The sequence below is a fragment of the Kluyvera huaxiensis genome (assembly GCF_040149365.1).
GTDB classification, from domain to species: domain Bacteria; phylum Pseudomonadota; class Gammaproteobacteria; order Enterobacterales; family Enterobacteriaceae; genus Kluyvera; species Kluyvera intermedia_A.
Window position 1 is genome coordinate 115,343 of sequence record NZ_JBEFLV010000006.1, and the last position, 57,671, is coordinate 173,013.

The following is a 57,671-nucleotide window of genomic DNA, read 5'->3' on the forward strand; positions in this document are numbered from 1 at the left end:
ACGCGCAGCTTGATTTTTTCTTATAGTAACTCAGGTAATGACTAGAAAACAAAAAAAATAGCATGACTATATAACACTTTAATGTGACGTTATTAAATGACCGAATAACAATAAATCAAACCCATTTAGATAAACACAACCATTTTATTGAAGCAACTAATTCACAACTATTCGCAGTGGGTTTTAATATTATCTCACTTTATTTAAAATGTTTTCTTTAAATAACCAATTACTTCCTTAGGTGATCCCTTGAATATATGCAATCTTTAGTCTTGTATTTTTTTGACCGCATGAAAGAATTGAGTTCTTTCATTAAGAAGTGGCGATTTTCAATATACCTTTCATACCAGTAATATAAGAACCAACATTATATATGCATCATTGCCCCATCATAGACAAGTAGTGATTTTTTTTGGAACCCCAGAAATAACCAGATAAGAACAAGAACCACTTCCGTCAGCGACGAAAAAACCAATTAAATTTCTCTATCATCATTAAAAAATAACATTTACGATCATCATTTGATAAATCGTAAATGTTTTGCAGGAACTCCGCCTACCAATTCATTCTTATCAACGCTTTTTATTACAACAGAGTTAGCCGCAATTCGTGAGCCAGTACCTATAGTTATAGAACCTAAAACAACTGCCCCTGTTCCAATTGTTACATCATCCTCAATTGTTGGTCGCTTGTCAGCACTATACTTCATATCTAGCTCTTTTGCGCCAATAGTCACATTCTGATAAATAGTACAATTGCAACCTATCTCTTTAGCACCGATCACGATTCCTGTTGTGTGAGGAATAAAAAAACCACCGCCAATTTCACATTCAGCTGCAATTTCGATGTTAAATAATATAACATTAAAAAGTGAAAAAATCTTAGAGAGTCTGCGATATCGTTTTCTGTTTAAATAGAATGAAATTCGGTAGAATAGATTAGGTATGAGTCTAGGCGATAAAATCATAGAATAATTTCGAAAATTGAAATCTGAGTTATCACCTACAAGCCTCTTATACCTTTGAATATCTAACTTAATTTTATTCATCATCTTTTCTCACATATTCATTTAAAAACTTCAAATAAAGCCAGAATATTGGAAACAGGAATGTTAATTTTAAACATGGCAACAAACATAGTATTGAAAGTCTAATTGATATTTTCGAAACCTTGTAAAAGACCGACATCCAAACTAAGGACACAAAAGCCCCAAACCAAAAACCGAATACGATTAAACTGCTACCAAAAACCGTCACATCAAAAATTGACTGGAGATATTCTGGGGCTCCTTTATAGTAGCCCACCATTCCATACCCTATATTAAAAACTGATAAATCATTTAAGAATGATTTTATTAAATCTATTTTAAAAGTTGTGCTCCCATCATTCCCAGAGGAGATGTATGCCCCTCTCCAAAATAGATTCCCTAGTATCGATGGCATAAGGAATAAAAATGGTAAAAAATCATTCTTCAACCATTTCAGTGTAAATTTTATAGTAATTATAAAATAAGCGAGAACACTAAGTACCGAAACAGTTGACCCCGACAACACCATACAAAAAAGAGCAACATAGGTTAGTAATGAATTACTTCTGGCTATAACATATTTCATTACAAGCAGACAGATCATATGTGCTGCAAAAATACTTGGCTCAGCAAACACTCCTGTAGCTCGATAATCAAACCCATTATAACTACTTCGGTGTGGTGGTCCTAACAGTAACTTCCCATAATCTATATCTATATGAAATACTTTAAAAGATATATATTGAATAAGAAAGGTAACAATGTGAAAATAAATACCGACGTTTATCAACCTTTCCCATTTTATATTTTCAATTTTAGCATTGCAATACTCATATAAAGAAGGAACCGTTGCTGCCAATAAACAACAGACACTAGTAAACAAATATATTTTGTTTACACTTCCCATATACAAATGAATCATCAACGAGAGCGCTGAGATTGCAATAAAGAAGACGCTATTTCTTTCTAATTTAAAACCTTGCTGTACAAACACACAACAGAATATAGCAAACTGAAAAATAAAAAACGGGTAACTAAATATAAAAAGAGTACCAAGCACAAATAATAAACTAGTCATCATCGCCCCGACAATTGTATCCTTTAATATAATACGCAGCCAGTACTGCTTTATAAAATAAACTAGGTATATAGTATCTCCGCTTGTTATCCAACTTATTAAGAATAACTCTCATGAAATCATTAAGTTTTAAATTAACGATAATCGATAAGACAATTTTTAATAGTAATGTTACTGGAGTATTTTCTTTTTCAACTGCCGGAAATAACAGGTTCGGTAATGCTTTTGGATGTTTTTTTACGAGCAACGGCACTGAATATCTACTATAAGAGACTATTCTGGTACATGCTCGATCCAATGTTGGATTATCATCATCTATTAGCAGCGCGTTGCTACAAAAATAGAACTTGATTTTTTCATTTCGCAATCGGATACCAAACTCTTCATCTTCACAACCATAATGTCTAAAAGATTCATCAAAACCGTTTAAAAAGTTGAATAGATCTTTCTTTATAATAAAGGCATCACTTGCAAAATATCTATAGTCAATTTCAACATCACCTTCAACTCTATTGCCTAAGTATCTAGAGTCAAAATATGACACATAATTGCTTTCGCTTCGTCGCTCTAAATGGCAGCGAACATTAGCTCTCGCGACAAAATCATCATTACTATTTACGATCATAGCCAGTAGATTATTAAGACAGTTTTCTTGAATAAGATTATCTATATCAACAAAAAAAAGCCATTCATACGTAGCTTGCTCTGCGGCCCGATTCCTCGAATAAGCACGTCCGCAATTGACATCATTCCTTATAAATTTAAGGTTCCAATTTCTTTCTTTAAAAGAAGGATAATAACTCATTACAGTACTTCTTAAATCAACTGAAGAACCATCGTCTATTATAACAAGCTCGATACACTTCAATAGTGGGTCATCTGGATAAGACAAAGACAAGATGGAAGATATAAATTTTCTGACCTTATCTGATGTACCTAATACAGGGCTTATAATACTAATCATTTTTATTATCCATCATGTGCTTTTTAGTCACAGTAAGATACCAGTATATTGATATAGATACTGATAACAATAAAGAAGTACTTAATGATATGTACATATTGATAATAGCTAAATTTTTAAATGTATTATTTAAGGTTAAAAATACGCTTATGCAGAATATAAAAATCACAGCCCATTTTATAGAATAATAATAATAACTTTTCGAGATTAAATTTGCTGCATTAATCATGTTATCTATCGCATATAATGGCAGTAGGAATATTAACATATTATAGTATTTTGCAGACATTTCATATTCATGCCCAAACACAAAATTAAATATCGACTGAGAAAAAGGCATTATCGATATAGACAGTAAAATAAAAAACCCAGCCATTGCTGTACATAGTCGAATGAGATTTTTGTTATACTCACTCCATTTATTATGTTTATAGAGTAACAATGGTGCAATAACCTGGATTAATATTAAAGTTACAGATGCGGTATTCTCATTAAGTTGTGATGCAGCACTATAGATACCGTAAATATCTGCATTTAAATACTCCTTTAGCAAAATTCTATCAAGTTTTATAAAGATAGCATATGCCACCACGCCTCCCCATATAAAGAAACTACGTTTCAGAAGTTGTTTAATATCTGCGTAGTTAAACGATTTTACACTAGGGATTTTACCAATTGAACAACAATATATACATAAACCAACTAGCACACCTTCTAGAACCCAAGGAACAGCTAGCAATTTTTCATTCACACCATATGCCGTTACGATCAGATAAAGTGTTGCAATTCGAACTCCACAACCAATTATCTGAATAGCTCCTGAATAATATAATTTCCCCTCAGATTGCCATTTAGCAAAACCGATCATCAAAGGCTCACGAACTAAAATTGAAATTGACGTAATTAATAAGTAATACTTAACCACCTCACTATCAACTGTAAAAGCAGCTACTAGAGTTATTAATGTGGCAAAAAATGAAACAAAAATTCTAGTAAAAAATATAACATTGCAATAAGAGAGTTTTTCTCGTAATGAATAACCTGTAAGTTTAGGTACTACAGATTCAGACCCACACATCCAGCTTAATGTCATTAATACATTAGAAAATGTAAATGCATACTGCCAAACACCGAACTGCTCAATGGTCAAATGTCGAGAGATCAAATGATTCGCATAAATAGCAGAAATGATTTGAGTTCCTCTCTCCATAAAAAGCACCAGCAACCCAATAATAATTGATTTATTCATCCTATTCTTCCGAAGGGATAATTTGGTGTAGCCATTGACTCAGCTTATACTTCTCTCTATTTAAATAACCAACAGCCTGTGACTCTATAAATCCGTCAGGAATCTTAACATTTTTTCTAGATATAATGCATATCATTTTAGGATCATAAAAATCATATTTTTTAACAGATTCATTGGTCGTGATTATTTTTTTATTTAGCCCTATACATTCTAGAGTCCTCATCGTCAACCCTGTTTGCTTAGGGTGATGAATATCAATGATGATCTCCGACGCGCTCATTTTCTGGATCACTTCATTTTTAGATAATGCTTTAAAATTCACCTTCACTTTTATTTTTGCTGTTATGTTTCTGATTAAAAAAATAAATTTACTTGGGTAATAGAAAAAAAGATATGACTTGAAGTTCTTCGACACTCTATTATTGGACAAAATTTCGTCAACAACATTAATTCGGTCAGAATGTGCAGTACCTATAAAACAAAATAGATAGTCATTTTTTTTATTTATTATTTTGTCTATATTGTCAGAATAAAATAGTGGCAGAAAACTCATGCCCATCGACGTAGAATCGTCATGATCAAATGTATATTTAAAATCAAACTCACTCAATATAGATTTTACTGTGGGTTTATTTTTCACTGAATCCCATAAATAAATGACAAAGTCACATTGACTGTTATTATTTAAAACCACAGATTTGATTTTTTTTAAAATTTCAAGATCTATAGCTTCTGGATTCAAAACAAATACAACATCTATTTTTTTATCTTTTATCTTTTCAATATGTTCATCATAATATTCATTATTATATTTCTTGATTAGCCATTTAAGTCCTAGCCTTAAAAGTACTTTATAAAAAGAACTATTGCTTGGTCGCTCATCCCAGAATATAACATTATTATTAAGACTTAATTCCTTTGTGATTTCTTTTTCATACCCAAAAAAAGAAGGTGAAATGAATAAAACAGTCCTTTTTACTCCTTCAGACACTTTACACTCCTCCGCTACTTTTGAATTTTGAGATCATATCACGTAGATCGTCTAGCATGTCTCTATAATTGTGAGGGATTATTTTGTTAGTCTTAGTCATATCTATAACTGGAAATTCTTCTTTGGTGCTATTTTCATGCCACTGAACTGTACATCCAGTTTCTTTTATTAAAATATCGGCAATAGACTGAGCATTAATATTATAGCCACTTGCTATATTATAAACACCTTCTACATTATTTTTGCAGAAGGCTAGTTTATACATTAATTCAACAACATCTGAAACAGAAACATAATCTTTTGAATACGTAGGATCCACAAACATATCTACATGTTTATTATTTATCGCATTTTTTATTATTTTTGGCAAAAATAAAGGACTATTAATTGCAAGCCCATAGACATTTGATGGTCTCACTACAACAATATTTTTATCACTGATCCTACATATTTCCTCAGCCGCCAATTTAGTAATATTAAATAGCTTCCTATTATCATCATTTCCAATTATGAGATCAGAACTCTCTGTTGATAACTTAGAGTTCATATATAGCCTAGTTGATGAAACATATACTAGTTTATCAAAGTTTCCATTTTTTATAAGGCTTACTATATTTGTAAGATTTGCATCAACAACATTCAAAAAATTATTACTACAATCACCGTATCCTGCACAATAAAAAACAACCCCAAGTTTAACTTCACTAGCGTAGTTAAAATCTCTAGGCGGGCAGAAGCACTTTATATTTTTGGCACTGAGAAATGAATGTAAATTTGATCCAATAAATCCCGAAGCACCTATGATTGTGCAATTATCCATTGACTAACCTCACATAAAAATGAATTTATAAGAAAATATATCTAATTATTTTGGTAATTTTTTATAATCAGCGAATGTAGGTAGTAGATTATCTTTTGGGGATAGAATTGGGGAGTCTATTGGCCAATCAATCGCAATTTCGTTATCATTCCAAATAATACCGCTTTCGTCTTTTGGATCATAGAAATCCGTACATTTATAATGAAAATCGGCATATTCACTCAAAACACAGAAACCGTGAGCAAAACCAGGAGGGATGTACAATTGGTTATTTTTATCTCCAGTTAACACAACTCCAACATATTGACCAAATGTGGCTGAATCTACCCTAAGGTCAACGGCAACATCATATACGCATCCACTTGTAACACTAACTAATTTCCCTTGAGGTTTATTTATTTGAAAATGCAGTCCTCTGAGAATATTTTTGCTTGAGCGGGATCTATTGTCTTGTACAAATTCAGATGTAATACCTATTTCACTATATTTATCCCTGTGCCACTCTTCAAGAAAAAAACCTCTATCATCCCTGTAAATGGTTGGTTCAATAATTAAACAACCGGATAATTTTGTTTCAATGACATTCATGTGTTACCTCGATATAATTTACTGTGCAGCCTGATTTACTTTTTCAAATTCGTATTTACATTTCATATACGCTTGCGTATTTTGACAGTGGAAATCTTTATTGATGTCATAACGCTAATTAGTAGGGTTTGAATACTTAAATATGAGGTTCTAATTAAAATAAAAAAGCACGCTACCGCCCCTGGCTTAACAGCTACCAGTGCACTGAACATTACTTCATAGAACAGAATAATCTTACACTTTTATTTTTAAAAAATAAAAATGTTGGTAACAATAAATTCTGTTCTCACTTGTTCGATAAATATTAAGATCCATTGTATAGAAAGATACAATCTCTCTATTAATAATTCTTAAACAAAAAAGCAGTTTCAACTACGAGCTTCTAAAATTCCGAAGTTCATAATATCCACTGCCATTTTTCAATACTTAATGCAACGCATTAATAACCACCTTAAACACCCTACTCCGTCAGCAGTTTCTCAATACTTTTCCTGAACTTCGCCCCTTCCTTCAGGTTCCGAAGCCCATACTGCACAAACGCTTGCATATACCCCATCTTCTTACCGCAGTCGTAGCTTTCACCGGTCATTAGCATTGCATCAACAGACTGTTTTTTCGCCAGTTCAGCAATCGCATCGGTCAGCTGGATACGGCCCCATGCACCCGGCACGGTTTTTGCGAGCTCAGCCCAGATATCAGCAGAAAGAACATAGCGGCCAACGGCCATCAGATCAGAGTCGAGCTCCTGCGGCTGATCGGGTTTTTCGATAAAGTCGACGATACGGCTCACTTTACCTTCAACATCCAGCGGATCTTTTGTCTTGATCACAGAATATTCTGAAAGATCACCCGGCATACGTTTTGCCAGCACCTGGCTACGGCCCGTCTCGTTGAAACGTGCAACCATGGCCGCCAGATTATAACGCAGAGGATCGGCGCTAGCGCTGTCCAGCACGATATCCGGCAGGACAACCACAAACGGGTTATCGCCAACAATCGGATGCGCGCAGAGAATGGAGTGACCCAAGCCTAGAGGCTGAGCCTGACGCACGTTCATGATAGTCACGCCAGGAGGACAGATAGCCTGAACTTCCGCCAACAGCTGGCGTTTTACACGCAGCTCAAGCAGTGCTTCAAGTTCATAGGACGTGTCGAAGTGGTTTTCCACCGAGTTTTTCGATGCATGTGTGACCAGAACGATTTCTTTGATCCCTGCAGCAACCACTTCGTCAACGATGTACTGAACCATTGGCTTGTCGACGATCGGCAGCATCTCTTTAGGAATGGCCTTCGTGGCGGGTAACATATTCATACCCAGGCCCGCTACCGGAATGACTGCTTTCAAATTAACCATTATCTTGTCCACCTATATTCGGTTGATGAATTATAGCGATTAAACATGTTTAATCCACTCTGTTTTCTCATAGTACTGCTTCAAGTAGGTGAAAACCCTGAGTGTAGTCTGAGAATAGAGTGGCTTATCGTCTTCAACGATGTGGTAGCGCGAAATTCAGCCGCTCAACATTAACCACCCGCTGGTCAACATGGTCTATATCCACCGATGGCTGACCCTTCTCATTCACCGCCGTGACGTTGGCCATCGACAGCAGCGTGTCATCGCGCGCCATAAACTTCCCGCGGACGTCCTTACGTAAGTCAAAGTTGATCTGCAGAGCCGCTCCGCGAGCCGACTCCTGCATCACATTGATATTGCGCAGGAAAAAGTGCTGTGGCTTGTTATGAATCTCAAGCGCGGCGCGCTTCATGGTGAGGTTGGTGATGGAAACAAACGACGGGTTGTTGCCGGATGAGATCTGAATACCCCGCACGTTATATGCCAGCTGACTATTATCCAGCTGGATATTATTCAAGCGGAAGTTTTGCGGTATAGACAGATAGTTACCTTTGATAACACCATAGCCAATTAACATACCGGCACTATTAACCATATCAATACCATCGATAACGAAATTATCACATCCGTATATCGCGACCGTGGCATTATCTATTCCCGCCTTCTTACTGAAATCCGGCGTGATATTGCTGGCTTTCACATTACGGATAATAAAGTGTTTGCCGTTTTCGACGTGAACCAGCTGTCGGCAGTTGCTGCCGGTGATGTTGGCGACGACGAAATTTTTGACCGCCTGCTCTTCCGGATAGCCATTATCGTAGGTGCTGCCCGCAAGGCCAATGCCGATACCCCAGTTCACTTTACCGTTGGTACAGTCGATATGGTCAATAACGTGGTCGGAGATAAGAATGTTGCGGTCGTTAATCGCCACGTTCCACTCAATCGCATCACCTTGTAGATAGCTAAAGTGGCAGTGGGTGATGTTGACATCGACCCACTGATTATGGAATCCCTGACGCAGAATGCCGTAGTTGGCTTTGGTGATAGTCAGGCGAGTAACGGTCAAATTGCGCATCTGATTTTTATCCTTGCCGCCGATAAATATCTGTGCCACCGGCCCATATCCGCTCATGTTCAACCCGGCGATAGTGCAATCGCCGCCGCGCACGTCGAGGGTAATGTTGTGCAGGCTCGCCGCACCGCTACCGATAATCTGGCAGCCTTTTTGTAAGATAAACCGGCCACGACCGTTGCCTTTCAGGCCACCGGCAATATGCAGCGTTTTCCCGGCCGGGATGGTGATAGCCGTATTGATGTTATCGCAGATAACTTCTGCCGGGACGATGACGGTGTCCGCGCGGCTAAAGGCGTCATTGAATGCCCGGATCCAGTCGTCGCTGCGCAGGAAATCACGAATATCGGCAACAGCGCTCTTTCCCGCTGCGCGCGCGCTGGCGACGGGAAGAACCGGCAAGGCAGCGGCCAGCGTTGCGCCAGCCGTCAGAAAGTAGCGTCGGGTTAAGGTATGCATCAAGCCTCCTTAGCAAAGCGTGTGCAGCAGGCCAGCAAGCTGGCGGTTAATCACCTGCTGATTAAAATCGGTTTCCACCTTGGCGCGCGCGCGCGCCAGTACCGGTTGCAGACTCTGTTCATCCATCCGTCCTAATGCCCGCAACTTATCGGCCAGCGCCCTGGCATCGTTCTCATCCACCAGCCAGCCTGAATGACCGGAGTCGATCAGTTCCGGAATACCGCTGTGTACGGTGGACAGCACAGGGATCCCCACCGCCATCGCTTCCATCAGCGCCACCGGGATCCCCTCCATATCGCCATCTGCGCCGGTAATTGACGGCAGCAGGAAAACGTCCGCGTCATCAAGCATCGCCTTCACCTCGTGGCTCGGCTTAAAACCAGACATCTCGACCCGGTCTTCCAGTTGATATTGCTCAATCAGCGTGCGCAAGCGGCGCTCCCATGGCCCAATGCCAAGAATGCGGTAACGAAAATTGACGCCCTGCTCTTTCAATTGGCGACAGGCTTCAATCGCCACATGTAGCCCTTTTTTCTCGGTCAAACGCGCCACGGAGATAATTTGCAAACATGCGTGCGGCGCTTTTAGTGGGCGCAGAGCGAAACGCTCCATATTGACGCCCATCCGCGAGACGGTGATCTTATCCATCGGGCAGCCCATCGCCTGCAGGCGGTCGGCCCACAGCTGGCTGATTGGCAGCATCATGTCACCCCGGCGGAAGAGCTGCTGATATTCACCGGTGTAATGGTTCAGCACTTCGCGGCTGGAAATATCGATCCCGTGGAACACCGTGGCAATTTTGCCGCGAATGACGCCCAGCTCTCGCAGCTTCGCTGCAGTGACGCCCGCCGGGCCAAAGTGGGCGATGAACACATCTGCGGTAATGGGCGCGGGCGTGCGGCTGCAAATTGATGAGAGGATCAGATTGCGAGCCTCGTGGCCGTAGCGCTGCATATTGAGCGCCCGCCAAACCGCAGGGCGATGCAGGCCACACAGGGTGCTGAACCCGCGATAGCGCAGCTTCGCCAGCGCGGTCGGCGGTTCATCCTGCAACCAGCGAACTTTTTCCGCCAGCCGATACTGGGTATAGGCCGCGTGGGTGTTGGTCAAATCGCCCTTCTGCAGGGCGACAATCTCCACCTCGTGGCCCATTTCAATAAACGCCACAATCTGGTTTAGGACGAAGGTTTCCGACGCTAACGGGAATTTCAGCAGGAAGAAACTGACTTTCATCGGCCCTCCCGGATGCGGTTTAGCACCGACTCAATCATGGTAAAGCCTTTCTGCCGCTCGCCTTCCACCGCCGTCGCTACGCGTTCAGCGAGCGCGGGCAGCTGATTTAACATATCGGCCACCACGCCCTGCATGGAGCCATCCAGCAGATGACGAATGTCGATAGCCATCTCCGGCATGCCCAGCTGCTGCATAATCCCAGCTGATTTGTGCTCGTAGTTAATGGCGATAGCCGGGGTGCCAAAGTTCATGGAGATAATGGCCGAATGCAAGCGGGTGCCGATGGTCAGCGAACACGAAGAGAGAATTTTGCCAATCTCCACGTCGTTCAGTTCATCCATGGCGATATGGAAGTGTTCGCGGTTTTCAACATACTGCGACATGCGCAGCGCCACCATGCGATCGTCGCGATTATAGCGGTCGATGCTGGTACAGGTCGACAGCGCCAGCACCTGGTAGCCGTCCGCAATCATGCGATTCACCACCTCGGCAAAGGCTTTTTCATAGGCCTGCTGGGTAGTGCCCAGGCGTTTATCAAACGGCTCCAGCTCGCGCAGGGTGATAGCGACAGTTTTACGCTGCGCCGTCAGGTTCAACCAGTGCTGCACCGCGTAGCTCGGTTCAAAACTGTCGTTGCGATGTTCCACCAGCCAGGCGGTGTCAACGCCCTGCTCTACTTTGCGGGTATCAATCTGCGCCTTCGCCATCAGCTCACGGCTGACGGTTTCGCGCAGAATTAACGCATTGGTACGGCCAAAGGCGTAGTTCGCCAGCTGGTTAAAGTCTGGGTTCTGGAACGGCCCCACGCTGTGGCCGATCATGTAGATAGGCTTATTGGCCATAAAGGCGCACAGCGGATATTCGAAGTGCGTCAAACCGTAGAGATCGACATAGTTCGACCCGCCGACCTGAATTATCGCATCATATTTGCCGAGAAAACGCACAAACTCATGAAATTCAGGCGCAATTTCAAAGTTGCGCAGCTTGCCTTCGCCAGTCACTTTCGCCAGTAAAATCTTATGCTGGAAGCGACGGCGCAGCACCTTCTTCACGCGCCCACTGACACCCGGCGCCGCCTGCTGCTTCTGGCTGAGCTGATACAACGGATCGGCGATAATCTCGCGCCCCTGCAACCAGGAGGAACTGATCGGAAAACGGCTCATCACATCCATCTCAACATCTGGCTGCTGACGGAGTATCGCATCGAGTAGCCCACGCATAATGGCGCTATCGCCGCGGTTGCCGCAGGTATGGTTGCCCAAAATTAATAATTTCATCATGGCCTCATCAAAGGGGGTTCAAGTCAATCAATTAGCAACGCGTAATAACGTCTTTAATTTTTCGCTCCGACAGAGCGTTGTTTTAAGTTCAATAAGCAAACTGTTGCGGGAGAGCAGAACAACCAGTGCAAAACTCACCACACCCGCCAGTACCTGTAGTGCCAACAGCAGCGATAGCGCCAGGCTGCCTTCCAGCAGGCGGCCAACGACATAGCTGGTGATAAGCGTCGGCAGCGACAACCGCAGCGGCAGCCACAGGCTTAACAGGTAGTCGCGGTAGCTGGGTCCCAGCACCGGTTTAATCATCACGAAGTAGCTAAGAACGGTGTTGATAATTTGCACCAGCAGGAAGCCGAAGGTGACGCCAATCGCGCCGCCAAGCTGCCCGCCGATAATCACCGCCGGAATAAACAGGAAGGTTTTAAAAACGTTGAATTTAAAGCTGATATCGACTCGCGCTTTCGCCATCAGCAGCGAACCAATCGGGTTGCCAACCGAACGCAGCAGCCCTACGACGCACAGCAATTGCAGGATAGGCACGATATGCAGCCATTTTTCGCCAAATACCAACGGCACGAAGTTATTGCTGACCACCATTAACCCTAGCAGCGCCGGGAAATTGATAATCCCCACCACCGACAGCAGCTTGTAGAAATTGACCCGCAGCTTTTGGTTATCGTCCTGAATTTTGGCAAAGGCCGGAAACAGCACGCGGGTGATTATCGGGTTGAGCTTCATCGGGGGCACCACCGCCACGTTGTAGGCCAGGTTGTAGCCACCGGCTACGCTGGCACCGAGAATACGCGCCAGGGTCAACGTCGACAGGTTGGTATTGACGTAGTTGATGATGCTATCGGCGGTTAGCCATGCGCCAAAGCGCAGGTTTGGCATCACGGAACTAAGCGAAAAATGCAGCCCTGGACGGTAGATTTTGCGGCCAAAATAGCCGAACAGCAGCGTACGCACCGCGCTGTTAACCAGATAACCGAGAATAGCCGTCATCGCCAGCGGCCAATAGCAGGCGCTAATGACCGTGAAGGTAAACCCGGACAGCACCGCCGCGGTTTCAATCGAACCAATCTTGTTAAACTCCAGCTCTTTTTGCATTAATGCGCGGAACTGCTGGCCGTGGGGAATAACCACAAATGCCAGCGACAGCGTTTTAATCAGCGGCGCCAGATCCGGGTTGTGCAGCGCGCGGGCAATGGTATCGCTCAGCAGATAGACCGCCGCGCACACCACCAGCCCCAATCCCACGTTCAGCCAGTAGAGCGTGGTCAGCTCCAGTTGGCTGATTTCCTTCCGCTGGATAATCGAGTTGGCGATGCCGAAATCCGACAGCGTGTCCGCCAGCGCAATAATCACCAACGACACGGTCAACAGACCAAACTGGTGGCCATCAAATAACCGCGCCAGTACGGTCATCTGCGCCAACCCCAGACCAATAATCACCACCGTTGCCATCGCCGACCATTTCGCGCCGCTGATGGTTTTTTCTCTCAGGCCCATGTCACTTCCTCAGTAGGCTGCTTTGTTGACAAAGCCTTTGAATACCGTCAGGAACACAATGCGGATATCGAGCCACAGGCTCCATTCGCGGATGTATTCGAGGTCGAATTCCACCCGTTTTTCCATTTTTTCCAGGGTATCGGTTTCACCGCGCCAGCCGTTGATCTGCGCCCAGCCGGTAATCCCCGGTTTCACTTTGTGGCGCAGCATGTAGCCCTCAATCAGCTGACGGTACTGCTCGTTGTGCGCCACCGCATGCGGACGTGGGCCAACAATGGACATCCCACCGGTGAGCACATTGATAAACTGCGGCAGCTCATCCAGCGAGGTGCGGCGCAGGAAGTTACCGACGCGGGTCACGCGCGGATCGTTTTGCGTCGCCTGAGTGACCACCGAGTCGTTTTCCATCACCTTCATCGAGCGGAATTTCCATACTTTGATTGGCTTACCGTCCATGCCGTAGCGGGTCTGACGGAAAATAATCGGCCCCGGCGAAGTCAGCTTCACCGCGAGCGCAATGCAGCACAGCGCCGGTGAAATCAGCAGCAGAATGCACAGCGCCAGCACAATGTCTTCAAGGCGCTTGATGATGCGGTTAACCCCGGACAGCGGCGTGTCGTACAGCGGCACCAGCGGAATACCGTTGACCACTTCCACCCGCGAGTGAAGGATATTGAAGGTGAACACATCGGGGATCAGCAGTACCGAACAGGTGGTATCGGCCAGGTCGCGTACCAGATTTTTGATATCGCTCTCTTCCTGCATCGTCATCGAGATATAGACGTTGTGGATTTTGCCGCTGCGGGCGTCATCGCGTAGCTGCTCGAGGTTGCCCATCCAGTCGGCATTGACGCCGCCGGGTTTGGCCTCGTAATAGCTACCCACCACTTCATAGCCAAGCCACGGCTGGTTGCGGAAACTCTCCAGCAGCTCCTGCCCTTCCGGCATATCCCCAGCCACCGCCACGTAGCGGGTGTTGTATCCCCGGTGACGTAGCACGCCTGCGCCATAGCGAATGAACACCCGGCTCGCCAGCATGCCGATGGTGCTCAACAGATACCACGCCAGCCACATGCCAAAGTTGGTATTAAAATCATCGTTGAATGCCAGCAGCCCGGCAGCAAAGACCAGGCTCAACGTCCAGTTCTGCAACAGCAGCAGTAGCTCCGTGGTGATATGCACACCGCGCCATGAGCGATAAAAATCAGTGATCCCGCCAATCATCTGGAACACCGCCAGCGTGACCAGCGCCATCAGCAAATGCAGGTACAAAAATGGCAAAGCGACGGCCTGACATACCAGCCATAGTCCACCTAACATGATGGTGATGTCTGAAAAACGCTGCACCATTGAGATTAACGATGCATTCGTTTTGGCTCGTTCGCGCTTTTTTAGAGTCGTCATCGTTGGTCCTATTTCGTCAATTATCCCCTCACCCCGACCCTCTCCCCACGGGGGCGAGGGAGAAAACCGTTTACCGCGGCGGCTCGCACGGCCCCCTACCCAAAGGGGTGAGGGAGAAAACCGTTTACCGCAGTGGCTCGAACGGCCCCCTACCCAAATGGGCGAGGGAGAAAACCGTTTACCGCAGCGGCTCGAACGGCCCCCTACCCAAAAGGGCGAGGGAGAAAACCGTTTACCGCAGCGGCTCAAACGGTCCCCTACCCAAAGGGGCGAGGGAGAAAACCGTTTACCGCAGTGGCTCAAACGGCCCCCTACCCAAAGGGGCTCGAACGGTCCCCTCTCCCCTGTGGGGAGAGGGTTAGGGTGAGGGGAATAGCAATTACTGATTCAGCAACGCCAGAATGTCCTGCGTTCGCGCCTGCATCAGCGGTGAATTCCCGCGCGACTCCACGTTCAGTCGCACCACCGGTTCAGTGTTGGAAGAACGCAGGTTGAAGCGCCAGTCGGCAAACGCCAGGCTGATACCGTCGGTGCGATCGATCTCCAGCGCGCTGCCAGCGAAATGAGCCTCTACGCGGGCAATCGCCGCGCCCGGCTCCGCCAGCTTGCTGTTGATCTCACCGCTGGCCGGGAAGGCCGCCATTCGATCACGCACCAGTTCGCCCAGCGTTTTGCCCTTCAGGCTCAACAGTTCGCTGACCAGCAGCCACGGGATCATGCCGCTGTCGCAGTAGGCAAAGTCGCGGAAGTAGTGGTGAGCGCTCATTTCGCCGCCGTATACCGCGTCGTCCTGACGCATACGTTCCTTAATAAAGGCATGGCCGGTTTTTGACATCACCGGCGTGCCGCCCGCCGCCGTCACCACATCGACGGTGTTCCAGGACAGGCGCGGGTCGTGAATGATGCGCGCTCCGGGGTTCTTCTCAAGGAACGCTTCCGCCAGCAGACCCACAATGTAGTAGCCCTCGATAAACTGGCCTTTTTCATCGAACAGGAAGCAGCGGTCAAAATCACCGTCGAAAGCGATGCCCATATCAGCACCGTATTTAATAACCGCATTGCGGGTGTCGTCGCGGCACTCGGGCAGCAGCGGGTTAGGAATACCGTGGGGGAAAGTACCGTCCGGGGTGTTGTGCACTTTAATCAGGTTCACCGGCACGCTCAGCGCCTTAAAGCGGGCTTCCAGCGCATCAATCACCGGGCCTGCCGCGCCGTTACCGGAGTTAACCACCAGCTTCAGCGGCGTCAGGTTTTTGACGTCGATATAACCCAGCAGATGGTCGATATAGGCGTCCTGCAGGTTCATTTTCTGGTAGCTGCCGCGCTGGTTTTCATCCACCGGCGGGAAGTCATTGGCCTCGGCCAGACGCTGCACATCGCGCAGGCCGGTGTCGCCGCTAATCGGGCGCGCACCTTCACGCACCAGCTTCATGCCGTTGTAGTCCATCGGGTTGTGGCTGGCAGTCACTTCAATGCCGCCGTCAACGCCAAGATGGAAAGTGGCAAAGTAAATCTCTTCAGTGCCGGAAAGGCCGATATCCAGCACGTCAACGCCCGCATCGCGCAGGCCTCTCGCTAAGGCCATCTTCAGCGCTTCGCTGGTCAGACGTACATCGCCGCCCAGCACGATGGTTTTCGGCTTCAGGTATTCACCGTAGGCGCGGCCAATGCGCCAGGCGATATCTTCGTTGAGCTCTTCGCCCAGCTTGCCGCGAATGTCGTAGGCTTTAAAACAGGTTAATTTTTTCATGTTCTTACCTTTCTTCAGGCAACAGTTGGCCCTGACCGGTGAGGGTCATGTATTTTTAGTGTCGTGATTTGCCGGATGGCGCCTTGCTTATCCGGGCTACGTTCGGTGGGGCGCTACACGCGTCCGTAGCGATCGGCGAAACGCACCACGTCGTCCTCTTCCAGATAGGTGCCGGAGCGCACTTCAATCAGGTCGAGCGGGATTTTCCCCGGGTTTTCCAGGCAGTGGGTGACGCCGAGCGGAATGTAGATAGATTCGTTTTCGCCCAGCAGTTTGATCTCATCATTGAGGGTAACTTTGGCGGTCCCGGCCACCACGATCCAGTGTTCTGCCCGGTGATGATGCATCTGCAGCGACAGCCCTTCGCCCGGCTTCACGGTGATGCGTTTCACCTGATAACGGTCGCCGGAGTCAATCGAGTCGTATTTCCCCCACGGGCGATAAACCTCGCGGTGGATATGGTGTTCGTGACGGCCGTCGGCCTTAATTCTCTCGACCACCTTTTTCACGTCCTGCACCGCGTTGCGATCGGCGATAAGCACCGCGTCTTTGGTTTGCACCACCACCAAATCCTTTACCCCGACGGTCGTCACCAGCCCCGATTCGGCGTAAATGTAGCTGTTTTCCGTTTTGTGGCTGATAACGTCACCGTGGTGGACGTTGCCTTCCGCCGTTTGGGTGCTGATTTCCCACAGCGATGACCAGGAGCCGACGTCGCTCCAGCCTGCGTCCATCGGTACCACCACCGCATCGGTGGTACGTTCCATCACCGCATAGTCGATGGACTCATCCGGGCAGCTCAGAAACGCAGCTTCGTCGACGCGGATAAAATCCAAATCCGGGTCGGTGATATCCATCGCTTTCTCACAGGCGCTGAGGATATCCGGGCGATATTTACCCAGCTCCTCCAGGTAGCGCCCGGCGCGGAACAGGAACATTCCGCTGTTCCAGTAATACTCGCCGCAGGCCACGTAGGCCTGAGCGGTGCTGAGATTCGGTTTTTCAACAAACTGCGCCACTTCAAAGGCCAGCGTATCCTCAACGCCCGGACTCACCTCGCCGCGACGAATGTAGCCATAGCCGGTTTCCGGCAGCGCTGGAACGATGCCGAATGTCACCAGCTTGCCGCTTTCGGCATACGGCGTGGCTTCGCGTACCGCAGCGCGGAATGCGTCTTCATTTTGAATCACATGATCCGCTGCCAGCACCAGCATCAGCGGGTCGTTTTCCGGCTCACGACGCTTTGCCGCCAGCGCCGCCAGCGCAATCGCCGGGGCGGTGTTGCGCCCCGCCGGTTCCAGAATGATATTTTCCGTCAGCTTGTTCAGCTGACGCAGCTGCTCGGCGACGATAAAACGGTGTTCCTCGTTGCAGATAACCACCGGGCTTGCGCACTTCACGCCTTGCAGGCGATTAACCGTCGCCTGCAGCATGGTCATATCCCCTTTCAGGCACAGGAACTGCTTAGGATAAAGCACTCGGGACAACGGCCACAGGCGGCTGCCCGAGCCACCGGCCATCACGACCGGGAAAAGCGTAGATTGACTCATCGTTTAACCCCGAATATCAGCAATAAATTGGTTAAGAACGTGCTCTTTATCGAGCGCGCGTTCTGCCCAGGTTCGGGCGACAGTATTCTGTTTTGGCATCATCAGCGCCTGTTCAATCCCTTCGACCAACGCCGGGACCGACTCCGGCGTGACGCACACGGCGATGCCCGGATTGTCCTCGCACAGCTGGCCCAGCTCGGTTGGCGCTTCGGCGGTAATCACCGCATTACCGCCGACTGCCAGAATATTGGTCAGCTTCGACGGCAGCACGGCATCGGCCGCGCCGCGCTTTTGTATCACCAGATGGCAATCTGCAATCGCCAGCAGCGCGGGTAAATCTTCATACGATTGCAGCGGCAGAAACTTGACGTTCTCCAGCCCGCGTTCAGCGGCCAGTTTTTCCAGCCGCGCCTTGCCGCCGCCCTGGCCGACAATCACAAACAGCCACGGCTGTGCGCGGAGCTGGTCAGCGGCGTCAATCACGCTCTCCAGCCCCTGTTTTTCCCCGATATTGCCGGAGTAGAGAATAATTTTGCGCGCGTCGTCTAACCCCAAACGCTGGCGCAGAGCGATAACCAACGTTTCCGGGACGTCGCGGAAACGGGCCACTTCCGACCAGTTAGGGAAGAAAATCACTTTTTCTGCCGGGACGCCTTTTTCACAGGCTTTGTTCATCATCGAACGCGAGATCGTCGACACGTTATCGACGTTATGCAGGCCGCTGCGTTCAAACGCGCTGGCGAGCTTCGCCACCTTGCCGGTCTTGCCTTTGCCCGCCATCCCCAGACCGAGCATGGCGTCCACTTCATAATCCTGAATATGCAGCAGCGTACGCGCACCGGAGAGCTTCGCCAGCAGGCGCATACCCGGCGTGCAAAACAGCGTGGGCACCACGCCGATAATGCGATCCGGCTTCCAGCGACGCTGGGCCATTAGCGGGAAGAAGCTGCTCAACGCAAAGCTGCCTAAATGCATTAACCGCTTGAGGGTCGACGGCTGCTTCGGTACGTACAGCGGGCAGCGCCACACGGTGGCATCACCCTCTTCCCGACGGTAGCGCCAGCTTGAGTAATTCACGCCAACCTGCCATTGCGGGTAGTACGGTGGCGCGGTAATCACCCGCACCTCATGGCCCTGACGCGCCATCCACTCCACCATTTCGCCGGTGTATTTGCCGATACCGGTCAGTTCAGGCGAATAATTGATGCCATACACCAGAATTTTCATAGACCCAGCACCTCGGCCATTTTGTCGACGCGGAAATAGGCGCGGCTGTTGTCATGAACGTTGTCCGCCTCCAGCAGCGCCTGCGGCGTCAGCCAACGATATTCGTTATGCTGAGCCACCGGTAGCGCAAGCGCGTCGGCATCCACCTGCAGACGGAATCCCAGCACAATGTAGTGGGTGGAAAAATCTTCGCCCGAGAAGTTGTCGTCATAGAAATGCTGCCATACGCCGTGGAAGCGGCCCGCCGTCATCGACAGGCGCAGCCCCAGTTCGGCTTCCGTCAGACGGGCAAACGCCTCGGCCAGCGGTTCATCTTTCTGTACCCGACCGCCCGGCACGAACCAGAAACCCTGCGCTGGACGGTTATTGCGTTTGCCCAGCAGAATCTCGCCCTGCGCGTTCTCAACGATCAAATCGATAGAGATAAGCGGCGTAGACTGTACGACGGTGGCAAAAGCGTGCTGGCTCAGAAACATGAGTTACCCCCGAAAGCGCTGCTGGTTTTCTAAAAACCACTGGTAGGTGCTGGCAAGGCCGGCTTCCAGTGAGATTTCGTGATACCAGCCCAGTTGATGCAGACGCGAAACGTCGAGCAACTTGCGCGGCGTGCCGTCCGGTTTGGTGGCGTCAAACACCACCCGCCCCTTAAAGCCCACCACTTTCGCCAGCGTTTGCGCCAGCTCGCGGATGGTGCAGTCCACGCCGGTACCGACGTTGATGTGCGACAGCATCGGCTGGGTGTTTTCCAGCCATACGCTGCGATCCAGCTCCATCACGTGGATGCTCGCCGCCGCCATATCATCAACGTGCAGGAACTCACGCATCGGCGTGCCGCTCCCCCATACCACCACGTCGGCGGCGTTTTGCTGTGACGCCTCGTGGAAGCGGCGCAGCAGCGCCGGAATCACGTGTGAATTGCTCGGGTGGAAGTTGTCGTTCGGCCCGTACAGGTTGGTGGGCATCACCGAGCGATAGTCGCGGTTATGCTGACGGTTGTAGGACTCACACAGTTTGATACCGGCGATTTTAGCAATCGCGTACGGCTCGTTGGTGGCCTCCAGCGTCCCCTGCAGCAGCTCGCTTTCGTGCATTGGCTGGTTCGCCATCTTCGGATAGATGCACGATGAGCCGAGGAACAGCAGCTTATTCACGTTATGGCTATGCGCCGCATGAATAATGTTGCTTTCGATCATCATGTTCTCGTAGATGAAATCCGCCGGGAAAGTGTTGTTGGCGACAATGCCGCCCACCTTCGCCGCCGCCAGATACACCTGATCAATGTTTTCGCGAGCAAAAAAGTCATTCACCTCGCGGCTGTCCAGCAGATTAAGCTCATCGCGGCGGCGTAAAACCAGATCCACATTGCCGCGCTGCTCAAGCTGTCGAACGATGGCTGAGCCCACCATTCCCCGGTGACCCGCCACAAAAATACGTTGTCGGGTCATACTCAGGACTCCAGGGCGATCGCCACTTCGTAGCCGTGGGATTTCAGCAGAGAATGTTTCTTCGCGGCTTCCAGATCGTTAGCCACCATTTCAGAAACCATTTCTTTCAGGGTGATTTCCGGTTTCCAGCCCAGCTTCTCGTGCGCTTTGGTTGGGTCACCGAGCAGGGTTTCCACTTCCGCCGGACGGAAGTAGCGCGGATCGACGGCCACCATTATGTCGCCCGGCTTCACGCCTGGTGCATCGTGACCGGTGACGGAAACCACAATCCCCTTCTCTTCCACGCCGGTGCCTTCAAAGCGCAGTTTGATTCCAAGCTGTGCGGCGGACATTTCGACGAACTGGCGCACGGAGTACTGCACGCCGGTGGCAATCACGAAATCTTCCGGGTTCTCCTGTTGCAGCATCATCCACTGCATTTTCACGTAGTCTTTGGCGTGACCCCAGTCGCGCAGGGAGTCCATGTTGCCGAGGTACAGGCACTTCTCAAGACCCTGGGCGATGTTGGCAATCGCACGGGTGATTTTACGGGTGACGAAAGTTTCACCACGACGCGGGGACTCATGGTTGAACAGAATGCCGTTACAGGCGTACATGCCGTAGGATTCGCGATAGTTGACGGTTATCCAGTAGGCATACAGCTTGGCAACCGCATACGGCGAGCGCGGGTAGAACGGGGTGGTTTCTTTTTGCGGAATTTCCTGCACCAGTCCGTACAGTTCGGAGGTTGACGCCTGATAGAAACGGGTTTTCTTCTCCAGCCCTAAGAAGCGAATCGCTTCCAGCAGTCGCAGCGTACCCATGGCATCAACATCAGCGGTATATTCCGGGGATTCGAACGACACGGCAACGTGGCTCATCGCGCCCAGGTTGTAGACTTCATCCGGCTGCACTTCCTTGAGAATACGCGTCAGGTTTGAGCTGTCGGTCAAATCGCCATAGTGCAGGTGAAATTTCGGGTTGCTGCTGTGCGGATCCTGGTAGATGTGATCGACACGTTCGGTGTTAAAGGAAGAAGCACGACGTTTGATCCCGTGAACTTCATATCCTTTTTCCAGCAGCAGTTCCGCCAGATAAGAACCATCCTGCCCGGTTACGCCGGTAATAAGTGCGACTTTCGCCATGATATTTTCCTCAATAAAGTCCCGTTTAGGGAGTAACTTTCTCTACGCGTTCGCGCGTGACCACTGCGGGATTGCCGCGACAAATCATATTTGCCGGTAGCGATTTAAAAACGCTGCTACGGGCACCGACTATCGTGCCGTCGCCTATCGTTATACCGGGGGCAACGAAAACATCGGTTGCCAGCCAGCATTTTTCACCGACTACTATTGGAGCGGCATGAATATCAAAATGCGCGCTCTGATAATCATGACTACCGGTGCATAAATAACATTTCTGCGAGACGACTGAATTAGCGCCGAGGGTAATATTCCCCAAGGTATACAGCACCGCGTCATCACCCACCCAGGCATAATCACCAATGGTTAATTTCCATGGATAAGTAATTTTCACCGATGGGCGAATAACTACGTTTTTTCCTATTTTTGCGCCAAACAGGCGTAATAAAAATGCGCGCCAGCGGTAGAGTATCTGCGGTGACCAGGCGAATAATGTAGCCTGGACCGCCCACCAGATTTGGACTTTAATCCCCCCTGCGCCGCGAAAACCGTTAGGGACTTTGAATCCTGATAATTCCTGCATCTTATTTCCTTACGCTTTGTTATACAGCGCCTTGGTTTTACCGGTAGTACGCAGGCGTAATAAATAAGACAATTCCGTCAACAATGTTGGCAGGCGTAATATTTCGCGTTGAACTTTTTTCGCATCCTGACACAGTTGCAAATTATTGGTGGTGGATACGCCGCCCATCGAAAATTCAGACACTAGACCTTTAATACGTTTAAAACCGTAGCCCGATTTATACATTCTGGCGGTCAGCGCATAATCCGATGACACGCGATACTGCACGTCATAGGGATAATTTTTCAGTCCACGCAGCGGAAAGAAAATCGCCTGATGGCTGGCCGGAAGACTGTGGTAAATATACCACCCGCGCTTGGCGCTGCGGCGCACCTGATGACCATCGCCAAAGTCCAGCATCGCATCGCCGAGGAACATGGCATCGTCATTCTGGCCGCGCAGCTGGCGGACAAACTGCGCCACCTCAGGATGAAAGCAGTCGCCGGAATTAAGGAACAGCACAAACTTGCCGTTGGCCATGCGAATGCCTTTATTCATCGCGTCATACAGGCCTTTATCCGGCTCGCTGACATAACGTAACTGGTACTGTCCATTACGTTTTTCGAGAAATTCTGCCGTGCCGTCATCCGAACCGCCGTCGACCACAATCCACTCAAAGGTCAGGCTCGGATCCCCCGCCAGATGCGCCAGCGAACGCCAGGTTTTCATCACGCCTTCATAGTTGCGAAAGGCGACGGTAACCACACTTAACAACATGTTTCACCTCATCTGCTATCAGCAATATTCAGCGCTTTACGCAGAATAAAAGGACAAACAATTAAAAACGCATATTCCGGGCTAAATATCGAACCGGTAAAAAATAATGATATCGGCGTGAAAAGATACAGCTGCACGGCGAAATTGCGATTATTCCCAAATGCGTTAATAAACAATTTAAAAACGTAATACAGGTAGCCCGCAGTTAATATCACTGCAAACCACGAAAAATAAATCATTAACAGGTACAGACCATTGTCTATGGTTTTACCAACATCCGCACCGTTAAATATTCCGAATGATGCAACATATTCGTAAAGAGATCCGAAGCGAATAACTCCATCAATGCTTGTCAATGAGTAACCGACCATCACCAATGGACCAATAATACGGTAATACGATGATGAACCTTCCGTACCCAAATCGCCCAGGCGAGTTGCAATATACGGAAATGCAAATACCAGACCGACTAAAAACACGCCTAAGGAAATAATCGCCAACGGCAATTTTTTCTTGATCGCATCTTTGTTCAGATACTGGAACGCCCACTCCAGCAGATAGAACAGGATAAATGTCATTACCCCAGAGAACGATCCTGAAAGAATTATCCCTGCCAGAATCATAGCATCAGACTTCGGCGTTTTGATACCAAACTGTTTGATGCAAAGCCAAATTGAGATTAATGCCAGAGCGAAGAATGCCGGTTCAAAATAAAGCGCGGTAGTACGCTTCCCACCAAATTTGATGAAATTCAGCACATAGCTATTACTGTATATAAGATATTTCGAAATTATCTCAATCAGGCTACTGCCACCAAACAGAATAATCTGCGCCATCTCGAGGGCGGCCAGCAGCACAATAATGGTAATCACCACATAGAAGAAACGCAGGATCTTACGATGGTTATGCGGCGAAATGGTTTTAAAGCGAATGCTCCAGACCATGCCAATAATAATCACGATGTAGACAAACAGCATCGTTGAGGTGACGTATTTGCTCGGGTCCAGCGATTGACCAAACACGTAGTTAAACAGGGTCAGCCCCACGCCCAACCCAAGGGCAATCATCAGTTTTTTGAGGTTGATGCGTTCAACAAACAGCAGCAGCAGTGCAGGCAGAAAGGTGACGATGGTAATCGGGAAACTTTCACCCAACTGCGCCAGTTTAACGTTAACCAGCAGGTAGATTAGCGGCAGCAGCAGGTAGCTACAGACTCTGATAGAACGAGACATATTCCTCCAGCATCTGTTGTCCACTGTAGGCCTGGCGGCTGCGCGCGCTAAAACGTTCAAGCGTGGTGCCGAATACCGCCTGGGCAATGTCCGCTTTTGGCAGCTGCACCAGCGCCAGCGCTTGTGCTTCATCCACGGTCAGGCCACCGGATTTTTCCAGCACCTCTTTGGCAGCCTCACTGTGAGTGGCAATCACCGGCACCCCGATGGAAAGCGCTTCGCAGAGGATCAGCGGATAGTTATCCACCCGCGAGCTAAACAGCAGCGCATCCAGCGGGTTCAGCTCGCTCATCAGCTGACGTTTATCGGTCAGAAAGCCGTGGTTCACCACGTTGTCACCGCTAAACGGCGAGAATTTACCGAAGGTGTGGACTTCCACTTTGTCGCCGAGGGCGATGATATCGCGCACCAGCTGCTGATTGGTTTTACCGTCATAGCGCAGGTCGTGCGCCACCACGGCAATTTTTGGCCGCGTAGCGCTGGCTTTGATCGGCGTTAATTCGGCCAGAATGGCTTCCGTCGCCACATCAATACCGTTGTTGATTATCTGACAGCGCCCTGCCCCATAAAGGCTATTAAACGCCTCGGCTACGTGCTGGCTGGGCGAGATAAAACGGCAGCCGAGCGCCAGCATCTGGCGGAACAGCTGGCGTTTTTCATCCACCAAACTGCGCGCGCGGTCGACTTTCACCGGCGGATAGTTATCGAGCGTCGGGCACTTCTGGCAGCCGCTCTTCCAGCCTTCGCAGCCGTCTAAAAACGCGCAGCGCCCGGTCACGCTCCAGTGATCGTGCAGCGTCCAGATAAAGGTGACGTCACTTTTATGCCCTTTCACGCGCTCGCAAAAATCCACCACGTCGGCCAGGTTCAGCCAGTAGCTGTGCATCACATGAAAATGCAGCACCACCGGGCCATCCAGCCGCGTGACCTGGCGATAGAGGTTGTTGAGGTTGCCAAACAGATCGCGATTGAACAGGCGGAACAGCGCCAGATTGGCAACCGAGGTCAGCCGGGCGGTTTGCTTCACCACCTGCGGATAGCGATCGTGGCTAACGCTTTTTTTACCGCCTTTACCGTAGCCATAGACAAACGTAGAGCTTAGCCCCTGACGCAGCGCGCGCTGATGTAAGTCAAGCGCGACGCCCGCCGCCCCGCCTTCGGCCAGACGAACATTGAATTGCAAAATATTCATTTAATTACCTTCACTCGCGCTTTTTCACCCACCACCAGCGCATTATCGGGAACGTCGTCGAGCACCACGCTGCCCGCGCCTACCGTCACGTGGTTACCGATGCGGATACCGCCGATAATCACCACGTTGGCGCCAAGTTCAACGCCGTTGCCGAGGGTCGGACAATCCAGGCTGTTGGGGCCTCGATTACCCAGGGTGACGCCGTGGCGGATGGTGAAATCGTCCCCCGCCACCACGTTTTTATTGATAACCACCGCATAGCCGTGATGAATGGTGAAGCGTCGGCCAATGGTCGCCGCGGCCTGAATTTCATAACCGAAAAAGCATTCGGTGATGATGCGGTACAGCACCAGTACCGGGGCCGCCCACAGATTGTTGATGACGTTTTTTTTGCGCCACACCGAGCAGAAGTGAGCCATGCGATAGGCCGTCACCATGCAGCAGGGACGCAGGCTCCAGCTGTTTGCGCGTAAGTCTTCCAGCAGCATTATTTACTCCGTAATCCATCGACCCAGCGTTTGCCGTTGCGCACCGACAGCAGCGTCAGAAACGTCTTCCACGTCATACGCTTATTGCGAATCTGGTACAGCGTGAACAGTTGATACTTCTTACTGGCACGATCAAACTTGGCTTTGTGCTTACGGTAGAAGCTGAAGTAGCCGGAAAATTTTTTCGGCGATGAGGTGATCTGCATTTCGCCGTGGTTGATATGCAGAATTTGCGTTGCCGCTTCAATTTTCCACGGTTCACCGTAGGCCACCACCATGCGCAGGAAGATGTCGTAGTCCTGCGCCGCCTTCAGCTCGGTATCGAACAGACTCTCTTTAAAGCGCCACGCCCAGCTAAAGACCTGGTTGCCGATAATGTTGCGCTTATAAAACAGCGGACGGGAAAACGGTGATTTCGGATACAGCGGCAGGCTGGCGGGCTGCGAATAAACCTCGCCCTCGCAGACATAGTCGTTGGCGTATAAAAATGCATGGCCCATTAGTTGCTGCTTATGTTCAAGGAAAGTCGAGAGACGGTTTGGCGTCCACTCATCGTCATCATCGATGCCGGTAATAAACTGGCCTCTGGCCTGCAAGATGGCCTGATTGCGTACCGCGCAGGCGCCAGAGTTAAAATCGTTGCGGGTGTACTGCACGCGCACGTCATTGAGTTCGTCCACAAACTGCTGGAGCTGTTCATAGTTGCTGGAGCAATCATCCACGATGATCATCTCCCAATGGGGGTAGTCCTGGCGCAGAATGGATTTGATCGCGCGGATCGCCAGCTGCTGGCGATTCCAGGTTGGCATATAGATGGAGATCAATGGGTAGTCTGTGGTCATTGGGTATCCCCGAATAAGCGGTTCTGCTGTGGTTCCCCTCGCCCTAACCCTCTCCCCGAGGGGAGAGGGAACCGGTCGGCGCTCTCCTGATGAAAAGAGTCCGCAATTTTCTCCCGCACGCTCTGGGGTAAGGAGACTGCTCGGTTTTCCCCCTCTCCCCTCAGGGGGGAGGGTCGGGGTGAGAAGCAAAGGTTATTTCGAGTCCGACTGGTACTCGTACTCGTAGTAGCCGTAATCCTGATAGCCGGTCGCGCGGCGGAAAATGGAGTTGAGGATCACCCCTTTCACCGTGATGCCGTTTTGTTCAAAGCGATTCAGACTGGTTTCAACTTCCTTCAGGGTATTGACCGCGTAGCGCGTCACCATCAGGGTAGTTCCGGCGTGGCGGCCAACGATGGCGGCATCAGTCACAGCCAGAATCGGCGGGGTATCAATCAATACCAGGTCATAGTTTGCCGAGCCCCACTTCAGCAGTTCGCTAAAGCGTTCGCTCATCAGCAGCTCTGACGGATTCGGCGGCACCTGGCCGCGCGGGATAAGGTCCAGATTGGCAATGGTTGTGCGCTTCGCGCTGCTTTCAAGTGTCGCTTTGCCCACCAGAACGTCGGACAGGCCGTTGTCGTTGGTGGTGCCCAACAGTTCGTGGGAATAGCCTTTACGCATATCACAGTCGATCATCAGTACGCGTTTATGGGTCTGGCTAATCACCGCCGCGAGGTTGGCGCAGACGAAGGTTTTACCGATAGACGGGCTGACCCCGGTCATCATCAGCACGTTGTTCTGCGCCTGCATCATGGCAAAGTGCAGGCTGGTGCGCAGGCTGCGAATCGCTTCAATCGCCAGATCGGTTGGATTGCCCACCGCCAGCAGTTGGCTCTGCTTGTAGCGCTTCACGCCGTTAACGTTTTTCACGCTGTCATGGGATTTTTGCCATTCCGAAAGTGGAATGCTGGCGTACACGTTGATCCCGTGTTCTTCTAGCACCTGCGGGCTTTCGATACCGCGGTTAAACAGCGATCGCAGCAGCACGCCAACAATAGAGAGCATCAGGCCCAGAATAATACTGCCCAGAATAATCAGCGCTTTCTTCGGCTTCACTACGCCCGGTTGGGTAATCGCCGGGTCAACGATGCGCACATCGCCCACGGTGCTGGCTTTGGTGATTTTCAGCTCCTGCTGTTTATTCAGCAGCTGCATATAAACCTGCTGGCCGGACTCGACATCGCGAGTCAGACGCACAATTTCCTGCTGGGTCTTCGGCATCGCCGTGACGCGCTGACTGAGCTTCGCTTTCTCATCTTCCAGCGCCCGACGTTTTTCCAGCAGCGTGCGATACGCCGGGTGAATACGGGTGTAGAGCTTGGAAATTTCCGCTTCACGGAAGGTCAGTTCATTAAGCTGGGCGTCAATGTTGACCATGGAGTCGAGCACCGATTTCGCTTCCAGCGGCAGATCCACGGAGTCCTTTTGCTGACGGTAAGCGTTTAGCTTATTTTCGGCGACATCAAGCTGGCTACGCACCTGCGGCAACTGCACTTCGAGGAATTCAAGGCTCTTTGCCGCCTCTTCCGACTTACGCGCCACGTTCTGCGCCACGTAATTGCGGGCGATGCTATTAAGGATGTCGCGGATCTGGTCTTTATCTTCGCCGACCATATTCAGCGTCAGTACGCCGGAGTCTTTACCATCTTCCGTCACGCTGAGGCTGTTTTGCAGGGTGTTGATCATGCCCAGCGTCGAGTATTTGGTCAGCGTAAAGCTGGCACCATCGTGGGCGGCAATACCGGCAACCACCAGCGATACGCCATCTTTGTTCACCGCCTCACCCACTTTGCCTTCGACGCTGAAACCATCATCGTTGCTCAGTCGGTAGGTCGTCGGGCTTACAACCTCCAGCGTAAAAGTGCTGTCAGCCATCGCCACCGGACGATTAAAGCTGGTGACTTTCACCGTCTCGTTCTGACGTCCCATCAGTCGTTCCCAGCCGGCACCCAGAATGGGGAACGTGTTCTTACTGACCGCGATATCAAGATCCAGATCGTCGACGGTTTTCCCCAGCACCAGGCGAGAAGTAATCATCTGGATTTCCGCTTCGGACGCCGGCGGCTTGCTGGTCAGCGCATTGCTGATGTCCTGCACCAGCGCGCTGCCCTGATTTTGCTCAATACGCACCAACGCATCGGCGCTGTATATCGGCGTAGCGAACAGGGTATAAACAATCGCCGCGGCGGCAAAAGCGGCGGTAATGCCGAGAACCCACCATTTCGCTTCAATGACCGTGCCAACAAGGCGACCGATATCAATCTCATCGCCGCCCGAGACCGCCGGGCTTATCTGTTTTACTTTATCTGTCATGGTTATCCCTGCTGTGCTTTCAACGCCTGCGCCCATTGGGCGGCAGACCTGTCGAGTAACTGGTACACCGCTTCAAATGCCTCACGGCTTTTGCGATACGGATCGGGAATATCGCGTTGGTTATCCCAATGACCGAACAACATGACTTTGCCGCGCATCTCCGGCACCATTTCATGCAGGGTGGCGATATGTCGTTTCTCCATCGCCAGAATCAGATCGTACTCCCGGCACATGCGCCCGGAGAGCTGGCGCGCACAGTGGCCGTCGAGAGAAATATCGTGCGTCGCGGCCACACTCGCGGCGCGTTCATCCGCCGCCTTTCCCACCAGCGCACCCAGCCCCGCCGACTCAACGGTCATCTGCGGCAGATGGCTTCTCAGCAGCCGTTCAGCCGTGGGGGAACGACAGATGTTCCCCACGCAAACCACAAGAATTTTGTTAAACATGTCAGTTACCAGGTGTGAATGTCTTTCGCCGAGTCGGTCATGTAGCGAACGCCACTGATGGTCGGCAACAGTTGGTTGATCAGACGGTTCCAGCGGGCAACCGGCGCGGTCGTGACGTACACCACGTCATACGGCTGGAGGATAAAGTTGGTCGCCATCACCAGCGAGGTCGCGTCGGACATATCCAGCTGATAAATGTTGGCCATCTTGCCGTTGTTGCCCTCTTTGGTTGGGCGAATCACGAAGATGCCGCTGGCATCGGAGGTGCTCAGGTCGATACCTTCTGCCTGGCCCAGCGCTTCGGTCAGCGTCATGCCGCTGAAGTCCATTTTGAGGGTGCTCTGTTTTTTCACTTCGCCCATCACGAAGACTTTCAGGTCATCGTTACGCGGCACGAACAGAATGTCGCCAGGATACAGCAGGCGGTTCTGGCTCAGGTCGCCGTTTTGCATCAGCGCCTGTACGGAAATTCGCTGTTCGCGGCCATCGTGGGTCAGCACCACGTTACGCCAGTCGGCAAGCTCGCCAAGACCACCGGCGGCGTTGAGCGCGTCCAGTACGGTCAGCGGGACGTTGGTAATCGCCTGCTGACCCGACTTCGCCACCTGGCCCGAGACATAGACTTTCTGCGAACGGAAAGCGGCGACGTTAACATCCACCTGCGGGTCGGTGATGTAGGCGGCAAGACGTTGGGTGATAGTCTGGCGAATTTCCGCGAGCGTGCGGCCTTTAACCTGCACTTTTCCGATATACGGATAGAAAATGGTGCCATCAGGCTGCACCCAGTTGCCGGTATCGCTGGAGCTACGATACTGCCCCGCCGGGGTGGTCAACTCCGGGTGATCCCAGACGGTGACGTTCAGCACATCGCCTGAACCCACGCGATACTGGTAATTGCTTAACTCCTGATCCAGCGACATGTTAGGTTGCGCGACGTTAGGACGTGGGCGTAATTGTTCAATCAGTCGCGGGGTCAGCGGATAAACATTCACCATTCGGCCAATGTCATAATCAGCATCCTGCTGCTTAATCACATCTTTTCCGTAAGTAGACATATTGCTGCCTGGAAGGATGGTGCAACCACTCATCAAGCTTAACGACACCAATAATGGCATCAATTTTAGTTTGGATTTCATCATTGATTATTTATCACTTTGGCAGAAAAATTATCCTGTGCGAATTAAATTAATCCGTACCATTTGATTACCCGAGCATTCACCATGCATTTAATTATCAGTGAATATAACTGGCATATATCCTAAAATAGATTGGATTCATCCGCAGGCTATTGACAGAATAATCGAGACTTTGCGTTATGCCTTCAGGCACGCTACCGCCCTTGGCTTTCAGCTACCAATTCACCTTAAAATCATGTTGTTATGTAGTATGGAATCAAGCCATAAAAGAATATGGAATATTCCTGGATATATATGAATGAATTAGCTTTGCTATCTGACTGCTTTATGAAAGCCAGCAATAACCATTTCATTCAGCACCGAGGGAATTGTTGCAGCTAAGTGAATAGCAGGCAAGGTAAGGCTGACTGAAAGAATATTTTTAAGAATAATATTAAGACTAATTAGAACAATGGTTTTAGGAATTTCTTTATATTGACAAGTTAATTAATTGCTTATTTTTATTTTGATATTAAATATATATCACAGTCCCAATATGGTTATTATTCAACAAATCCCCATAATTTTTATCCGGATAAATCACCCGCAGACATTGCATTTTCCCGCGCATTTATCCATGATCAATTTGTCTTGTAACATAAGGTTTTAACCAACGTATGGAATGGATTGCCGATCCGTCTATTTGGGCGGGACTCGTGACGCTAGTCGTCATCGAGCTGGTTCTCGGAATTGATAATCTGGTGTTTATCGCCATCCTGGCCGAAAAGCTGCCGCCAGCCCAACGCGACCGAGCGCGCGTCACCGGGTTGATACTGGCGATGTTAATGCGCCTGCTGCTGCTGGCCTCTATCTCGTGGCTGGTCACGCTGACGAAGCCGCTGTTTAGCATCCGCAATTTTACCTTCAGCGCCCGCGACCTGATAATGCTGGTCGGTGGCTTCTTCTTGCTGTTTAAGGCCACGGTAGAGCTCAACGAGCGGCTGGAGGGCAAAGACAGCGATAATCCAACGCAACGGCGCGGAGCCCGCTTCTGGCCGGTGGTGATGCAAATTGTGGTGCTGGATGCGGTCTTCTCATTAGACTCGGTGATTACCGCCGTCGGGATGGTAGATCATCTGGCAGTGATGATGGCAGCGGTCATTATCGCTATTAGCCTGATGCTGCTCGCCAGCAAAGCGCTCACCCGCTTTGTGAACAGCCACCCAACCATCGTTATTTTGTGCCTTAGCTTCCTGCTGATGATTGGTTTTAGCCTGGTGGCCGAAGGCTTTGGCGTCATCATTCCGAAAGGTTATCTGTACGCCGCCATTGGTTTCTCGGTGATGATCGAGTCCCTTAATCAGCTGGCCATCTTCAATCGCCGCCGTTTCCTGACCGCCAACCAGTCGCTGCGAAGCCGCACTACCGACGCGGTGATGCGTCTGCTAAGCGGTAATAAAGAAGATGCCGAGTTGGATGCTAGTACCGCCTCGATGCTGGTCGATCAGGATAACCAGCAGATCTTCGACCCGCAGGAGCGACGGATGATTGAGCGCGTGCTCAATCTCAACCAGCGTACGGTCAGCAGTATTATGACCTCGCGCCACGATATTGAGCATATCGATCTGAGCGCGCCGGAAAGCGAAGTGCGGGCGCTGCTGGAGAAAAACCAGCACACGCGCCTCGTCGTCACCGGCGGCGATGATGAAGAAGACCTGCTTGGCGTGGTACACGTGATTGACCTGCTGCAACAATCTCTGCGCGGAGAGCCGCTGAACCTACGCGTGTTAATCCGCCAGCCGCTGGTCTTCCCGGAAGCTCTGCCGCTGCTGTCGGCGCTGGAACAGTTCCGTAACGCGCGGACCCACTTTGCCTTCGTGGTGGATGAATTTGGTTCTGTTGAAGGGGTCGTGACGTTAAGTGACGTGACGGAAACCATCGCCGGCAACCTGCCAAACGAAGCAGAGGAAATTGACGCTCGCCATGATATTGCGCGTAATGCGGATGGCAGCTGGACCGCGAACGGTCATATGCCGCTGGAAGACTTAGTGCAATATATCCCGCTGCCGCTGGACGATAAGCGTGAATATCACACCATCGCCGGGCTGCTGATGGAGCATCTACAGCGCGTGCCGAAGGCCGGAGAAGTGGTGCAGATTGGCCCATGGACGTTGAAAACCTTGCAGGTTGAAAGTCATCGGGTGCAGAAAGTGCAGATTATCCCGCCACCGCAGGATGAGCTGGATTACGAAGTGTAGTCAAAATGAGAGTCCCGGCAGGTTTAACCTGACCGGGAGACAAAAGTAAAAAACCGGCAAGCCTGAGCGTTGCCGGTTTTTTTTTACTGCTTATTTACTGCTTATCGAGCAATTGCTTCACATCTTTGCCCGACTGCGTGTTCTTATTACGCTCGGCCCAATCGTTCAATCGACGCTTAGCCTCACCTTGCAGATGGCGACGCAGTACCTGATCAACCTGCAGACTGTAGTTCAGCTCGTTCCATTTGCCGTAAACCCGCAGCGGAATCGCGGTGGTTTTCAGGATATCCACCAGTTTGCTTTGGCCCTGCCAGCCGCCAGTCACCTGAATGGCAAACTGCAGATCGCCCTCTTCTTTGACCAGATCCAGCGAACCTTTGCCGGTCAACGCCATCAACGAAGAGAGCCCGGCCATATTGCTGAAGGTCATGATGCCGCTATCAAGATCGATATCCGCCGCAAACTGATCCAAACGCGTGGCGCTGTCGTAGTTATCCTGACCGCGAATATCGGTACTGCGCTCAACCGCCTGCTGCACCAATTGCTGGAAGTTCAACCCTTCGGTGCGGGTGTCCTTCATCTCTATATGCGCCTGCCCCTGCCAGTCGCGACGGAAATGCTCGGCATCAATCATCGAGCCGGAGAAATCCCCTGCCAATGAAAGAAGCCCCGTCATGTCGATCGGATAGTTAAAGGCTTTTAGCAGGCTGCCAATCTGGATATTGTCGAGCTTAGGCTGGAACTCTGCTACCGGAGCGCCACTGCGGGCATCCAGCGTGCCGGGTAACGAAAGCTGACCACCATCCAGCGTTCCACCCAGCTGCGAGATACGAAGCAAACCCCGCTGATTCTCGGCCTGTACGCTGACGTTGGCAAACTGCATACCGCGCCAGATAACCGCTTTTGCCATCATCGCCAGCGTACCGTTGAAACCGGCCAGCCCGCTATAGGGGACCACATTGATACTGCTGGCAATCACTGGACGCGGACGCGATGGCGCAGCCTGGGCTTTTTGCGCCTCGCCGCCGCTATCCGCAATCGGCGAATGCAGCAACAGGTTATCGAGATTTAGCTTGTCGGATTGAAGGTTCAGCGCCCATACCGGAACATCGCCCAGCACCACGCTGCCGTCACCGGTGAGCACGCTATCGTTAGCGGTTAGATTGAGTGCGCTAAAGCTAAGCTTTTTAGCCTCTTCTTGCCAGCCAGCATTCAGACTGCCGCTACCAGAGATGCCCTGTGCGGGAAGATCCGCACCCTGTAGTTGCCAGCTAAGCTGCGACAGCTGAGCGTCCAGACGACGGGGATAGTCCCCGGCCTGCACCTGGGCGGAAAAGCTGAGCGTTAAATCGCGTTGGTCGCGGTTAACGCGCCCGGAGAAATCGACGGATGCCTGATGATTGGCATCCTGATCCATCTGCAGATGAATATCACGAATGGTGAGCTGCTCATCGCCTTCGTGCTGGAACACCAGCACGCTATCGACAACCTGCAGCCCGGCGATATCAAACGACCATCCGCGATCGCCTGGCTCCTGCGGCAACGAGGTGCCTTTCGGCGCAACCGGCGCATTATCGCTACGGGAGGCTTCGGTTTGCGGCGTTAGCTGCACTACCGCGCCTTTCAGCATCACCTGCTTCACCTGTAACTGATGCGAAAGCAGCGGCAGCAGCGAAACGTCGAGACGCATGTTGTCAGCCCGGACCAACGGTGCGCTAGCGCCCGGCGCGGTTAACGTCATCCGCCCGGACAAAATGCTCAGCCGCGGCCAGACATGCCAGCGAAGGGAGCCATCAAGCTGAAGCTGATATCCAGTACGGCTTTCAACCTGCTTCACCATATAACTGCGGAAATCGTTTGGATTCACCAGCAGCACCAACGATGAAAGACCGGCAATCAGCACTACCAGCAGAATCATCAGCGTCGTCAATATTCGTCTCATGGCACCCTCATCAGGTTTGCGACGGAAGGTCAGTCTTTATCAATACGACTGGCAACCGCACCCTGCTGATCGCGATATTTCGCATCTTCACGACGGTTATAGGGACGCGCAGCCGGGCCAGAAAGCGGCTCAAAACTTAATGCGCCAATCAGCATGCCCGGACGCAGCGCCAGCGGCAGCTTGCCGGAGTTGTAGAACTCAAGCACGATGCAACCCGACCAGCCCGGGTCGATACGGTGCGCCGTCACGTGAACCATCAGCCCCAGACGCGCCAGTGAAGAACGCCCATCGAGCCAGCCAACCAAATCTGCCGGTAGGGTAACGGATTCCAGCGTTACCGCCAGCGCCAGTTCACCCGGATGCAGGTAGAACGCGTCGCCTTCCGGCAGCACGATTTCATCGCTCATTACCCGGTCCAGCGCCGCGCTAACTTCAGCTTTCGGCCCGCTCAGATCGATATAGGCCGCCGTATGACCGCTAAAGGTGCGAAATTTATTGCCTAAACGCACGTCAACCGTTGCGCCATTGATACGCTCAACGGGCGGGCGCGGATTGATCGACAGTCGCCCTTCGTCCAGCCAGGCTTCTATATCTCGGTCACACAGACGCATATCATTCTCCTGTTTTACTGCCTGCCCTCTTCCGGCATGGTTAAGGGCTTTTAAGGCACGTTACACAATTCACGTGACTTATTCAAAAAACTGACTAATTTTCGCTTTCAGAATATCGATGGCGATGCGGTTTTTACCTCCGCGCGGCACGATAATATCGGCGTACTGCTTGGAAGGTTCAATAAACTGCAGGAACATTGGGCGTACCGTTTTCTGATACTGCGCCATCACCGAATCCATCGAGCGACCGCGTTCGTTGACATCCCGCTTGATACGACGCATCAGGCAGATATCGAGCGGCGTATCGACAAAGATAGAGAAATTCATCTCATCGCGCAGGCGCGCGTCGGTCAGCAGCAGGATACCTTCAAGAATAATCACTTTTTTCGGTTCGATATGAATCGTTTCCTGCTTACGGGTATGCTCGACATAGCTGTAAACCGGTAACTCAATAGGATTGCCGCGCTTGAGGGTCTGCAGATGCTGGAACAACAGGCTGTGATCCATCGCGTTTGGATGGTCATAGTTGGTTTTAACCCGATCTTCCATGGACAGGTGACTTTGGTCTTTATAATAGCTATCTTCAGGAATAACACCGATGTGCTCATCGCCCACCTGTTCGCGTAACTCGCGATACAGCGTACTAGCAATAAGACTTTTACCTGAAGCCGATGCGCCGGCGATGCCTACAATGACGCACTGATGAGACTTATCAGTCATAAATTTTGCGACCCGATTAACCTGGATGAAAGGAAGGACGGCGCGAATAGAGATGACTATTCAACAAAGGGGTGTTGCGAATAATCCCGCGTATTAGCGCCAAACGCGGCAATTATAGGGATTTCAAGGCAACGATACCAGTCGTATACACCGATCTGCGGCGACAAAAGGTGGACAGCGCCGCAGATTGTTTCTGGCTTAACCTATTATTCATCAATGGAATATTACAAATCGCACTATTCGACGATTATTGTCAATTAGTGTCGTAGCTCCGATAAACAGCGCCAAAGATGATGCATAATTGGGGTTAATCTCGGTATGGCCGGAGAGAATGTCTCCGGAAAATGTGGTAATGAAGAAAGAAAACCAGCGTATTTCCCTTATCCCAACATCATCACTCCACTCGACGCAGATCCTCTTCGGTCTGGGAATCGCGACCTTCCTGTTTACGCTTTTCTCATTCACGCTGCTACAAAAACCCAGCGATCTTTCTCCGGTCTGGTTCCCGACGGCAATCATGACGGCGGCTTTTTATCGCTTCAACGTGAGGCTGTGGCCAGGCATCGCCCTCGCCGGCATTCTGGGGCTCATTGCCGCCACCTGGTTGTGCTCATTTTCAACGGTGGCCCTGTGGTATCCGCTTATCGATGTGCTGGAAGCGCTGGTTGGCGCGCTGTTGCTGCGCCGCTGGCTGGTATTTGATAATCCGCTGAGAAATCTACGCGACTGGACACGCATGGCAATTGCCTGCGCGCTGGTGCCACCGCTACTGGGCGGCATATTAATTGGCAGTTTGATGCCGGGTGAGAATACGCTGCAAACGCTGCTCATCTGGATGGTTGCCGAAGCGACAGGCGCACTGGCCCTCGTACCGCTAGGTCTGCTCATTAATGCACAGTTCTTCCAAAGTTACCGCAACACCCGACAGCTTATTTCAACCCTGGCGACCACGCTAATTACCCTGACGCTGAGCCTGCTGTCGATTCTCTATTTGCCGTGGCCATTTACCTTCATTATGGTGCTGCTCATGTGGGCTGCCGTTCGCCTGCCGCGCATAGAAGCCTTCCTTATTTTTCTGATAACCCTGATGGCGGTACTCACCTTAACCGCTCATCATCCGGTTGTTCAGCACATGATTGAGACCACGCTCAGTAGCTACCAACTCAACAACATGCCAGGGCTGCCATTCCTGATGGTGCTCCTTCCTACCGGGGTCATGAGTATTACCATGCACGCGGTGAACAGCGATCGGCGACACATTGCTGAGAGCGAAATGCGTTTTCGCAACGCCATGGAATATTCCGCTATCGGCATGGCGGTGGTCGATACTTACGGGCAGTGGCTCCAGGTGAATAAGGCCCTGTGTCATTTCCTCGGTTATAGCCAGGAAGAGCTGCATCGAATGACCTTCCAGCAGGTGACCTGGCACGAGGATTTAGCCGAAGATCTGGCCCAGCTTGACCGACTGGTGCGCGGTGAAATCGACAGTTACTCGCTGGAAAAACGCTACTGCTCGCGCGGGGGTGAAATTGTGTGGGCGCTGCTGGCCGTCTCTCTGGTTCGTCACGATGACGGCACGCCGCTCTATTTCATCAAGCAAATTGAAGACATTAACTCTCTGAAAAAAAGCCGCGAAGCCAATAAACAATTGATGACGCGAATCACTCAGGCCAACGAAGCGCTATTCCAGGAAAAAGAACGGCTGCACATTACGCTGGACTCGATTCGTGAAGCGGTGATCAGTACCGATAATCAGCAAAAGATTATCTTTATGAATCCAGTGGCCGAAAAAATGAGCGGCTGGAAGCAAAGCGAAGCCCAGGGTAAACCCCTTCTTGAGGTCTTACGCATCACCTACGGCAGTGACGGCTTCACGCTCAATCAACTTAACGCCGAAGAGAAATCTAACGACGAAGCCGACCACGATAAAATCCTGCAAAATCGCTACGGCGGAAACTTCGATATTCATTACACCATGACGCCGCTGAAAACGCAGGAAGGCGAACGTATCGGCTTCGTACTGGTTATTCAGGATGTCACCGAGTCACGTAAGTTGCTACGTCAGTTAAGCTACAACGCAACGCACGATGCGCTCACCGGTTTGCCAAACCGCTCCAGCTTCGAAAGTCAGTTGAAGGGGCTGCTCAAACTGCTGCCGGGCAGCCATCAATCGCATGCGCTGGTGATGCTCGACCTCGACTTCTTTAAAGCGGTAAACGACAGCGCCGGTCACGCGGCAGGGGATGCGCTGCTGCACGAAATTGCCGGTTTGATGCGCTCAATGCTGCGGCCCAGCGATATTCTGGCGCGTCTGGGCGGCGATGAGTTCGGCTTTATTATTCGCCACTGTTCCACCGATCAGGCGCTAAGCGCCACCGAACGAGTGGTCAACGCCATCAATCATTACGAGTTTACCTGGGGCGGGCGCCTGCATCGAATTGGAGCCAGCGCGGGCTTAACGTTGATTCATGAACACAACGCCAGCCTCGCCGAAGCGCTGGTGCAGGCGGACTCCGCCTGTTACACCTCAAAGAATAATGGCCGCGGGATTGTCACGGTTTACGCGACCACACTTCACTCCGGCGACCAGGTCTCTGAATACCAGATATGCAATAACGCGTAGGAACGCCAGGGCTGCCAGCGCTCGGCGTAGCGGCGTATCTGTGCGGGCGTCATGCCGGGGAAGCGCTGCTTAATCAGATAATCATCGGGCAGGAAGATATCTTTCGCCTGCCAGCCGCGCAGCGCGAAATAGTTCGCCGTCCAGCGACCAATACCAGGATATTGCTGGAGCGCTTTGAGCGCCTGCTCAACGTCGTCCGGCTGCGCGGCGGCCAGTTCACCGTTGAGCACCGCATGAGCAAAATGGATCAGCGACTCCGCGCGTTTTAGCGGCATTCCCAGCGTTTTCAATTCCGCCGGGTCCGCCGCCGCTAACCGTTCCGCCGTTGGGAATAGCATGAACCCTTCGCCTTCCACCAGCGGTTCACCGTATCGGGCCACCACTTTTCCCGTTAGCCGCGCGGCCATCGCCACGCTCACCAGCTGTCCGAGAATGGCACGTACGCCCTGCTCAAAAACATTGAGTGAGCCAGGCAGCCGCAGTCCTGGACGGGAAGCCGCCAGCGTGCCCAGTGCCTGCTGAACTGGCTGCGGACAGCAGGCTAAATCCAACAGTTTTATCACGCCTTCACGCGCCTGATTTTCCACCGCTAGTAGACCGGGAGTCAGCTGGACGCGCAGCACCTGCCGCGTCTCATCTGGCGTCATGGTAATCAACCCGCAATGTGGCCCACTGCGCCAGCTGCGGATATAGCTACCGTCTTGAAAACGTTCGATACCGTTTACGGCACGCGCCTGTAAAAAATTGAACATCCAGTGCCAGTCGTACGGCGGGAGCCACGGCAGTTCAAACATCGTCAGTCCTTCTACATGGAAATCGCGAGAAGGTTACAGCATAGCGGTTAATCGCCGGGATGACCTTGCTTTCATATTCCAGTTGCCGCCTCCCCAACATTCCGCTAAAGTCGCCCCCCTTTCTTCACTGGCATGGGGATGATTGACGTGTTTATTGGTTTTGACTACGGGACAGCGAACTGTTCTATCGCCGTGATGCAGGATGGCGCACCGCGCATGCTGATGATGGAAAACGGCAGCACCCTGCTGCCTTCGATGCTGTCTGCGCCGACGCGCGAATCGGTGAGCGAGTGGCTGTACCGCCACCACCAGGTTCCGGCTTCGGGTGATGAAACCCAGGCGCTGCTGCGTCGGGCCATCAACTACAACCGCGATGAAGATATCGATGTACTGAGCAACAGCGTGCAGTTTGGCCTGGCGTCGCTCAAGCAATACATCACTGACCCGGAAGAGGTCTACTTCGTGAAGTCGCCGAAATCCTTCCTCGGCGCGAACGGGCTTAAACCGCAGCAGGTAGCGGTATTCGAAGATTTAGTCTGCTCCATGATGCTGCATATTCGCCAGCAGGCGCAGTCGCAGCTGCAGGACAACCTGGATCAAGCGGTGATTGGCCGCCCGATAAACTTCCAGGGGCTTGGCGGCGATGAGGCCAACGCGCAGGCGGTCGGAATCCTCGAACGCGCAGCGAAACGTGCCGGTTTCCGCGAAGTTGTATTCCAGTACGAACCGGTTGCCGCCGGTCTTGATTTTGAGGCCACCCTCAGCGATGAAAAACGCGTGCTGGTGGTGGATATCGGCGGCGGGACCACCGACTGCTCCGTTTTACTGATGGGGCCACAGTGGCGCACTCGCCACGACCGTGAGCAGAGCCTGCTTGGCCACAGCGGCTGCCGCGTCGGCGGGAACGATCTCGACATCGCGCTGGCCTTTAAAAGCCTGATGCCGCTGCTGGGCATGGGCGGCGAGACCGAAAAAGGCATCGCCCTGCCTATTCTGCCGTGGTGGAACGCGGTGGCGATTAACGATGTCCCGGCGCAAACCGATTTCTACAGCGCCGCCAACGGTCGCCTGCTGCGCGATCTGGCGCGCGACGCCCGCGATGCGGAAAAAGTGTCTCTGCTGTATAAAGTCTGGCAGCAGCGTTTAAGCTATCGCCTGGTGCGCAGTGCGGAAGAGAGCAAAATCGCCCTGTCCGAGAATGCGCAAATCAATACCGCGCTGCCGTTTATCAGCGACGCATTAGCCACCGCCATCAGTCAGGACGGGCTTGAGGCCGCGCTGAATCAGCCGCTGACGCGTATTCTTGAGCAGGTTCAGCTGGCGCTGGAAAACAGCAGCGAAAAACCCGACGTTATCTACTTAACCGGCGGTAGCGCCCGCTCCCCGCTGATTAAGAAAGCACTGGCCGAACAGCTGCCGGGCATTCCTATCGCCGGTGGCGATGATTTTGGCTCGGTCACTGCCGGTCTTGCTCGCTGGGCGCAGGTGGTTTTCGCCTGATCGGACCGTTGACTTCGCTGCTTTTTCAACCTATCGTAAAGGAGTTAGGGTAAGGGAGGATTGCTCCTCCCCCTGGTGTCTTAGTAAGCCGGTAAGCTAATGACTAAGAGTATCACCAGTATGATGACCATGTTCATCATAACCCTTTCCTTATATAAGGCCCCTTCATCAGAGGGGCTTTCCTGTTTTATACCCGTCATACTTCAAGTTGCCTGTGCGTTGGCTACGCTCGTTCACCCCAGTCACGTACTCCTGTACGCTCCTGGGGATTCGCTCCCTTGCCGCCTTCCTGCAACTCGAATTATTTTGGCTATAGCACCACGCTAAACGCCGCTGACGGTACCACCAACGGTCGTTTTGCGCCGTTTCATCCCCTCGCCTTGCGAGCCTACTCGTAAAGCCGCTCCCGTTTCGGACGATTCTCGCCGTCTTTCATATTTCCTCCATTTTTTCTGAGCGTTCCGTAACTAAACTAGTATCATTTCGTGGAATGATTCAGGAAGAGACACGTATAACAATGAAAGGCAGTCATAACACACGCTGGCGAATTGCGCTGGCCTTGCTGGTGGTTATCGCGGGGGCGGTAGGCATCTGGCATTTCAGCAGTAATTCAAATACTTCGGACTCAGGTGCCGCAAAACCCGCTGGTGCACCTGCGGGCGGCGGGCGTCATGGTGGTCGTTTCGGCGCCACGTTAGCACCGGTGCAGGCAGCCACCGCCACCAGTGAAGCCGTGCCACGCTATCTCAGCGGGTTAGGCACGATTACCGCCGCCAATACGGTCACCGTCAGAAGCCGCGTGGACGGCCAGTTGATGGCCATTCATTTCCAGGAAGGGCAACAGGTTAAAGCCGGCGATTTGCTGGCAGAAATCGATCCGAGTCAATTCAAAGTCGCGCTGGCCCAGGCCCAGGGACAGCTGGCGAAAGATAAAGCCACCCTCGCTAACGCCCGCCGCGATCTGGCGCGCTATCAGCAATTGGTGAAAACCAATCTTGTTTCTCGCCAGGAACTCGACACCCAGCAGTCGCTGGTCAGCGAAACCGAAGGCACCATTAAAGCCGATGAGGCGTCGGTCGCCAGCGCGCAGCTCCAGCTCAACTGGAGCCGGATTACCGCGCCTATCGATGGCCGCGTGGGTTTAAAACAGGTCGATATTGGCAACCAAATTTCCAGCGGCGACACCACCGGGATTGTGGTGCTGACCCAAACGCATCCGATAGACCTCGTCTTTACGCTGCCAGAAAATGACATCGCCACCGTCGTCGCCGCGCAAAAGGCAGGAACAACGCTGGCGGTTGAAGCCTGGGACCGTACCAACAAGAAAAAACTGAGCGACGGCACGCTCCTGAGTCTTGATAACCAAATTGACGTCACCACCGGCACCATCAAGCTCAAAGCCCGCTTTAACAATCAGGACGATGCGCTGTTCCCTAACCAGTTCGTCAACGCCCGTATGCTGGTTGATACTCAACAAAACGCCGTGGTGATCCCAACCGCCGCGCTGCAGATGGGCAATGACGGCCACTTCGTGTGGGTGCTCAATAGCGAGAACAAAGTCAGCAAACACACCGTGGTACCGGGAATCCAGGATAGCCTGAAAGTGGTTATCGACGCTGGGCTCTCCGCAGGCGACCGGGTCGTCACCGATGGTATCGATCGCTTGACCGAAGGCGCGAAGGTCGAAGTCGTCACCGCACACGATGCGACCGCTGCCAGCACGGAAAAACCGGCGGCGGCTGAAGGCCATTCCGCTGGTCATAAAGGAGCGCGCGGCTGATGCAAGTTTTACCGCCGAGCAACACAGGCGGCCCATCCCGCCTGTTTATTATGCGTCCTGTCGCCACCACGCTGTTGATGGTGGCGATTTTGCTGGCCGGGATCATAGGCTACCGTTTTCTGCCCGTCTCCGCGCTTCCCGAGGTGGACTATCCGACCATTCAGGTGGTGACGCTCTATCCGGGAGCGAGCCCGGATGTGATGACCTCCGCCGTCACCGCGCCGCTGGAGCGCCAGTTTGGTCAGATGTCCGGCTTAAAACAGATGTCGTCGCAAAGCTCCGGCGGGGCCTCGGTGGTGACGCTGCAATTCCAGCTCACCCTGCCGTTGGACGTCGCCGAGCAGGAAGTGCAGGCGGCGATTAACGCCGCCACTAATCTGCTGCCAAGCGATCTGCCGAACCCACCGGTCTACAGTAAAGTGAACCCAGCGGATCCGCCGATTATGACCCTTGCCGTCACCTCCACCGCCACGCCGATGACCGAAGTGGAAGATATGGTGGAAACGCGCGTGGCGCAGAAAATATCCCAGGTCTCCGGCGTCGGTCTGGTAACGCTGGCCGGCGGCCAGCGCCCCGCAGTGCGCGTGAAGCTTAACGCCCAGGCGATTGCCGCGCTGGGGCTGACCAGTGAAAACATTCGCACCGCCATCACCAGCGCCAACGTTAACTCGGCCAAAGGTAGCCTCGATGGCCCAACGCGCGCGGTCACGCTCTCCGCCAACGATCAGATGCAGTCGGCGCAGGAATATCGCCAGCTGATTATCGCCTACAAAAATGGCGCACCAATTCGCTTAGGCGATGTGGCAACCATTGAGCAAGGAGCCGAGAACACCTGGCTTGGCGCATGGGCCAACAAAAAACAGGCTATCGTGATGAACGTGCAGCGCCAGCCCGGCGCCAACATCATTTCGACCGCCGACAGTATTCATCAAATGCTGCCGCAGCTGACCGAGAGCCTGCCGAAATCCGTCAAAGTTGAAGTGCTTTCTGACCGTACCACCAACATTCGCGCCTCGGTCTCCGACACCCAGTTTGAGCTGATGCTAGCGATTGCGCTGGTGGTGATGATCATCTATCTATTCCTGCGCAACGTACCGGCGACCATTATTCCCGGCGTTGCCGTGCCGTTGTCGCTGGTCGGCACCTTCGCGGTGATGGTATTCCTCGACTTTTCCATCAACAACCTGACGCTGATGGCGCTCACCATTGCCACCGGGTTTGTCGTCGATGACGCCATTGTGGTTATCGAGAACATTTCGCGCTACATCGAAAAAGGCGAGAAACCGATGGCGGCGGCGCTGAAAGGCGCGGGTGAGATTGGCTTTACCATCATCTCCCTGACCCTGTCGCTGATTGCGGTGCTGATCCCGCTGCTGTTTATGGGCGATATTATCGGCCGCCTGTTCCGCGAATTTGCTATCACCCTTGCGGTGGCTATTCTTATCTCGGCCATTGTTTCGCTTACCCTGACGCCGATGATGTGCGCGCGCATGCTGAGCCATGAATCACTGCGCAAACAAAACCGCTTCTCCCGCGCCAGCGAGCGTTTCTTCGAGCGAGTAATTGCCGTTTACGGCCATTGGCTGGCCCGCGTATTAAATCATCCATGGCTGACGTTGAGCGTGGCGCTGGGGACACTGGCGCTGTCGGTTATTCTGTGGGTCACCATTCCGAAAGGCTTCTTCCCGATTCAGGATAACGGCATTATCCAGGGCACACTTCAGGCGCCGCAGTCGGTTTCGTTCACCAGCATGGCGCAGCGCCAGCAGACGGTGGCCGATGCGATTTTGAAAGATCCGGCGGTGGAGAGCCTAACCTCGTTTGTCGGCGTGGACGGCACCAACCCGGCGCTAAACAGCGCGCGCCTGCAAATCAACCTTAAGCCGCTAAGCGACCGTGATGACCGCGTACAGACCGTCATTAACCGTCTGCAACAAACGGTGGCACGTATTCCAGGCGTCGAGCTGTATCTGCAGCCGACGCAGGATTTAACCATCGATACCACCGTTAGCCGTACGCAGTATCAGTTTACACTGCAGGCCAACTCGCTGGATGCGCTCAGCCAATGGGTGCCGCAGCTGATGACCCAGCTACAGGCGCAGCCGCAGCTTTCCGACGTCAGCAGCGACTGGCAGGATCAGGGGTTGGTCGCCTTTGTGAACGTTGACCGCGACAGCGCCAGCCGCCTCGGTATCTCCATGGCCGACGTCGATAATGCACTGTATAACGCCTTCGGCCAGCGTTTGATTTCCACCATCTACACCCAGGCTAACCAGTATCGCGTGGTGCTGGAGCACGATACTCAGGCCACACCTGGCCTGGCGGCACTGGATAACATCCGCCTGACCAGCAGCGACGGTGGTATCGTCCCGCTCACCGCGATTGCCAAAATCGAGCAGCGTTTTGCGCCGCTGTCGATTAACCATCTCGACCAGTTCCCGGTGACGACCATTTCGTTCAACGTGCCGAATGGCTATTCGCTGGGCGATGCGGTGCAATCGATCCAGGATGCCGAAAAATCGCTGAACTTCCCGACGGATATTCGCACCGAATTCCAGGGCAGCACCCTCGCCTTCCAGTCGGCGCTGAGCAGTACCATCTGGTTGGTGGTGGCGGCCGTTGTGGCGATGTATATCGTGCTCGGCGTGCTCTATGAAAGCTTTATTCACCCGATAACCATCCTGTCGACGCTGCCAACCGCGGGCGTCGGCGCGCTGCTGGCGCTGATGATTTCGGGCAGCGAGCTGGACGTGATTGCCATCATCGGCATCATCTTGCTTATCGGTATCGTCAAGAAGAACGCGATCATGATGATCGACTTTGCGCTGGCGGCCGAGCGCGAACAGGGCATGGAACCGCGCGAGGCGATTTATCAGGCCTGTCTGCTGCGTTTTCGCCCGATTCTGATGACCACGCTGGCAGCGCTACTTGGCGCGCTGCCGCTGATGTTAAGCACCGGGGTTGGCGCAGAGTTACGGCGTCCGCTGGGGATCGGCATGGTCGGCGGTCTGTTGGTTAGCCAGGTGCTGACGTTGTTCACCACGCCGGTTATCTATCTGCTGTTCGACCGCCTGTCACTGTATCTGAAAAGCCGGTTCCCGCGCCGTGAAGAGGAAGCGTAAGTGAAATTTTTTGCGCTCTTCATCTACCGTCCGGTGGCGACGATCCTGATTTCGCTCGCCATCACCCTGTGCGGCATTCTGGGCTTTCGGCTGCTGCCGGTGGCCCCGCTGCCACAGGTAGACTTCCCGGTTATCATGGTCAGCGCGTCTCTGCCGGGGGCATCGCCGGAGACCATGGCATCGTCGGTTGCCACCCCGCTTGAACGTTCGCTGGGGCGCATTGCTGGGGTCAACGAAATGACCTCCAGCAGTTCGCTGGGCAGTACGCGTATCATTCTCGAATTTAACTTCAACCGTGATATCAACGGCGCGGCGCGCGATGTACAGGCGGCGATCAATGCCGCGCAGAACCTGCTGCCGAGCGGTATGCCGAGCCGTCCGACCTACCGTAAGGCCAACCCGTCGGATGCGCCAATCATGATCCTGACGCTCACCTCGGATACCTACTCCCAGGGCGAGCTGTACGATTTTGCCTCTACCCAGTTGGCGCAGAACATCGCGCAAATTGACGGCGTCGGCGACGTGGACGTGGGCGGCAGCTCCCTCCCCGCCGTGCGTGTCGATCTCAATCCGCAGGCGCTGTTTAACCAGGGCGTGTCGCTTGACGCGGTGCGTAGCGCTATCAGCAACGCCAACGTACGTAAACCGCAGGGGGCGATTGAAGATCCCGCACACCGCTGGCAGGTACAGACCAATGATGAACTGAAAAAAGCAGCGGAATATAAGCCGCTAATTATTCACTACAACAACGGCGCGGCGGTGCGTCTTAGCGACGTGGCGAACATCACCGACTCGGTGCAGGATGTACGTAATGCCGGGATGACCAACGCCAAACCGGCGATTTTGCTGATGATCCGCAAGCTGCCGGAAGCCAACATTATTCAGACCGTAGACAGCATTCGCGCCGAATTACCAGCGCTACAGCAAACCATTCCCGCCGCTATCGACCTGCAAATTGCCCAGGACCGCTCACCGACCATTCGCGCATCGCTGGAAGAAGTGGAGCAGACGCTGGTCATTTCGGTGGCGCTAGTTATCCTGGTGGTGTTCCTGTTCCTGCGTTCGGGCCGTGCAACGCTGATCCCGGCGGTGGCGGTTCCGGTGTCGTTAATCGGCACCTTTGCCGCCATGTACCTGTGCGGATTTAGCCTCAACAACCTGTCGCTGATGGCGTTGACCATCGCCACCGGCTTTGTGGTCGATGACGCCATCGTGGTGCTGGAAAATATCTCACGCCATCTGGAAGCCGGCATGAAGCCGCTACAGGCGGCGCTACAGGGTAGCCGTGAGGTTGGCTTTACCGTTCTGTCGATGAGCGTATCACTGGTGGCGGTATTCCTGCCGCTGCTGCTGATGGGCGGCCTGCCCGGCAGGCTGCTGCGGGAATTCGCCGTCACGCTGTCGGTGGCGATAGGCATTTCGCTGGCGGTATCGCTGACGTTGACGCCGATGATGTGCGGCTGGATGCTGAAATCCAGCCGTCCGCATACGCCCACCCGCAATAGAGGTCTGGGGCGTTTGCTGGTCGCCATGCAGCAGGGTTACGGCAAATCGTTGCGCTGGGTGCTCAACCACGCAAGGCTGGTCGGCGTGGTATTCCTGGCTACCATCGCGCTCAACATCTGGCTCTATATTTCGATTCCGAAAACCTTCTTCCCGGAGCAGGACACCGGGGTGCTGATGGGAGGAATTCAGGCCGACCAGAGCATTTCGTTCCAGGCGATGCGCGGCAAATTGCAGGACTTTATGAAGATTATTCGTGAAGATCCGGCGGTCGATAACGTCACCGGTTTTACCGGCGGCTCGCGCGTCAACAGCGGGATGATGTTCATTACCTTGAAATCTCGCGACCAGCGCCACGAGACGGCGCAGCAGATCATCGACAGGCTGCGTAAGAAGCTCGCCAAAGAACCCGGTGCCAACCTGTTCTTAATGGCGGTCCAGGATATCCGCGTTGGCGGCCGTCAGTCCAACGCCAGCTATCAGTACACCCTGCTTTCCGATGATTTAAGCGCCCTGCGCGAATGGGAGCCGAAAATCCGCAAAGCGCTGGCTGCGCTACCAGAACTGGCAGACGTTAACTCGGATCAGCAGGACAACGGCGCCGAGATGGATCTGGTGTACGACCGGGAAACCATGTCGCGTCTGGGCATCAGCGTCGAAGAGGCCAACAGCCTGCTCAACAACGCCTTTGGTCAACGGCAGATTTCCACCATCTACCAGCCGCTGAACCAATACAAAGTGGTGATGCAGGTTGATCCTGTTTATACCCAGGACGTCAGCGCGCTGGACAAAATGTTCGTGATTAATAACGACGGCAAATCTATTCCGCTGTCTTATTTCGCCAAATGGCAGCCGGCCAACGCGCCGCTGTCGGTGAACCATCAGGGGCTATCGGCTGCGTCCACGGTCTCCTTTAACCTGCCAACCGGCAAATCGCTCTCGGAGGCCAGCGACGCTATCACCCGCACCATGACCCAGCTTGGCGTGCCGCCGACGGTGCGCGGCTCGTTCGCCGGGACGGCTCAGGTGTTCCAGGATACGATGAACTCGCAGGTCATTCTGATTATTGCCGCTATCGCCACGGTCTATATCGTGCTGGGTATTTTGTACGAGAGCTACGTCCACCCGCTGACCATTCTCTCCACCCTGCCGTCCGCAGGCGTTGGCGCGCTGCTGGCGCTAGAGCTATTCGGTGCCCCGTTTAGCCTAATCGCCCTCATTGGGATCATGCTATTAATTGGCATTGTGAAGAAAAACGCCATCATGATGGTCGACTTCGCCCTGGAAGCGCAGCGTAACGGCAACCTGCCGCCGGAAGAGGCTATTTTCCAGGCCTGCTTGCTGCGTTTTCGCCCGATTATGATGACCACGCTGGCGGCGCTGTTTGGCGCACTGCCGCTGGTTATCTCCGGCGGCGATGGTTCAGAACTGCGTCAACCGCTGGGGATTACCATTGTCGGGGGGCTGGCGATGAGCCAATTGCTGACCCTTTACACCACCCCGGTGGTGTATCTGTTCTTCGATAGTCTACGTCTGCGTTTTTCGCGTCAACCACGACAATCGGTAACGGAATAACCATGACTGAACTTCCCGCCAACGTTCGCTGGCAATTGTGGATAGTAGCGTTCGGCTTTTTCATGCAATCGCTGGACACCACCATCGTCAACACCGCCCTCCCCTCCATGGCGCTAAGCCTGGGGGAGAGCCCGCTGCACATGCATATGGTAGTGGTCTCCTATGTGCTGACCGTTGCCGTGATGCTGCCCGCCAGCGGCTGGCTGGCTGACCGGGTCGGGGTGCGCAATATCTTTTTCATCGCCATTATCCTGTTTACCCTCGGTTCGCTGTTCTGCTCACTTTCCAGCACGCTTAACGAGCTGGTGATGGCGCGCGTATTACAGGGGATTGGCGGGGCGATGATGGTGCCCGTCGGCAGGCTGACGGTGATGAAAATTGTGCCTCGCGAACAATACATGGCGGCGATGACCTTCGTCACCCTGCCCGGCCAGATTGGCCCGCTGCTTGGCCCAGCGCTGGGCGGGATTCTGGTTGAATATGCCTCGTGGCACTGGATCTTCCTGATTAACATTCCCGTCGGTATCATCGGCTGTATCGCCACGTTGGTACTGATGCCCAACTACACGGTACAAACCAGGCGCTTTGATATTTCAGGGTTTATCGTGCTGGCTCTGGGTATGGCGACGCTGACGCTGGCCCTCGACGGGCAAAAAGGCTTAGGCATTTCACCATTAATGATGGGCGCGCTGGTGGCTATCGGCGTCGTCTCTATCCTGATGTATCTGTGGCACGCCTACGGCAACGACGGTGCGCTGTTTAGCCTCAAGCTGTTCAATACGCCAACCTTCTCGCTGGGGCTGGCCGGGAGTTTCGCCGGGCGTATCGGTAGCGGTATGCTGCCGTTTATGACGCCGGTGTTTATGCAGATTGGTCTCGGCTTCACGCCGTTTCACGCGGGGTTAATGATGATCCCGATGGTGCTGGGCAGCATGGGTATGAAGCGCATCGTGGTGCAGGTGGTTAACCGCTTTGGCTATCGCCACGTGCTGGTGTTCAGCACCGTCGGCCTTGCCCTAATCAGCCTTATCTTTATGTTCACCGCGCTGGCCGGCTGGTACTACGCGCTACCGGTGGTGCTGTTTATTCAAGGGATGGTCAACTCCAGCCGCTTCTCATCGATGAACACGCTCACCCTAAAAGATCTGCCGGACGAACAGGCCAGCAGCGGCAACAGTCTGCTGTCGATGATTATGCAACTGTCGATGAGTATCGGCGTCACTATCGCCGGGATCCTGCTGGGGATGTTTGGCCAGCAGCATATCGCGATTGGCAGCGACGCCACGCACCACGTGTTTATGTATACCTATTTATGTATGGCCGTGATTATTGCGCTTCCAGCCCTCGTGTTCGCACGAGTGCCGGATGACACCAGCAAGAACGTGGTTATCGCCCGACGCAAATTGAAGGAGTAAATCGTGAAATTATGGCGCCCGGGGATCTCCGGCAAACTGTTTATCGCCATTCTAGCCACCTGCATTGTACTGCTGATCAGCATGCATTGGGCGGTGCGCATCAGCTTTGAGCGCGGCTTTATTGACTACATTAAGCGCGGGAACGAACAGCGGCTACAGCTACTAAGCGACGCGCTGGCGGAACAGTATGAGCAACATGGGAACTGGCGTTTTTTGCGCAATAACGACCGCTTTATCTTCCAGATCCTGCGATCGTTTGAGCATGACAATAATGAAGATAAGCAGCCGCCCGGCCCACCGGGGCCTCCTGGTCCAGGCATGCCGCCGCACGGCTGGCGAACTCAGTTTTGGGTAGTCGATCAAAACGCCCGCGTGCTGGTTGGCCCACGCGAAGCGGTGCCGCATGATGGCAACCGTCGCGGTATTATTGTTAACGGCATGGAGGTCGGCGCGGTGGTTGCCTCGCCGGTCGAGCGACTGACCCGCAATACCGATATTAATTTCGATAAACAGCAGCGCCGCACCAGTTGGCTTATTGTCGCGCTGGCCACGCTGCTCGCGGCCCTTGCCACCTTCCCGCTGGCACGCGGACTTATCGCCCCGGTCAGACGGTTGGTCGAAGGCACCCATAAACTGGCGGCGGGCGATTTCTCGACCCGCGTCCCCGTCACCAGCGGCGATGAGCTGGGCAAACTGGCGCAGGATTTTAACCAGCTTGCCAGCACGCTGGAGAAAAACCAGCAGATGCGCCGCGATTTAATGGCCGACATTTCCCACGAGCTGCGTACTCCGCTGGCGGTGCTGCGTGGGGAACTGGAAGCCATTCAGGACGGTGTCCGCAAATTTACCCCGGAATCGGTGACCTCGTTGCAGGCGGAAGTTGCCACGCTCACCAAGCTGGTCAACGATTTGCATCAGCTGTCCATGTCCGATGAAGGGGCGCTTGCCTACCAGAAATCACCGGTGGATATTATTTCGCTGCTGGAAATTGCCGCCGATGCCTTCCGCGAACGCCTTGCCAGCCGGGGGTTGACGCTGAATCTGACACTGGCGGAGAGCGCCACGGTCTTCGGCGATCCGGACCGCCTGATGCAGCTATTCAACAACCTGCTGGAGAACAGCCTGCGCTATACCGACAGCGGCGGCCAGGTGCTGATTCGCACCACGCTAGACTCCCAGCACATCGTGATGGAGTTTGCCGATAGCGGCCCTGGCGTTACCGATGAACAATTAACCAAACTGTGCGAGCGTTTTTACCGCACCGAAGGATCCCGCAACCGCGCCAGCGGCGGATCCGGCCTTGGATTGGCAATTTGTGCCAATATCGTCACCGCCCACGGCGGCCGCCTTGGGGTCGAGCATTCGCCTTTTGGCGGGGTTAGCATTAAAGTAGAATTACCGCTGGAACGCGCAATACCGAGAGAAATATGACCGAGTTACCGATTGATGAGAATACCCCGCGCATTTTAATTGTCGAAGACGAACCGAAGCTGGGGCAGTTGCTCATCGACTATTTGCTGGCCGCGCACTATGCACCGACGTTAATTAGCCACGGCGACAAAGTGCTACCGTACGTTCATCAGTCACCGCCGAATCTGATCCTGCTGGATCTGATGCTGCCGGGCACCGACGGCCTGACGCTGTGCCGGGAGATCCGCCGCTTCTCCGACGTTCCTATCGTGATGGTGACGGCCAAAATTGAAGAGATTGACCGCCTGCTGGGGCTGGAAATTGGCGCTGACGACTATATCTGTAAGCCGTATAGCCCGCGCGAAGTGGTGGCGCGCGTAAAAACCATTTTGCGCCGCTGTAAGCCGCGCCAGGAGCTGCAGGCGCTGGACGAGCAAAGCCCGCTTATCGTCGACGAAAACCGTTTTCAGGCCTCGTGGCGCGACCGCCTGTTGGATCTGACTCCGGCTGAGTTTCGCCTGCTGAAAACCTTATCGCAGGAACCAGGAAAGGTGTTCTCCCGCGAACAGTTGCTCAATCATCTGTATGACGACTATCGCGTGGTCACCGACCGCACCATCGATAGCCACATTAAAAACCTGCGCCGCAAGCTGGAGTCTCTCGACGCCGAGCAGTCGTTTATCCGCGCGGTATACGGCGTGGGCTACCGCTGGGAGGCCGACGCCTGCCGGATGGCGTAATCACACTTGCAGAGCGGCTTGCTGGCCGCCCTGCTTTCTCTCCTGCCGTATTATTAGCATCTCCACAAATTTCTCCCATACTCATACAGTCAGCCAATACCTTTAACCACTTCAATTTCATCAAGGAGTCACCATGGCGGGTTGGTTTGAGTTAAGCAAAAGCAGCAACGATCAGTTTCGTTTTGTACTAAAAGCGGGCAACGGAGAAATTATCCTCACCAGCGAGCTTTACACCACCAAAGCAGCGGCGGAAAACGGCATCGCCTCCGTGCGAACCAACAGTCCGCTGGACGAGCGCTATGAGAAAAAAACGGCGACCAACGGTAAATTCCACTTTAACCTGAAAGCCGGTAATCACCAGGTGATTGGCAGCAGCCAGCTGTACGCCAGCGAAGCTTCGCGCGATAAAGGCATTGCCTCGGTGAAAACCAACGGTGCCAGCGAGACCGTAAAAGATAACACCTGATAGGTAGATTCTCCGCCGGGTGGCCTCTGACCGCCACCCGGCGCTTTACCTCACCCCTGCGCAGCGCTACAATGCCCGCCCTTAAAGTGGGGACACTCCCCAACTCGCCGCATCAGGTGTGGCGAATCTGACCTGTCATCAGAACGAGAAAATCATGTTTAAACCGGAACTCCTCTCCCCAGCGGGAACGCTGAAAAATATGCGTTACGCTTTCGCTTACGGTGCCGATGCAGTTTATGCTGGCCAACCGCGCTACTCGCTGCGCGTGCGTAACAACGAATTCAATCACGAAAATCTGCAGCTCGGCATCAACGAAGCCCACGAACTGGGCAAGAAATTCTATGTGGTGGTCAACATCGCACCGCATAACGCCAAGCTGAAAACCTTTATTCGTGATCTGAAGCCGGTGGTGGATATGGGGCCGGATGCGCTGATTATGTCCGATCCAGGGCTGATTATGCTGGTGCGTGAAAACTTCCCCGAGATGGATATTCACCTGTCCGTGCAGGCGAACGCCGTGAACTGGGCGACGGTAAAATTCTGGAAGCAGATGGGTCTGACCCGTGTGATCCTCTCCCGCGAACTGTCGCTGGAAGAAATTGAAGAGATCCGCAGCCAGGTGCCGGATATGGAGATTGAGATCTTCGTCCACGGTGCGCTGTGTATGGCCTACTCCGGCCGCTGCCTGCTGTCCGGCTACATCAACAAGCGTGACCCGAACCAGGGTACCTGCACCAACGCCTGCCGCTGGGAATACAACGTCCAGGAAGGCAAAGAAGACGATATCGGCAATATCGTCCACAAATACGAACCGATTCCGGTACAGAACGTGGAGCCAACCCTCGGCGTTGGCGCCCCGACCGATCAGGTGTTTATGCTGGAAGAAGCCAAACGTCCGGGCGAGTACATGACCGCCTTTGAAGACGAACACGGCACCTACATCATGAACTCAAAAGATCTGCGCGCCGTGGCTCACGTCGAGCGTCTGACCCAAATGGGCGTGCACTCGCTGAAAATCGAAGGCCGCACCAAATCGCATTACTACTGTGCCCGCACCGCGCAGGTTTACCGTAAAGCGATTGACGATGCCGCTGCCGGTAAACCATTCGATACCAATCTACTGGAAACGCTGGAAAACCTCGCCCATCGTGGCTACACCGAAGGTTTCCTGCGTCGCCACACGCATGACGATTATCAGAACTACGAATACGGTTTCTCAGTCTCCGAGCGCCAGCAGTTTGTCGGTGAATTTACCGGCCAGCGCAAAGGCGTGATGGCCGAAGTGGCGGTGAAAAACAAATTTGCCCTTGGCGATAATCTGGAACTGATGACCCCGCAGGGCAACGTCAACTTCAGCCTTGAGCAGATGGAAGATGCCAAAGGCGTCGCGAAACCGGTCGCACCGGGTGATGGGCATACCGTATGGATTCCCGTGCCGGAAGATATCGAACTGGAGTATGGTCTGCTGATGCGCAATTTCACAGGAGAATCCACTCGAAATCCGCATAACAGCTAGTACATATATATTGTTTTTCAATAGCAAAGATTCTTAGAAATGGATCACAGACGGAATTATCAATAGTCGATACTATTCCCTCCGCTGAAAAACATAATCCATAAATGCTAGCTGTACCCAAGAACCACCTCCTTAGCCTGTGTAATCTCCCTTACACGGGCTTATTTTTTGCCTGCTCCCCAGACAAGCACATCTGACCGTCCTTTGTTACACTCTTTGCATACCCCATAAAGAGGTACCACGATGTCAGATTTTCCAGCCAGTTTATTGATCCTTAACGGCAAAGGTGCCAACCACCCGCAGCTGCGTGAAGCGGTTGAACTGCTGCGCGACGAAGGCGTAGATATTTATGTCCGCGTAACGTGGGAGAAAGGCGACGCGGTTCGCTATGTGGAAGAGGCGATCGCCCTCAAGGTCGCAACGGTGATTGCCGGCGGCGGCGACGGCACCATCAACGAAATTGCGACCGCGCTTATCCAGTGCGAGGGGAACCCGGTTCCGGCACTCGGCATTCTGCCGCTCGGCACTGCCAACGACTTCGCGACCAGCGTCAATATCCCGGCCGATATGGCCAATGCCCTGAAGCTGGCGATTGCCGGGCGCGACGTTCCGGTCGATATCGCGCAGGTGAACGGTAAAACCTGTTTTATCAACATGGCTACCGGCGGTTTCGGTACGCGCATCACCACCGAAACGCCGGAGAAATTGAAAGCCGCGCTCGGCGGCGTGTCGTATCTGATCCACGGGCTGATGCGCATGGATACCTTAAAACCCGACCGCTGCAAAATACAGGGCGAGAACTTTAGCTGGCAAGGCGATGCGCTGGTGATTGGCATCGGCAATGGGCGTCAGGCCGGGGGCGGGCAGCAGCTTTGCCCGGATGCGCTGATTGACGACGGCCTGCTGCATCTGCGTATTTTTACCGGTGAAGAGCTGCTGCCGGCGCTGTTTAATACGCTGGCCAGCAGCGATGGCACGGAGAATCTGGTGGACAGCGTGTCGCCGTGGTTTGAAGTGACGGCGCCGCACGAGATGACCTTTAACCTCGACGGCGAACCGCTAAGCGGAAAAACCTTCCGCATGGAGATTTTGCCGGCGGCGCTGCGCTGTCGCCTGCCGCCGGACTGTCCGTTACTGCGTTAACGCATCGCGCGCTTTAAGATCCGTTCTGATTGGCGTTTGAAATCCGTTGCCGTTTCGGCGACGGTTTTCTTACCGTAGTCAATCGACTGCAGCGCGCTATCAAACTCCTGCACCAGCTGCGGGTCTTCAAGATATGGCGATACCGACAGCGTCGTCGGCAGCGCCAGCGCCTGTTTAATCCCGGCAACCGATGGGTCCTTATCGTTTATGACGCCCGCTTGGGTGAGTGTCGCGACGGCACTTTTGCTCAGCGGTACGCCGCGCTCCAGCCCCAGTAACGTAACGCCCTCTTTGCTGTTGAGCAGGAAGTTAATCAGCTTCGCCGCTGCCTGCGGATTTTTACTGGTTTTGCCAATCGACAGCATCATCGACGGCTTCATAAACAGCCCTGCATCGGTCGCTCCCGGCAGCATCGGATAATCACCGAGCACCAGTTTAGCTGGCGGTTTGAGATTGTCGGAGTATTTGGTGACCGCGGTGTTCCACATGTATACCCCGCCCCACTCGCCCTCGATCCACGGCTTCATTTCATACATATTGCCCTTGCCGAAAGAGGCGTAGTACTTCATATCCGGGATCACGTGATTGCTCACCAGATCTTTATACAGCTGGAAAAACTCCACCCACTGCGCGTCGCTGTAGGAAAACTTCTTCGCCTTCTCGTCGATGGCCGGAAGATTGTATTTCTGCACCATGTAGGAATTGAGCAGCGCCAGCACGCCCAGGCTTTCCGGCGCCACCGGGTAATACTGTTTACCCAGTTTGCTCTCAAAAGTTTTGCCGGCAGTCATCAGCTCATCCCAGTTTTTCGGGAAGCTTAGCCCGGCTTTTTCCCAGGTCTGGTCGTTAAAGTAAAAAATACGCGCGGTCATCGCCACCGGAATGCCGTTAAGCTTGCCCTTCACCGTCACCGGCTGCAGATCTTTGGCGGTGAAATTATCGAGCCCAATCTCCGCTTTCACCTGATTCAGGTCGTAAAAACCGCTGCCGTCTTTGGAGAACAGCGTCAGCCAGTTCCAGTTGGTCTGCATCACGTCTGGCTCGGTGCCGCCCGCCAGTTGAGTGGTCAGACGCGAAGTGTGGCCGTCCCAGCCGGTATATTCGGCTTTGACGTTTATATCCGGGTATTGCTGATGGAAGGCTTCCAGCGCTTTGAGCGTCACCTGATGGCGGCCATTACCGCCCCACCAGGACATGCGTAAGTCGACGGTTTCCGCCGCTACGGCAGAGGCTGTGCAGGCGCTTAACACCAGCGGTAGAGCTATTCGGAAAGATTTATTATGCATTTTTTATTGTTTCCCAGAGGTCGTTGGTCGGATAGCACGTACGCGCTATCCGACTTTGTGTGTCGAGCGGCCCGCTGGCACTGCGCCAATCGGGCCAACAGCGACGGCATCGATCAATACGCGGCAACCTCCCGCGC

47 protein-coding genes (1 of these 47 cut by a window edge) are annotated in these 57,671 nt (G+C 52.6%); 12 read left to right on the top strand and 35 right to left on the bottom strand.

Going from position 1 to position 57,671, the window contains the following annotated elements; all coding sequences use genetic code 11:
- Window positions 1–517 precede the first annotated feature (517 nt).
- The 28 genes from ABOC97_RS08485 to ABOC97_RS08620 all read right to left on the bottom strand — a co-directional run bounded on the left by ABOC97_RS08485 (window position 518) and on the right by ABOC97_RS08620 (window position 31,154).
- Window positions 518–1,051 (bottom strand): serine O-acetyltransferase, encoded by a 534-nt coding sequence (locus ABOC97_RS08485; protein WP_318242440.1) that lies wholly within the window; start codon window positions 1,049–1,051, stop codon window positions 518–520.
- Complete coding sequence (locus ABOC97_RS08490) at window positions 1,041–2,108, bottom strand: polymerase (protein ID WP_349596268.1); 1,068 nt, start codon at window positions 2,106–2,108, stop codon at window positions 1,041–1,043. The genes ABOC97_RS08485 and ABOC97_RS08490 overlap by 11 nt, the downstream gene beginning before the upstream one ends.
- Window positions 2,098–3,069 carry a glycosyltransferase family 2 protein gene (locus tag ABOC97_RS08495; protein ID WP_349596271.1) on the bottom strand — a complete coding sequence of 324 codons (972 nt, stop codon included), beginning with the start codon at window positions 3,067–3,069 and terminating at the stop codon, window positions 2,098–2,100. The genes ABOC97_RS08490 and ABOC97_RS08495 overlap by 11 nt, the downstream gene beginning before the upstream one ends.
- Window positions 3,062–4,318, bottom strand: coding sequence for a lipopolysaccharide biosynthesis protein (locus tag ABOC97_RS08500; RefSeq protein ID WP_349596273.1), 1,257 nt, complete (start codon window positions 4,316–4,318; stop codon window positions 3,062–3,064). Before ABOC97_RS08500 ends, ABOC97_RS08495 begins: the two co-directional genes overlap by 8 nt.
- A gap of 1 nt (window position 4,319) precedes the next feature.
- Window positions 4,320–5,309, bottom strand: a complete 990-nt coding sequence (locus tag ABOC97_RS08505) for a hypothetical protein (RefSeq protein ID WP_349596275.1) — start codon at window positions 5,307–5,309, stop codon at window positions 4,320–4,322.
- A gap of 1 nt (window position 5,310) precedes the next feature.
- Complete coding sequence (locus ABOC97_RS08510; protein ID WP_349596278.1) at window positions 5,311–6,129, bottom strand: NAD-dependent epimerase/dehydratase family protein; 819 nt, start codon at window positions 6,127–6,129, stop codon at window positions 5,311–5,313.
- A 45-nt stretch (window positions 6,130–6,174) separates the two neighbouring features.
- Window positions 6,175–6,717 carry a dTDP-4-dehydrorhamnose 3,5-epimerase gene (gene rfbC / locus ABOC97_RS08515; RefSeq protein ID WP_349596281.1) on the bottom strand — a complete coding sequence of 181 codons (543 nt, stop codon included), beginning with the start codon at window positions 6,715–6,717 and terminating at the stop codon, window positions 6,175–6,177.
- Between the two features lie 460 nt (window positions 6,718–7,177).
- Window positions 7,178–8,071 (bottom strand): UTP--glucose-1-phosphate uridylyltransferase GalF, encoded by an 894-nt coding sequence (gene galF, locus ABOC97_RS08520; protein ID WP_349596284.1) that lies wholly within the window; start codon window positions 8,069–8,071, stop codon window positions 7,178–7,180.
- 133 nt (window positions 8,072–8,204) lie between these two features.
- Window positions 8,205–9,605, bottom strand: coding sequence for a colanic acid biosynthesis protein WcaM (gene wcaM, locus ABOC97_RS08525; protein WP_349596287.1), 1,401 nt, complete (start codon window positions 9,603–9,605; stop codon window positions 8,205–8,207).
- A gap of 6 nt (window positions 9,606–9,611) precedes the next feature.
- On the bottom strand, window positions 9,612–10,835 hold the full coding sequence (gene wcaL / locus ABOC97_RS08530; protein ID WP_349596290.1) for a colanic acid biosynthesis glycosyltransferase WcaL: 1,224 nt from the start codon (window positions 10,833–10,835) through the stop codon (window positions 9,612–9,614).
- Window positions 10,832–12,112, bottom strand: a complete 1,281-nt coding sequence (gene wcaK / locus ABOC97_RS08535) for a colanic acid biosynthesis pyruvyl transferase WcaK (protein ID WP_349596535.1) — start codon at window positions 12,110–12,112, stop codon at window positions 10,832–10,834. Before wcaK ends, wcaL begins: the two co-directional genes overlap by 4 nt.
- A 30-nt stretch (window positions 12,113–12,142) precedes the next feature.
- A complete protein-coding gene (locus ABOC97_RS08540; protein WP_349596293.1) occupies window positions 12,143–13,624 on the bottom strand; it encodes an MOP flippase family protein in 1,482 nt (493 codons plus the stop codon).
- Between the two features lie 9 nt (window positions 13,625–13,633).
- Window positions 13,634–15,028 carry an undecaprenyl-phosphate glucose phosphotransferase gene (gene wcaJ / locus ABOC97_RS08545; protein WP_349596296.1) on the bottom strand — a complete coding sequence of 465 codons (1,395 nt, stop codon included), beginning with the start codon at window positions 15,026–15,028 and terminating at the stop codon, window positions 13,634–13,636.
- Window positions 15,029–15,407: 379 nt separating this feature from the next.
- Entirely contained in the window at window positions 15,408–16,778 is a 1,371-nt protein-coding gene (cpsG, locus tag ABOC97_RS08550; protein ID WP_349596299.1) for a colanic acid biosynthesis phosphomannomutase CpsG, read from the bottom strand.
- A 113-nt stretch (window positions 16,779–16,891) separates the two neighbouring features.
- Window positions 16,892–18,328: a mannose-1-phosphate guanyltransferase gene (gene cpsB, locus ABOC97_RS08555; protein WP_349596302.1), complete on the bottom strand. Its 1,437-nt coding sequence runs from the start codon at window positions 18,326–18,328 to the stop codon at window positions 16,892–16,894.
- A 3-nt stretch (window positions 18,329–18,331) separates the two neighbouring features.
- Window positions 18,332–19,555 carry a colanic acid biosynthesis fucosyltransferase WcaI gene (wcaI, locus tag ABOC97_RS08560; protein WP_349596304.1) on the bottom strand — a complete coding sequence of 408 codons (1,224 nt, stop codon included), beginning with the start codon at window positions 19,553–19,555 and terminating at the stop codon, window positions 18,332–18,334.
- Window positions 19,552–20,031, bottom strand: a complete 480-nt coding sequence (locus tag ABOC97_RS08565; protein WP_349596307.1) for a GDP-mannose mannosyl hydrolase — start codon at window positions 20,029–20,031, stop codon at window positions 19,552–19,554. The genes wcaI and ABOC97_RS08565 overlap by 4 nt, the downstream gene beginning before the upstream one ends.
- A gap of 3 nt (window positions 20,032–20,034) precedes the next feature.
- The gene (fcl, locus tag ABOC97_RS08570; RefSeq protein ID WP_349596310.1) at window positions 20,035–21,000 is read right to left on the bottom strand and encodes a GDP-L-fucose synthase; all 966 of its coding nucleotides are present in this window, start codon (window positions 20,998–21,000) and stop codon (window positions 20,035–20,037) included.
- A gap of 2 nt (window positions 21,001–21,002) precedes the next feature.
- Complete coding sequence (gene gmd, locus ABOC97_RS08575) at window positions 21,003–22,124, bottom strand: GDP-mannose 4,6-dehydratase (RefSeq protein ID WP_349596313.1); 1,122 nt, start codon at window positions 22,122–22,124, stop codon at window positions 21,003–21,005.
- Between the two features lie 25 nt (window positions 22,125–22,149).
- Window positions 22,150–22,704, bottom strand: a complete 555-nt coding sequence (gene wcaF, locus ABOC97_RS08580) for a colanic acid biosynthesis acetyltransferase WcaF (protein WP_349596316.1) — start codon at window positions 22,702–22,704, stop codon at window positions 22,150–22,152.
- A gap of 9 nt (window positions 22,705–22,713) precedes the next feature.
- The gene (wcaE, locus tag ABOC97_RS08585; protein ID WP_349596319.1) at window positions 22,714–23,460 is read right to left on the bottom strand and encodes a colanic acid biosynthesis glycosyltransferase WcaE; all 747 of its coding nucleotides are present in this window, start codon (window positions 23,458–23,460) and stop codon (window positions 22,714–22,716) included.
- Window positions 23,461–23,468: 8 nt separating this feature from the next.
- Complete coding sequence (wcaD, locus tag ABOC97_RS08590) at window positions 23,469–24,692, bottom strand: colanic acid polymerase WcaD (protein ID WP_349596322.1); 1,224 nt, start codon at window positions 24,690–24,692, stop codon at window positions 23,469–23,471.
- A complete protein-coding gene (wcaC, locus tag ABOC97_RS08595; protein ID WP_349596323.1) occupies window positions 24,667–25,884 on the bottom strand; it encodes a colanic acid biosynthesis glycosyltransferase WcaC in 1,218 nt (405 codons plus the stop codon). The genes wcaD and wcaC overlap by 26 nt, the downstream gene beginning before the upstream one ends.
- Complete coding sequence (gene wcaB / locus ABOC97_RS08600) at window positions 25,881–26,369, bottom strand: colanic acid biosynthesis acetyltransferase WcaB (RefSeq protein ID WP_349596538.1); 489 nt, start codon at window positions 26,367–26,369, stop codon at window positions 25,881–25,883. Before wcaB ends, wcaC begins: the two co-directional genes overlap by 4 nt.
- Before the next feature lie 2 nt (window positions 26,370–26,371).
- Window positions 26,372–27,214 carry a colanic acid biosynthesis glycosyltransferase WcaA gene (gene wcaA, locus ABOC97_RS08605; RefSeq protein WP_349596326.1) on the bottom strand — a complete coding sequence of 281 codons (843 nt, stop codon included), beginning with the start codon at window positions 27,212–27,214 and terminating at the stop codon, window positions 26,372–26,374.
- 192 nt (window positions 27,215–27,406) lie between these two features.
- Window positions 27,407–29,569, bottom strand: coding sequence for a tyrosine-protein kinase Wzc (gene wzc / locus ABOC97_RS08610; protein WP_349596329.1), 2,163 nt, complete (start codon window positions 29,567–29,569; stop codon window positions 27,407–27,409).
- A gap of 2 nt (window positions 29,570–29,571) precedes the next feature.
- The gene (gene wzb / locus ABOC97_RS08615) at window positions 29,572–30,015 is read right to left on the bottom strand and encodes a low molecular weight protein-tyrosine-phosphatase Wzb (protein ID WP_349596332.1); all 444 of its coding nucleotides are present in this window, start codon (window positions 30,013–30,015) and stop codon (window positions 29,572–29,574) included.
- Between the two features lie 5 nt (window positions 30,016–30,020).
- Window positions 30,021–31,154, bottom strand: coding sequence for a polysaccharide export protein (locus tag ABOC97_RS08620; protein ID WP_349596334.1), 1,134 nt, complete (start codon window positions 31,152–31,154; stop codon window positions 30,021–30,023).
- 653 nt (window positions 31,155–31,807) lie between these two features.
- On the opposite strand from ABOC97_RS08620, the gene ABOC97_RS08625 reads away from it, so the two are divergent.
- Window positions 31,808–33,388, top strand: coding sequence for a TerC family protein (locus tag ABOC97_RS08625; RefSeq protein WP_349596337.1), 1,581 nt, complete (start codon window positions 31,808–31,810; stop codon window positions 33,386–33,388).
- 94 nt (window positions 33,389–33,482) lie between these two features.
- Here ABOC97_RS08625 and asmA read toward each other — a convergent pair whose 3' ends face one another.
- The 3 genes from asmA to udk form a co-directional block, all read right to left on the bottom strand.
- Complete coding sequence (asmA, locus tag ABOC97_RS08630) at window positions 33,483–35,330, bottom strand: outer membrane assembly protein AsmA (RefSeq protein ID WP_349596340.1); 1,848 nt, start codon at window positions 35,328–35,330, stop codon at window positions 33,483–33,485.
- 29 nt (window positions 35,331–35,359) lie between these two features.
- Window positions 35,360–35,941, bottom strand: coding sequence for a dCTP deaminase (dcd, locus tag ABOC97_RS08635; protein WP_234502091.1), 582 nt, complete (start codon window positions 35,939–35,941; stop codon window positions 35,360–35,362).
- A gap of 78 nt (window positions 35,942–36,019) precedes the next feature.
- Window positions 36,020–36,661: a uridine kinase gene (gene udk / locus ABOC97_RS08640; protein ID WP_052285230.1), complete on the bottom strand. Its 642-nt coding sequence runs from the start codon at window positions 36,659–36,661 to the stop codon at window positions 36,020–36,022.
- A gap of 331 nt (window positions 36,662–36,992) precedes the next feature.
- On the opposite strand from udk, the gene ABOC97_RS08645 reads away from it, so the two are divergent.
- Entirely contained in the window at window positions 36,993–39,284 is a 2,292-nt protein-coding gene (locus tag ABOC97_RS08645; RefSeq protein ID WP_349596345.1) for a PAS domain S-box protein, read from the top strand.
- Here ABOC97_RS08645 and alkA read toward each other — a convergent pair.
- Window positions 39,236–40,078: a DNA-3-methyladenine glycosylase 2 gene (gene alkA, locus ABOC97_RS08650; protein WP_349596348.1), complete on the bottom strand. Its 843-nt coding sequence runs from the start codon at window positions 40,076–40,078 to the stop codon at window positions 39,236–39,238. The genes ABOC97_RS08645 and alkA overlap by 49 nt on opposite strands.
- Before the next feature lie 147 nt (window positions 40,079–40,225).
- Here alkA and yegD point away from each other — a divergent pair, with 147 nt between their 5' ends.
- Window positions 40,226–41,578, top strand: coding sequence for a molecular chaperone (gene yegD / locus ABOC97_RS08655; RefSeq protein WP_349596541.1), 1,353 nt, complete (start codon window positions 40,226–40,228; stop codon window positions 41,576–41,578).
- Window positions 41,579–41,658: 80 nt separating this feature from the next.
- On the opposite strand, the gene ABOC97_RS24035 is transcribed toward yegD, so the two are convergent.
- On the bottom strand, window positions 41,659–41,778 hold the full coding sequence (locus ABOC97_RS24035) for a type I toxin-antitoxin system Ibs family toxin (protein ID WP_459253820.1): 120 nt from the start codon (window positions 41,776–41,778) through the stop codon (window positions 41,659–41,661).
- 317 nt (window positions 41,779–42,095) lie between these two features.
- Here ABOC97_RS24035 and ABOC97_RS08660 point away from each other — a divergent pair, with 317 nt between their 5' ends.
- The 9 genes from ABOC97_RS08660 (at window position 42,096) to yegS (ending at window position 56,248) form a co-directional block, all read left to right on the top strand.
- A complete protein-coding gene (locus ABOC97_RS08660; protein WP_349596351.1) occupies window positions 42,096–43,358 on the top strand; it encodes an MdtA/MuxA family multidrug efflux RND transporter periplasmic adaptor subunit in 1,263 nt (420 codons plus the stop codon).
- Window positions 43,358–46,480: an MdtB/MuxB family multidrug efflux RND transporter permease subunit gene (locus ABOC97_RS08665; RefSeq protein ID WP_349596353.1), complete on the top strand. Its 3,123-nt coding sequence runs from the start codon at window positions 43,358–43,360 to the stop codon at window positions 46,478–46,480. Before ABOC97_RS08660 ends, ABOC97_RS08665 begins: the two co-directional genes overlap by 1 nt.
- On the top strand, window positions 46,481–49,558 hold the full coding sequence (gene mdtC / locus ABOC97_RS08670) for a multidrug efflux RND transporter permease subunit MdtC (RefSeq protein ID WP_349596356.1): 3,078 nt from the start codon (window positions 46,481–46,483) through the stop codon (window positions 49,556–49,558). It abuts the gene before it with no gap.
- 2 nt (window positions 49,559–49,560) lie between these two features.
- A complete protein-coding gene (mdtD, locus tag ABOC97_RS08675; RefSeq protein ID WP_349596359.1) occupies window positions 49,561–50,973 on the top strand; it encodes an MFS transporter in 1,413 nt (470 codons plus the stop codon).
- A gap of 3 nt (window positions 50,974–50,976) precedes the next feature.
- Window positions 50,977–52,404 carry an envelope stress sensor histidine kinase BaeS gene (baeS, locus tag ABOC97_RS08680; protein WP_349596362.1) on the top strand — a complete coding sequence of 476 codons (1,428 nt, stop codon included), beginning with the start codon at window positions 50,977–50,979 and terminating at the stop codon, window positions 52,402–52,404.
- Entirely contained in the window at window positions 52,401–53,123 is a 723-nt protein-coding gene (baeR, locus tag ABOC97_RS08685) for an envelope stress response regulator BaeR (RefSeq protein ID WP_349596365.1), read from the top strand. The genes baeS and baeR overlap by 4 nt, the downstream gene beginning before the upstream one ends.
- A gap of 133 nt (window positions 53,124–53,256) precedes the next feature.
- Window positions 53,257–53,589 (top strand): YegP family protein, encoded by a 333-nt coding sequence (locus ABOC97_RS08690; RefSeq protein WP_349596368.1) that lies wholly within the window; start codon window positions 53,257–53,259, stop codon window positions 53,587–53,589.
- A gap of 154 nt (window positions 53,590–53,743) precedes the next feature.
- Complete coding sequence (trhP, locus tag ABOC97_RS08695; RefSeq protein WP_349596370.1) at window positions 53,744–55,105, top strand: prephenate-dependent tRNA uridine(34) hydroxylase TrhP; 1,362 nt, start codon at window positions 53,744–53,746, stop codon at window positions 55,103–55,105.
- A 243-nt stretch (window positions 55,106–55,348) separates the two neighbouring features.
- The gene (gene yegS, locus ABOC97_RS08700) at window positions 55,349–56,248 is read left to right on the top strand and encodes a lipid kinase YegS (RefSeq protein ID WP_349596374.1); all 900 of its coding nucleotides are present in this window, start codon (window positions 55,349–55,351) and stop codon (window positions 56,246–56,248) included.
- Here yegS and ABOC97_RS08705 read toward each other — a convergent pair.
- Window positions 56,245–57,534 (bottom strand): ABC transporter substrate-binding protein, encoded by a 1,290-nt coding sequence (locus tag ABOC97_RS08705; protein WP_349596377.1) that lies wholly within the window; start codon window positions 57,532–57,534, stop codon window positions 56,245–56,247. The two genes, yegS and ABOC97_RS08705, sit on opposite strands and share 4 nt — an antisense overlap.
- A gap of 113 nt (window positions 57,535–57,647) precedes the next feature.
- Window positions 57,648–57,671, bottom strand: the final stretch of a protein-coding gene (locus tag ABOC97_RS08710) for an ABC transporter ATP-binding protein (RefSeq protein WP_349596380.1). The gene runs 750 nt beyond the window's last position; 24 of the gene's 774 nt are visible here — the last part of the coding sequence; the start codon falls outside the window, past its right edge; its stop codon occupies window positions 57,648–57,650.

What these genes read in the sequence shown, in the direction of transcription:
- ABOC97_RS08485 (WP_318242440.1), bottom strand. Translation starts at nt 1,051, where the DNA reads ATGATGAATAAAATTAAGTTAGATATTCAAAGGTATAAGAGGCTTGTA.
- ABOC97_RS08490 (WP_349596268.1), bottom strand. Translation starts at nt 2,108, where the DNA reads ATGATGACTAGTTTATTATTTGTGCTTGGTACTCTTTTTATATTTAGT.
- ABOC97_RS08495 (WP_349596271.1), bottom strand. Translation starts at nt 3,069, where the DNA reads ATGATTAGTATTATAAGCCCTGTATTAGGTACATCAGATAAGGTCAGA.
- ABOC97_RS08500 (WP_349596273.1), bottom strand. Translation starts at nt 4,318, where the DNA reads ATGAATAAATCAATTATTATTGGGTTGCTGGTGCTTTTTATGGAGAGA.
- ABOC97_RS08510 (WP_349596278.1), bottom strand. Translation starts at nt 6,129, where the DNA reads ATGGATAATTGCACAATCATAGGTGCTTCGGGATTTATTGGATCAAAT.
- rfbC (WP_349596281.1), bottom strand. Translation starts at nt 6,717, where the DNA reads ATGAATGTCATTGAAACAAAATTATCCGGTTGTTTAATTATTGAACCA.
- galF (WP_349596284.1), bottom strand. Translation starts at nt 8,071, where the DNA reads ATGGTTAATTTGAAAGCAGTCATTCCGGTAGCGGGCCTGGGTATGAAT.
- wcaL (WP_349596290.1), bottom strand. Translation starts at nt 10,835, where the DNA reads ATGAAAGTCAGTTTCTTCCTGCTGAAATTCCCGTTAGCGTCGGAAACC.
- wcaK (WP_349596535.1), bottom strand. Translation starts at nt 12,112, where the DNA reads ATGAAATTATTAATTTTGGGCAACCATACCTGCGGCAACCGCGGCGAT.
- ABOC97_RS08540 (WP_349596293.1), bottom strand. Translation starts at nt 13,624, where the DNA reads ATGGGCCTGAGAGAAAAAACCATCAGCGGCGCGAAATGGTCGGCGATG.
- wcaJ (WP_349596296.1), bottom strand. Translation starts at nt 15,028, where the DNA reads ATGACGACTCTAAAAAAGCGCGAACGAGCCAAAACGAATGCATCGTTA.
- cpsG (WP_349596299.1), bottom strand. Translation starts at nt 16,778, where the DNA reads ATGAAAAAATTAACCTGTTTTAAAGCCTACGACATTCGCGGCAAGCTG.
- cpsB (WP_349596302.1), bottom strand. Translation starts at nt 18,328, where the DNA reads ATGAGTCAATCTACGCTTTTCCCGGTCGTGATGGCCGGTGGCTCGGGC.
- wcaI (WP_349596304.1), bottom strand. Translation starts at nt 19,555, where the DNA reads ATGAAAATTCTGGTGTATGGCATCAATTATTCGCCTGAACTGACCGGT.
- ABOC97_RS08565 (WP_349596307.1), bottom strand. Translation starts at nt 20,031, where the DNA reads ATGTTTCTGAGCCAGCACGCTTTTGCCACCGTCGTACAGTCTACGCCG.
- fcl (WP_349596310.1), bottom strand. Translation starts at nt 21,000, where the DNA reads ATGACCCGACAACGTATTTTTGTGGCGGGTCACCGGGGAATGGTGGGC.
- gmd (WP_349596313.1), bottom strand. Translation starts at nt 22,124, where the DNA reads ATGGCGAAAGTCGCACTTATTACCGGCGTAACCGGGCAGGATGGTTCT.
- wcaF (WP_349596316.1), bottom strand. Translation starts at nt 22,704, where the DNA reads ATGCAGGAATTATCAGGATTCAAAGTCCCTAACGGTTTTCGCGGCGCA.
- wcaE (WP_349596319.1), bottom strand. Translation starts at nt 23,460, where the DNA reads ATGTTGTTAAGTGTGGTTACCGTCGCCTTTCGCAACTATGAAGGCGTG.
- wcaD (WP_349596322.1), bottom strand. Translation starts at nt 24,692, where the DNA reads ATGTCTCGTTCTATCAGAGTCTGTAGCTACCTGCTGCTGCCGCTAATC.
- wcaC (WP_349596323.1), bottom strand. Translation starts at nt 25,884, where the DNA reads ATGAATATTTTGCAATTCAATGTTCGTCTGGCCGAAGGCGGGGCGGCG.
- wcaA (WP_349596326.1), bottom strand. Translation starts at nt 27,214, where the DNA reads ATGACCACAGACTACCCATTGATCTCCATCTATATGCCAACCTGGAAT.
- wzc (WP_349596329.1), bottom strand. Translation starts at nt 29,569, where the DNA reads ATGACAGATAAAGTAAAACAGATAAGCCCGGCGGTCTCGGGCGGCGAT.
- wzb (WP_349596332.1), bottom strand. Translation starts at nt 30,015, where the DNA reads ATGTTTAACAAAATTCTTGTGGTTTGCGTGGGGAACATCTGTCGTTCC.
- ABOC97_RS08620 (WP_349596334.1), bottom strand. Translation starts at nt 31,154, where the DNA reads ATGATGAAATCCAAACTAAAATTGATGCCATTATTGGTGTCGTTAAGC.
- ABOC97_RS08625 (WP_349596337.1), top strand. Translation starts at nt 31,808, where the DNA reads ATGGAATGGATTGCCGATCCGTCTATTTGGGCGGGACTCGTGACGCTA.
- asmA (WP_349596340.1), bottom strand. Translation starts at nt 35,330, where the DNA reads ATGAGACGAATATTGACGACGCTGATGATTCTGCTGGTAGTGCTGATT.
- dcd (WP_234502091.1), bottom strand. Translation starts at nt 35,941, where the DNA reads ATGCGTCTGTGTGACCGAGATATAGAAGCCTGGCTGGACGAAGGGCGA.
- udk (WP_052285230.1), bottom strand. Translation starts at nt 36,661, where the DNA reads ATGACTGATAAGTCTCATCAGTGCGTCATTGTAGGCATCGCCGGCGCA.
- ABOC97_RS08645 (WP_349596345.1), top strand. Translation starts at nt 36,993, where the DNA reads ATGTCTCCGGAAAATGTGGTAATGAAGAAAGAAAACCAGCGTATTTCC.
- alkA (WP_349596348.1), bottom strand. Translation starts at nt 40,078, where the DNA reads ATGTTTGAACTGCCGTGGCTCCCGCCGTACGACTGGCACTGGATGTTC.
- ABOC97_RS24035 (WP_459253820.1), bottom strand. Translation starts at nt 41,778, where the DNA reads ATGACGGGTATAAAACAGGAAAGCCCCTCTGATGAAGGGGCCTTATAT.
- ABOC97_RS08660 (WP_349596351.1), top strand. Translation starts at nt 42,096, where the DNA reads ATGAAAGGCAGTCATAACACACGCTGGCGAATTGCGCTGGCCTTGCTG.
- ABOC97_RS08665 (WP_349596353.1), top strand. Translation starts at nt 43,358, where the DNA reads ATGCAAGTTTTACCGCCGAGCAACACAGGCGGCCCATCCCGCCTGTTT.
- mdtD (WP_349596359.1), top strand. Translation starts at nt 49,561, where the DNA reads ATGACTGAACTTCCCGCCAACGTTCGCTGGCAATTGTGGATAGTAGCG.
- baeR (WP_349596365.1), top strand. Translation starts at nt 52,401, where the DNA reads ATGACCGAGTTACCGATTGATGAGAATACCCCGCGCATTTTAATTGTC.
- ABOC97_RS08690 (WP_349596368.1), top strand. Translation starts at nt 53,257, where the DNA reads ATGGCGGGTTGGTTTGAGTTAAGCAAAAGCAGCAACGATCAGTTTCGT.
- trhP (WP_349596370.1), top strand. Translation starts at nt 53,744, where the DNA reads ATGTTTAAACCGGAACTCCTCTCCCCAGCGGGAACGCTGAAAAATATG.
- yegS (WP_349596374.1), top strand. Translation starts at nt 55,349, where the DNA reads ATGTCAGATTTTCCAGCCAGTTTATTGATCCTTAACGGCAAAGGTGCC.
- ABOC97_RS08705 (WP_349596377.1), bottom strand. Translation starts at nt 57,534, where the DNA reads ATGCATAATAAATCTTTCCGAATAGCTCTACCGCTGGTGTTAAGCGCC.